Source organism: Burkholderia sp. AU38729, assembly GCF_020419725.1.
Classification (GTDB): Bacteria; Pseudomonadota; Gammaproteobacteria; order Burkholderiales; family Burkholderiaceae; genus Burkholderia.
Genome location: NZ_JAIZQO010000006.1, coordinates 399,412 through 456,458 on the forward strand (window position 1 = coordinate 399,412; position 57,047 = coordinate 456,458).

The 57,047-nt window shown below is 67.4% G+C and carries 51 protein-coding genes and 1 pseudogene (2 of these 52 only partly in view); 33 read left to right on the plus strand and 19 right to left on the minus strand.

The window, feature by feature from the left end; genetic code table 11:
• Positions 1–1,762: the 3' portion of a collagenase gene (locus LGM56_RS18610; RefSeq protein WP_413226788.1), read on the plus strand. It extends 176 nt beyond the left edge of the window; 1,762 of the gene's 1,938 nt are visible here — the last part of the coding sequence; the start codon falls outside the window, past its left edge; its stop codon occupies positions 1,760–1,762.
• 137 nt (positions 1,763–1,899) lie between these two features.
• Here LGM56_RS18610 and LGM56_RS18615 read toward each other — a convergent pair whose 3' ends face one another.
• Positions 1,900–2,811, minus strand: a complete 912-nt coding sequence (locus tag LGM56_RS18615; protein ID WP_089498511.1) for a LysR family transcriptional regulator — start codon at positions 2,809–2,811, stop codon at positions 1,900–1,902.
• 183 nt (positions 2,812–2,994) lie between these two features.
• Here LGM56_RS18615 and LGM56_RS18620 point away from each other — a divergent pair, with 183 nt between their 5' ends.
• Genes LGM56_RS18620 through LGM56_RS18630 form a run of 3 tightly spaced genes read left to right on the plus strand, consistent with a single transcriptional unit; the run spans position 2,995 to position 8,877 of the window.
• On the plus strand, positions 2,995–6,441 hold the full coding sequence (locus tag LGM56_RS18620) for a molybdopterin-dependent oxidoreductase (RefSeq protein WP_226206282.1): 3,447 nt from the start codon (positions 2,995–2,997) through the stop codon (positions 6,439–6,441).
• 23 nt (positions 6,442–6,464) lie between these two features.
• Positions 6,465–7,400 (plus strand): ornithine cyclodeaminase family protein, encoded by a 936-nt coding sequence (locus LGM56_RS18625; RefSeq protein ID WP_226206284.1) that lies wholly within the window; start codon positions 6,465–6,467, stop codon positions 7,398–7,400.
• Positions 7,401–7,425: 25 nt separating this feature from the next.
• The gene (locus LGM56_RS18630; RefSeq protein WP_226206408.1) at positions 7,426–8,877 is read left to right on the plus strand and encodes a short-chain fatty acid transporter; all 1,452 of its coding nucleotides are present in this window, start codon (positions 7,426–7,428) and stop codon (positions 8,875–8,877) included.
• A gap of 90 nt (positions 8,878–8,967) precedes the next feature.
• On the opposite strand, the gene LGM56_RS18635 is transcribed toward LGM56_RS18630, so the two are convergent.
• On the minus strand, positions 8,968–9,639 hold the full coding sequence (locus tag LGM56_RS18635) for a TetR family transcriptional regulator (RefSeq protein WP_226206286.1): 672 nt from the start codon (positions 9,637–9,639) through the stop codon (positions 8,968–8,970).
• Between the two features lie 94 nt (positions 9,640–9,733).
• On the opposite strand from LGM56_RS18635, the gene LGM56_RS18640 reads away from it, so the two are divergent.
• Both LGM56_RS18640 and LGM56_RS18645 read left to right on the plus strand, forming a co-directional pair.
• Entirely contained in the window at positions 9,734–10,564 is an 831-nt protein-coding gene (locus LGM56_RS18640; protein WP_226206288.1) for an NmrA family transcriptional regulator, read from the plus strand.
• Positions 10,561–11,046 carry a DUF1772 domain-containing protein gene (locus LGM56_RS18645; protein WP_226206290.1) on the plus strand — a complete coding sequence of 162 codons (486 nt, stop codon included), beginning with the start codon at positions 10,561–10,563 and terminating at the stop codon, positions 11,044–11,046. Before LGM56_RS18640 ends, LGM56_RS18645 begins: the two co-directional genes overlap by 4 nt.
• 63 nt (positions 11,047–11,109) lie before the next feature.
• On the opposite strand, the gene LGM56_RS18650 is transcribed toward LGM56_RS18645, so the two are convergent.
• Positions 11,110–11,910, minus strand: a complete 801-nt coding sequence (locus LGM56_RS18650) for an AraC family transcriptional regulator (protein WP_039362607.1) — start codon at positions 11,908–11,910, stop codon at positions 11,110–11,112.
• A gap of 90 nt (positions 11,911–12,000) precedes the next feature.
• Here LGM56_RS18650 and LGM56_RS18655 point away from each other — a divergent pair, with 90 nt between their 5' ends.
• Both LGM56_RS18655 and LGM56_RS37030 read left to right on the plus strand, forming a co-directional pair.
• Complete coding sequence (locus tag LGM56_RS18655) at positions 12,001–12,909, plus strand: DMT family transporter (RefSeq protein ID WP_226206292.1); 909 nt, start codon at positions 12,001–12,003, stop codon at positions 12,907–12,909.
• Positions 12,906–13,241, plus strand: a pseudogene (locus LGM56_RS37030) (DUF815 domain-containing protein); the annotation flags it as partial. The gene LGM56_RS18655 and the pseudogene LGM56_RS37030, both read left to right, overlap by 4 nt.
• Before the next feature lie 281 nt (positions 13,242–13,522).
• Here the strand turns inward: LGM56_RS37030 and LGM56_RS18665 are convergent.
• From LGM56_RS18665 to deoC, 4 genes are all read right to left on the minus strand, one after another.
• Positions 13,523–13,741 carry a hypothetical protein gene (locus LGM56_RS18665; RefSeq protein ID WP_089498518.1) on the minus strand — a complete coding sequence of 73 codons (219 nt, stop codon included), beginning with the start codon at positions 13,739–13,741 and terminating at the stop codon, positions 13,523–13,525.
• 88 nt (positions 13,742–13,829) lie between these two features.
• Positions 13,830–14,399 (minus strand): hypothetical protein, encoded by a 570-nt coding sequence (locus tag LGM56_RS18670; RefSeq protein WP_144023163.1) that lies wholly within the window; start codon positions 14,397–14,399, stop codon positions 13,830–13,832.
• 312 nt (positions 14,400–14,711) lie between these two features.
• Positions 14,712–15,371, minus strand: coding sequence for a hypothetical protein (locus LGM56_RS18675; RefSeq protein ID WP_089498520.1), 660 nt, complete (start codon positions 15,369–15,371; stop codon positions 14,712–14,714).
• A 156-nt stretch (positions 15,372–15,527) separates the two neighbouring features.
• On the minus strand, positions 15,528–16,208 hold the full coding sequence (gene deoC / locus LGM56_RS18680) for a deoxyribose-phosphate aldolase (protein ID WP_226206295.1): 681 nt from the start codon (positions 16,206–16,208) through the stop codon (positions 15,528–15,530).
• A 146-nt stretch (positions 16,209–16,354) separates the two neighbouring features.
• Between deoC and deoR the strand changes: the two genes are divergently transcribed.
• Positions 16,355–17,125: a DNA-binding transcriptional repressor DeoR gene (gene deoR / locus LGM56_RS18685; protein ID WP_226206297.1), complete on the plus strand. Its 771-nt coding sequence runs from the start codon at positions 16,355–16,357 to the stop codon at positions 17,123–17,125.
• A gap of 22 nt (positions 17,126–17,147) precedes the next feature.
• Here deoR and LGM56_RS18690 read toward each other — a convergent pair whose 3' ends face one another.
• Genes LGM56_RS18690 through rbsK form a run of 3 tightly spaced genes read right to left on the minus strand, consistent with a single transcriptional unit; the run spans position 17,148 to position 20,544 of the window.
• Positions 17,148–18,200: an aldose 1-epimerase family protein gene (locus LGM56_RS18690; RefSeq protein ID WP_226206299.1), complete on the minus strand. Its 1,053-nt coding sequence runs from the start codon at positions 18,198–18,200 to the stop codon at positions 17,148–17,150.
• Positions 18,201–18,202: 2 nt separating this feature from the next.
• Positions 18,203–19,576, minus strand: coding sequence for an L-fucose:H+ symporter permease (fucP, locus tag LGM56_RS18695; RefSeq protein WP_226206301.1), 1,374 nt, complete (start codon positions 19,574–19,576; stop codon positions 18,203–18,205).
• Positions 19,577–19,617: 41 nt separating this feature from the next.
• Positions 19,618–20,544 carry a ribokinase gene (gene rbsK / locus LGM56_RS18700; protein ID WP_226206303.1) on the minus strand — a complete coding sequence of 309 codons (927 nt, stop codon included), beginning with the start codon at positions 20,542–20,544 and terminating at the stop codon, positions 19,618–19,620.
• Positions 20,545–20,633: 89 nt separating this feature from the next.
• Here rbsK and LGM56_RS18705 point away from each other — a divergent pair, with 89 nt between their 5' ends.
• From LGM56_RS18705 to LGM56_RS18735, 7 genes are all read left to right on the plus strand, one after another.
• Positions 20,634–21,038 (plus strand): hypothetical protein, encoded by a 405-nt coding sequence (locus tag LGM56_RS18705; RefSeq protein ID WP_226206305.1) that lies wholly within the window; start codon positions 20,634–20,636, stop codon positions 21,036–21,038.
• Positions 21,039–21,352: 314 nt separating this feature from the next.
• Complete coding sequence (locus LGM56_RS18710; RefSeq protein WP_027786146.1) at positions 21,353–22,030, plus strand: heavy metal response regulator transcription factor; 678 nt, start codon at positions 21,353–21,355, stop codon at positions 22,028–22,030.
• Positions 22,027–23,484, plus strand: a complete 1,458-nt coding sequence (locus LGM56_RS18715; protein ID WP_226206307.1) for a heavy metal sensor histidine kinase — start codon at positions 22,027–22,029, stop codon at positions 23,482–23,484. Before LGM56_RS18710 ends, LGM56_RS18715 begins: the two co-directional genes overlap by 4 nt.
• Positions 23,485–23,990: 506 nt before the next feature.
• Positions 23,991–24,242, plus strand: a complete 252-nt coding sequence (locus LGM56_RS18720) for an AbrB/MazE/SpoVT family DNA-binding domain-containing protein (RefSeq protein ID WP_089464289.1) — start codon at positions 23,991–23,993, stop codon at positions 24,240–24,242.
• Positions 24,236–24,586, plus strand: coding sequence for a type II toxin-antitoxin system ChpB family toxin (locus LGM56_RS18725; RefSeq protein WP_089463857.1), 351 nt, complete (start codon positions 24,236–24,238; stop codon positions 24,584–24,586). The genes LGM56_RS18720 and LGM56_RS18725 overlap by 7 nt, the downstream gene beginning before the upstream one ends.
• A 992-nt stretch (positions 24,587–25,578) precedes the next feature.
• Positions 25,579–26,466 carry an FRG domain-containing protein gene (locus LGM56_RS18730; RefSeq protein ID WP_226206309.1) on the plus strand — a complete coding sequence of 296 codons (888 nt, stop codon included), beginning with the start codon at positions 25,579–25,581 and terminating at the stop codon, positions 26,464–26,466.
• An 82-nt stretch (positions 26,467–26,548) separates the two neighbouring features.
• A complete protein-coding gene (locus LGM56_RS18735) occupies positions 26,549–26,755 on the plus strand; it encodes a hypothetical protein (protein WP_226206310.1) in 207 nt (68 codons plus the stop codon).
• On the opposite strand, the gene LGM56_RS18740 is transcribed toward LGM56_RS18735, so the two are convergent.
• Genes LGM56_RS18740 through LGM56_RS18750 form a run of 3 tightly spaced genes read right to left on the minus strand, consistent with a single transcriptional unit; the run spans position 26,733 to position 33,015 of the window.
• The gene (locus LGM56_RS18740; protein ID WP_226206312.1) at positions 26,733–28,289 is read right to left on the minus strand and encodes an efflux transporter outer membrane subunit; all 1,557 of its coding nucleotides are present in this window, start codon (positions 28,287–28,289) and stop codon (positions 26,733–26,735) included. The genes LGM56_RS18735 and LGM56_RS18740 overlap by 23 nt on opposite strands.
• A gap of 31 nt (positions 28,290–28,320) precedes the next feature.
• Positions 28,321–29,727, minus strand: coding sequence for an efflux RND transporter periplasmic adaptor subunit (locus tag LGM56_RS18745; RefSeq protein ID WP_226206315.1), 1,407 nt, complete (start codon positions 29,725–29,727; stop codon positions 28,321–28,323).
• Between the two features lie 48 nt (positions 29,728–29,775).
• A complete protein-coding gene (locus tag LGM56_RS18750; RefSeq protein WP_226206317.1) occupies positions 29,776–33,015 on the minus strand; it encodes an efflux RND transporter permease subunit in 3,240 nt (1,079 codons plus the stop codon).
• 267 nt (positions 33,016–33,282) lie between these two features.
• Between LGM56_RS18750 and LGM56_RS18755 the strand changes: the two genes are divergently transcribed.
• Entirely contained in the window at positions 33,283–33,750 is a 468-nt protein-coding gene (locus LGM56_RS18755; RefSeq protein ID WP_226206319.1) for an MEKHLA domain-containing protein, read from the plus strand.
• 236 nt (positions 33,751–33,986) lie between these two features.
• Positions 33,987–34,292, plus strand: coding sequence for a DUF4148 domain-containing protein (locus LGM56_RS18760; protein WP_226206321.1), 306 nt, complete (start codon positions 33,987–33,989; stop codon positions 34,290–34,292).
• A gap of 71 nt (positions 34,293–34,363) precedes the next feature.
• Here the strand turns inward: LGM56_RS18760 and ansP are convergent, their stop codons facing one another.
• On the minus strand, positions 34,364–35,854 hold the full coding sequence (gene ansP / locus LGM56_RS18765; RefSeq protein WP_226206324.1) for an L-asparagine permease: 1,491 nt from the start codon (positions 35,852–35,854) through the stop codon (positions 34,364–34,366).
• A 458-nt stretch (positions 35,855–36,312) separates the two neighbouring features.
• On the opposite strand from ansP, the gene LGM56_RS18770 reads away from it, so the two are divergent.
• From LGM56_RS18770 to LGM56_RS18795, 6 genes are all read left to right on the plus strand, one after another.
• A complete protein-coding gene (locus LGM56_RS18770) occupies positions 36,313–37,119 on the plus strand; it encodes a transporter substrate-binding domain-containing protein (protein WP_046546696.1) in 807 nt (268 codons plus the stop codon).
• Positions 37,120–37,208: 89 nt separating this feature from the next.
• Entirely contained in the window at positions 37,209–37,895 is a 687-nt protein-coding gene (locus LGM56_RS18775; protein WP_226206325.1) for an amino acid ABC transporter permease, read from the plus strand.
• The gene (locus LGM56_RS18780) at positions 37,892–38,542 is read left to right on the plus strand and encodes an amino acid ABC transporter permease (RefSeq protein ID WP_089498539.1); all 651 of its coding nucleotides are present in this window, start codon (positions 37,892–37,894) and stop codon (positions 38,540–38,542) included. The genes LGM56_RS18775 and LGM56_RS18780 overlap by 4 nt, the downstream gene beginning before the upstream one ends.
• Positions 38,529–39,278, plus strand: coding sequence for an amino acid ABC transporter ATP-binding protein (locus tag LGM56_RS18785; RefSeq protein ID WP_089498540.1), 750 nt, complete (start codon positions 38,529–38,531; stop codon positions 39,276–39,278). The genes LGM56_RS18780 and LGM56_RS18785 overlap by 14 nt, the downstream gene beginning before the upstream one ends.
• Positions 39,279–39,451: 173 nt before the next feature.
• A complete protein-coding gene (locus LGM56_RS18790) occupies positions 39,452–39,742 on the plus strand; it encodes a DUF4148 domain-containing protein (RefSeq protein ID WP_226206327.1) in 291 nt (96 codons plus the stop codon).
• Positions 39,739–40,008 (plus strand): hypothetical protein, encoded by a 270-nt coding sequence (locus LGM56_RS18795; RefSeq protein ID WP_089498542.1) that lies wholly within the window; start codon positions 39,739–39,741, stop codon positions 40,006–40,008. The genes LGM56_RS18790 and LGM56_RS18795 overlap by 4 nt, the downstream gene beginning before the upstream one ends.
• Before the next feature lie 51 nt (positions 40,009–40,059).
• On the opposite strand, the gene LGM56_RS18800 is transcribed toward LGM56_RS18795, so the two are convergent.
• Complete coding sequence (locus LGM56_RS18800; RefSeq protein ID WP_226206413.1) at positions 40,060–40,302, minus strand: hypothetical protein; 243 nt, start codon at positions 40,300–40,302, stop codon at positions 40,060–40,062.
• Between the two features lie 484 nt (positions 40,303–40,786).
• On the opposite strand from LGM56_RS18800, the gene LGM56_RS18805 reads away from it, so the two are divergent.
• The 3 genes from LGM56_RS18805 to LGM56_RS18815 are packed head-to-tail and all read left to right on the plus strand — an operon-like array spanning position 40,787 to position 44,026.
• Complete coding sequence (locus tag LGM56_RS18805) at positions 40,787–41,524, plus strand: YoaK family protein (RefSeq protein WP_226206329.1); 738 nt, start codon at positions 40,787–40,789, stop codon at positions 41,522–41,524.
• A gap of 52 nt (positions 41,525–41,576) precedes the next feature.
• The gene (locus LGM56_RS18810; protein ID WP_226206330.1) at positions 41,577–42,530 is read left to right on the plus strand and encodes a glyoxalase; all 954 of its coding nucleotides are present in this window, start codon (positions 41,577–41,579) and stop codon (positions 42,528–42,530) included.
• Positions 42,531–42,544: 14 nt separating this feature from the next.
• Positions 42,545–44,026: an alginate export family protein gene (locus LGM56_RS18815; RefSeq protein ID WP_226206409.1), complete on the plus strand. Its 1,482-nt coding sequence runs from the start codon at positions 42,545–42,547 to the stop codon at positions 44,024–44,026.
• Positions 44,027–44,202: 176 nt separating this feature from the next.
• Here LGM56_RS18815 and LGM56_RS18820 read toward each other — a convergent pair whose 3' ends face one another.
• Positions 44,203–44,484, minus strand: coding sequence for a XapX domain-containing protein (locus LGM56_RS18820; protein ID WP_226206331.1), 282 nt, complete (start codon positions 44,482–44,484; stop codon positions 44,203–44,205).
• A gap of 307 nt (positions 44,485–44,791) precedes the next feature.
• On the opposite strand from LGM56_RS18820, the gene LGM56_RS18825 reads away from it, so the two are divergent.
• The 3 genes from LGM56_RS18825 (at position 44,792) to LGM56_RS18835 (ending at position 47,721) form a co-directional block, all read left to right on the plus strand.
• Positions 44,792–45,478, plus strand: coding sequence for a hydrolase (locus tag LGM56_RS18825; RefSeq protein ID WP_046546706.1), 687 nt, complete (start codon positions 44,792–44,794; stop codon positions 45,476–45,478).
• 166 nt (positions 45,479–45,644) lie between these two features.
• On the plus strand, positions 45,645–45,812 hold the full coding sequence (locus LGM56_RS18830) for a DUF1427 family protein (protein WP_039362659.1): 168 nt from the start codon (positions 45,645–45,647) through the stop codon (positions 45,810–45,812).
• Between the two features lie 19 nt (positions 45,813–45,831).
• Positions 45,832–47,721, plus strand: coding sequence for an amidohydrolase (locus LGM56_RS18835; RefSeq protein ID WP_226206332.1), 1,890 nt, complete (start codon positions 45,832–45,834; stop codon positions 47,719–47,721).
• Between the two features lie 324 nt (positions 47,722–48,045).
• On the opposite strand, the gene LGM56_RS18840 is transcribed toward LGM56_RS18835, so the two are convergent.
• Positions 48,046–48,966: a helix-turn-helix domain-containing protein gene (locus LGM56_RS18840; RefSeq protein ID WP_226206333.1), complete on the minus strand. Its 921-nt coding sequence runs from the start codon at positions 48,964–48,966 to the stop codon at positions 48,046–48,048.
• Positions 48,967–49,364: 398 nt separating this feature from the next.
• On the opposite strand from LGM56_RS18840, the gene LGM56_RS18845 reads away from it, so the two are divergent.
• From LGM56_RS18845 to LGM56_RS18855, 3 genes are all read left to right on the plus strand, one after another.
• On the plus strand, positions 49,365–52,379 hold the full coding sequence (locus tag LGM56_RS18845) for an ATP-binding protein (RefSeq protein WP_226206334.1): 3,015 nt from the start codon (positions 49,365–49,367) through the stop codon (positions 52,377–52,379).
• Between the two features lie 144 nt (positions 52,380–52,523).
• A complete protein-coding gene (locus LGM56_RS18850) occupies positions 52,524–54,401 on the plus strand; it encodes an amidohydrolase (RefSeq protein WP_226206335.1) in 1,878 nt (625 codons plus the stop codon).
• A 93-nt stretch (positions 54,402–54,494) separates the two neighbouring features.
• A complete protein-coding gene (locus tag LGM56_RS18855; RefSeq protein ID WP_226206337.1) occupies positions 54,495–55,169 on the plus strand; it encodes a phosphohydrolase in 675 nt (224 codons plus the stop codon).
• Between the two features lie 90 nt (positions 55,170–55,259).
• Here the strand turns inward: LGM56_RS18855 and LGM56_RS18860 are convergent, their stop codons facing one another.
• Together LGM56_RS18860 and LGM56_RS18865 are read right to left on the minus strand one after the other, a co-directional pair.
• On the minus strand, positions 55,260–56,177 hold the full coding sequence (locus LGM56_RS18860; RefSeq protein ID WP_089444081.1) for a LysR family transcriptional regulator: 918 nt from the start codon (positions 56,175–56,177) through the stop codon (positions 55,260–55,262).
• A 103-nt stretch (positions 56,178–56,280) separates the two neighbouring features.
• A protein-coding gene (locus tag LGM56_RS18865) for a xanthine dehydrogenase family protein molybdopterin-binding subunit (RefSeq protein ID WP_226206339.1) crosses the window boundary here: on the minus strand, positions 56,281–57,047 show its 3' end. It continues 1,495 nt past the right edge of the window; only the last 767 of its 2,262 coding nucleotides appear in the window; the start codon falls outside the window, past its right edge; it ends in the stop codon at positions 56,281–56,283.

Consider the following 57,047-nt stretch of genomic DNA (forward strand, 5'->3'; position numbering starts at 1 on the left):
GTACAACCTGCCGCTCAGCGAACAGGATCGCGCGGCGCTGACCCGGCCCTCGCCGCTCAAGCAACCGGCCACGCGCAGCAAGCGGAGCACGTCGGGCGCCGATTGCCGCGACATGTCGGCGATGACCCAGTATCGCGGCGCGGCACTCGCCGATTACATCGCGAATCTTCCCGATTACGAATGCCATTACGGCCTGTTCTCGGTCGATAAAGCGCAGGCCACGCAGATATTCAATGCCGAGAACGTGCACGCTGTCGCGGGTCGTTTCGTGCAGGAAATCTATCAATACGACGCGAGCAATTTGATCCTGGTCAATTTGCTGATTTATCTGCGTGCCGCTTATTACCAATATGATGTATCGGGCATCGCGAACCCGATTCCGAATCTCGCGGTGTCGCTGCGCCCGTATATCAAGCAAGGCCTGGAGGGCGATGCGCTCTATCGCGACAATTCGCGTGCGCCGAGCACCGCGAACGAGCTGATGAAGCTCATCACGAACATGCGGGACGAAGCGTACTACCTGCCGACGCTGAAGAACCGCATCGCGTCCTACACCGTGAGCGCGGCGAATCCGCAGGCGGCGGCGCCGCTGCTGCAGCGCAGTGCGGCGGGCGGCTTCACCGGCTTGCTCACGGTGTTCTTCTACGCGCACCAGCGCAGCGGCGCGCAACCGATGCTCGACAGAGATGCGACGTTCCCGGAGACGCTCAACCGCTTCGTCACCGCGAACCGCGCGAGCCTGTCGAACACGAGCGCCGCCTATCAGCTGGCCGACGCGGCGCGCGAAACGTTTCGCTTCCTCCGTTATCCGGCGCAGAAGCCGCGCGTGAAGAAAATGATCCAGGACCTGCTGGCGTCGACGAGCATGACGGGCGCGGACAGCGACCTCTGGCTCGCGGCGGCGGAAGCGGTCGACTACGGCGATCCGGGCAACTGCGCGGACTACGGCACCTGCGACTACAAGAAGCGGCTGACCGACGCGGTGCTCTCGCATCGCTACGCATGCAATGCGGGCGTGCGCATTCTCGCGCAGGACATGACGATGCCGCAGCTGCAGTCGGTCTGCACGGCAGTCGCGCGGCAGGACGACTACTTCCACCGGATGATGAAGACCGGGCGCAAGCCGGTCGCGGGCGATCGCAACGACACGATCGAACTCGTCATTTTCGATGACTACGCGAACTATCGAAAATACGCGTCGGTGATCTACGGCATTAGCACCGACAACGGCGGCATGTATCTCGAGGGCGATCCGGCCGCGCCGGGCAATCAGGCGCGCTTCATCGCGCACGAGGCATCGTGGCTGCGGCCGGAGTTCAAGGTGTGGAATCTCGAGCACGAGTTCACGCACTATCTCGACGGCCGCTACGACATGGCGGGCGACTTCTCGGTGAGCACCGCGAAGCCGACCGTGTGGTGGATCGAAGGTGTCGCCGAGTATCTGTCGAGAAAGAACGACAACCCGGAGTCGATCGACGCGGTGCGCACGGGCGCGTACCGGTTCTCGGACGTGCTCGGCACGCGTTACACGTCGAGCGACTACGTCACGCGCGCGTACCGGTGGGGCTACATGGCGACGCGCTTCATGTTCGAGCGCCATCGCGCGGACGTCGACACGATCGTGTCCCGCTTCCGGGTGGGCGATTACGACGGCTACGCAAACCATGTCGCTTACATCGGCAATCGCTACGACACCGAGTTCGCCGACTGGGCGCGCAGCGCGACGACGGCGGGCGAGCCGCCGGTGCCGGCGAAGCGCTGACCGGCATGGGCCGGCGCCGCGTGATCGGACGCCGGCCTCCGATCGCCACACCCGCTCTGCCCGGGTGCTCGGCGCCGGCCTGCACGAACGGTTGCGCTGCTTCGATGTCGATCACGCGCCGTCGGCATCGCACGCGTCTACCGCGCGCCTTTCTTCCACGACCGAAACAAATCCAGCAGCGCGCGGCACGGCGTTGACGTTGCGCCCCCGCGTCGCCATACCGCACCGACATCCATCGTCGGGACGGTCACACTCAGGTTGCGCCGGCTGATCCGGTTTCCTTCCAGGGACCACGGACGATAGACGAGATCCGACAGGATCGTGACGCCTTGTCCGAGCGCCACGAGGCTTCTGACGGCTTCGATCGATTTGCTCTGCATCCGGACGTTCGGCGTGATGCCGTAGCTTCCCCAGTACTTGCCGACGGTGCGCAGGTGCTCGTCCATGTCCAGGAGCAGGTAGTTTTCGCGCGCGACGTCCTCCAGCGTGACCCGATGCGCGTCCTGCAGCGGATGATCCGGATGGGTCCACAGCCTGCGCGGCGAGCGAAGCATCGTCTCGTATTTCAGGTCCCGAATCTCCGCCGTGTTCGACACGAGGAGCAGTGCGATATCGAGCCGGTCGTCGACGAGCATGTCCTCGATCGCTTCGCGCTCGCTTTCGACGAGGCTGACGCTCAGGTTACCGAACCGTTGGGAAATGACCGACATCAGCGACGGCATCAGATAAGCCGAGATGGTTTCGGTCACGCCGATACGAACATGCCCCGAGATCTGCTCGGGCTCTTCCTGCGCCGCCACCACGGCGCGATCGATCGACAGGGTCGCGTGTTGCACGTGACGCAGGAATCGCTCGCCTGCCGGTGTCAGCCGCACGCCTCTCGAATGACGCTGAAGCAGCGTGACGCCCACCCTCTCCTCCAGATTCTTCAGTGCGATGGTCATCGACGACTGGGACACCGAGCACAGGTTGGCCGACTGCGAGATCTGGCCCGTGTCGGCCACGGAGACGAAATACTCGATCTGGCGAAGCGTGATGTGCGTGCTCACGGGCGAGGCTCCAGGCAATCCGGGCGGCGCCGGAACGGCGCCGCCTCGACGGTCCGAACGGTACACCGGATCGGGTCGCGTGATATTGATTCAATATATATCACGCCATCAAAAGGATGAATTTGTCATGGCCGTTGCCGCTTCATAGCATGGAGTCAAACATGAAGCGGACGACGCGAATCGATGGATACGCAGGAGAAAAAGGGCTATTGCACGTTGTGCCGGTCGCGGTGCGGCACGATCAACGTCGTGCGTGGCGACATGATGATCAAGGTGCGGCCCGACGCAACGCATCCGACCGGCCACGCGATGTGCATGAAGGGGAAAGCCGCACCTGAACTCGTGCACAGCCCGAACCGGGTGCTGTATCCGATGCGGCGGACCCGGCCCAAGGGTGCCGCCGATCCGGGCTGGCAGCGCATCGGCTGGGAGGAAGCGCTGTCCGAGATCGCGGAGCGCCTTGCGCATTTCAAGCGCGAGAACGGAGCCGAATCGGTGGCGTTCGGCGTCACGACGCCGAGCGGCACACCCATGAGCGACAGTATCGACTGGGTCGAACGGTTCGTCTGGTTGTTCGGAAGTCCGAACATCTGCTACGCGACCGAGATCTGCAACTGGCACAAGGACAGCGCGCATGTCTTCACGTTCGGCTGCGGCATGCCGACCGCCGATTATCAGCATGCCGACCTCATCGTTCTGTGGGGCAACAATCCCGCCAATACGTGGCTGGCCCAGGCCGATGCGATCGCAAAGGGGCGGCGCCGCGGAGCGAAACTGATCGTCGTCGATCCGCGGCCGACGCCGCTCGCACGCGAGGCGGACCTGTGGCTGCGCGTCAATCCCGGCACCGACGGTGCGCTCGCCATGGCCATCGCGAGGCAGATGATCGCGATCGGCAACGTCGACGAACCCTTCGTCCGGCGATGGACGAACGGCCCGTTGCTGGTGCGTGCCGATACCGGACGGTTCCTGCGTGAACGGGATATCGACCCACGCGCGTCGGGCAATCGATACGCACTCTGGAACCAGACGCTCGATCGGCTGGAGCTGGTTGACGAAGAGGCTGGTACGGCGCTCTCCGATCTGTCGATGACCGGCACGCGCCACGTCGGGATCACGGACTCGGCCGGCCGTTGCATGCAAGTGGCATGCACGCCTGCGTTCGACCTCTATTCGCGTGCGCTCGCGGCCTATACGCCGGACCATGCCAGCACGATCACCGGCGTCGATGCCGCCGACATCATGAAGGCCGCGCACATGCTGCATCCCGGGCAGGGCATTGCGTATCACGCGTGGTCCGGCGTGGGGATGCACACCAATGCCACGCAGACGGAACGCGCCATCGCGACGTTGTATGCGTTGACGGGCGCGTTCGATACGCGCGGCTCCAATCGGGAATGGGCGAAGCAGCCGGCCAATGCGATCAGCAGCTTCGCGATGCTGGATCCGCAGCAGCGCGCGAAGGCGCTCGGCCTGGCGGAGCGGCCGCTCGGGCCGCCGTCGCAGGGTTGGGTGACGGCACGCGACGTCTATCGCGCCATTCTCGACGCCGAGCCCTATCGGGTACGCGCGCTGTTCGCGTTCGGCACGAACATGGTGCTGTCCCAGGCGGACGGCGGCATCGCCCACGATGCGCTGTGCGCGCTCGATTTTCACGTTCACTGCGATCTCTTCGAGACGCCGTCGTCGCGCTACGCGGACATCCTGCTGCCCGTGAACACGCCGTGGGAGCGGGAAGGCTTGCGGCTCGGCTTCGAGATCAACGAACGTGCGATCGAACTCGTTCAGTTGAGGCAGCGCATGGTGCCGCCGCGAGGGGAAAGCCGCGCCGACTACGACATCGTCTTCGATCTGGCCGTTCGGCTCGGCATGAAGGATCGGTTCTTCGGCGGCAGCATCGAGGCGGGATGGAATCATGTGCTCGAGCCGCTCGGGATGGACGTCGCGATGCTGCGCGAACATTCGGAGGGGATATCGCGGCCGTTGACGCAATACGAGCGTCGATACGCTTCGGCGACACCTGACGGCGCGCGCGGTTTCAACACGGAGACGTCGCGGGTCGAACTGTATTCCGAGCAGTTGCATCGTCACGGCTACCCGGCGGTGCCCCGATATGTGCCGCCGCAGCATGGACAGCGTGGGGAGGCGAACGATCGCCGCCGCTTCCCCTGCACGCTGACCTCGATGAAGAACGGCTACTACTGCCACAGTCAGCACCGCGGGCTTCCGAGCCTGCGCCGCCGCGCGCCGTACCCCGTCGCGGAACTCAATGACGCGCTGGCGGCGGAGCATGGCATCGTCGACGACGACTGGTTCCTGATCGAAACGACGAACGGCCAGGCGCGCTTCAAGGCACGCGTCGTGCCGGAGCTTGCGCATGACGTGATCGTGGCCGAATACGGCTGGTGGCAGGCCTGCGACGAGATCGGCATGGATGCGCTCGCCGTGGCGGGGCGCAAGCACAGCAACTTCAACCGGCTGGTTTCGGCGGCCACGCTCGATCCGGTGAGCGGATCGTCGCCGCTGCGTTCCGTCCGCTGCCGGATCCGCCCGGACCCGTCGATCGATCCGTCGCGCCGTGCGTGGAAAGGGCTGCGGGATTGTGTCGTCTCCGCCATCCACGAGGAAGCGAGCGGCGTGCGAACGGTCACGTTCCGGGCGTCGGATAGTGGGGCGTTGCCGGACTACTTGCCCGGGCAGCACGTGACCGTGCACGTTCCGACGCTGGGCGACGGCGGGACGACTCGCGCCTATTCATTGACGGGCGCCGCCTGCGAAGACGATCGCCGGACTTACGCCATCTCGGTGCGCCACCAGAAGGGCCGAACCGGGGAGGGTGTTCCGTTCGAAGGTGCGATGTCCTCCCATATCCATCGATCGCTCGAGGTGGGGGACCCCGTGTGGCTCGGCGCGCCCGCCGGCACCTTCATCGTGCCGCCGGCGTCGAAGCAGCCCGTCGTGATGTTCGCGGGCGGCATCGGCATCACGCCGTTCATCTCCTATCTGGAGTCGATCCGGGATCGGGGCGCGCAGGCGCCGGAATCGAAACTCTTCTATGCGAACCTGAACAGCGCGACGCACGCGTTCCGTGCGCGCATCGAGATACTGAAGCAGCGGCTGCCGAAGCTGGAAGTCGTCAACTGCTACAACCAGCCGCACGACGAGGTGCTCGGGCGTGACTACCAGATGAAGGGCTATCTGACGGCGGACGTCGTCAGTGACGACCTGATTCGACGGCGCGCGCGGTTTTACTTGTGCGGCCCGGAACCGATGATGCAGGCGATTACCGCGGGATTGATCGAACGCGGTGTTCCACCCTTCGACATCTTCAAGGAGGCGTTCAGATCACCGTTCAGGCCGGCGCCCGACCCGTCGAAGCGATTCGTCGTCCAGTTCACCCGATCGCGTCGCATGGCCACCTGGACGCCTAGCGACGGCAGCCTGCTGTCGTTCGCGGAATCGCTCGGGGTCGCGATGCCGAGCGGCTGCCGTGTCGGGCAGTGCGAGAGCTGCGCGGTCAAGGTCGTATCGGGTGAAGTCGCGCATTTGAGCGGGCACGGGCCCGATGAACCCGATGTGTGTCTCGCCTGTCAGGCCATTCCGGCAACCGACGTTGCCATCGATGCATGAACCCGCCGAAGGAAATGTTCACCATGAAATATTTTGACGCCGTGGCAACACGTGACGCACTGGATTTTGAATCGCTGGTATCGCGTCTGAGGCAAGCGTTCGTCGACGGCTGTCACGTGCCGCTTCGCCATGCGCATGCGATCAATGCCGGCAGTGACGACGAGGGCACGGTGCTCATCATGCCTGCGTGGGAAGACAACGGCTATCTGGGCATCAAGACGGTCAACATCTTCCCGGGCAATGCACGGCACGGCTTACCCGGGCTGCATTCGACCTATGTGCTTTATGACGGGCGGACGGGAAAACCGCTTGCGCAGCTGGACGGGGACGAGATCACGTCGCGCCGCACCGCGGCTGCATCGGCCCTCGCCGCGACCTATCTGGCCCGTCCGGATGCGTCGCGTCTCGTGCTGCTGGGCGCCGGACGCGTCGGCAGCCTGGTTCCGCTCGCGTATCGCAGCCAGTTGCCCATTTCGGACATCGAAGTGTGGGACAGGAATCCCCGGGCAGTGGCCGAGCTGGTCGATCGGCTGGCCGGGCTCGGCTTCAACGCGGCGCCCGTTACCGATCTCGAGAAAAGCGTTCGGCGCGCGGACATCGTGAGTTGTGCGACGCTCGCGACGGAGCCGATCGTCCATGGCAAGTGGCTTGCGCCGGGATCGCATCTCGACCTGATCGGCAGTTTTACGCCGCGCATGCGCGAGGCCGACGACGATTGCTTCCGGGGTGCGGCGATTTACGTCGATACGGACGAGGCACCGCAAAAATCCGGTGATCTCCTTGGCCCGCTGTCACGCGGTGTCGTCGCGATCGGCGGCCTGAACCGGACATTGTCGGCGTTGTGCAAGGGCGAAGCGAACGGCCGGCAGAATGACAGCGAGAGAACGGTGTTCAAGGCCGTCGGTACCGCGATGGAAGACCTGGCCGCTGCGATCCAGGTCTATGAAAAATCAAACTAGCGTGTTGACGGACAAGGAGACAAGGATGAAGGAGTGGATGGAAGTGCCGCGCGTCGACGCGCCGGCGACGGACCGCGAAGGCGCGCTCGAGCGAATGGCCGCCGGCGTCGCGCGCTGGTCGGAGAAGTGGTTCCCGGACGCTTATATCTTCGCCGCGATCGCCGTGGTCATCGTGGCGTTGGGCGCGCTTGCGATCGGTGCGCCGGTCAGGCAGGTCGGCGTGGCGTTCGGCGACGGCTTCTGGAGCCTCATCCCGTTCACGATGCAGATGGCGATCGTGGCCATTTCGGGTTATGTCGTCGCGGTATCGCCACCCGCGTCGAAACTGATCGACGCGCTCGCGCGGCTGCCGTCGTCCGGACGGGCGGCCGTGGCGTTCGTCGCGCTCGTCAGCATCGTCGCCTCGTTGTTCAACTGGGCGATCAGCCTGATCTTCAGCGGCCTGCTGGTCCGGGCACTGGCGCGTCGCGCCGATCTGCGCATGGACTACCGGGCCGCGGGCGCGGCCGCTTATCTCGGCATGGGGGCGACGTGGGCGCTCGGATTGAGCTCGTCCGCATCGCAACTGCAAGCGAACCCGGACAGCTTGCCCAAGACGCTGCTCGCGATCACCGGCGTCATTCCGTTCGCGGAAACCATCTTCCTGCCGCAGTCGATGCTGATGGCTGCCGTGCTGACGGTCGTTTCGGTGCTGATTGCGTGGCTGTCCGCACCCGGCGGCACGCGTGCCAAGACGGCGGCGGCGCTCGGGATTCCGCTCGACGACGCCCACGCCGCGATCCCGCGCCCGACTCGCCCGGGAGACTGGCTCGAGTACAGCCCGCTCGTCACCCTCGCGATCGTTGCGATCGGGACGATCTGGATGGCACACACGTTCACGACGAAAAATCCGCTGATCGCGATTTCGAACCTGAACACGTACAACTTCCTGTTCCTGATGCTGGGCATGCTGCTGAACTGGCGGCCGAGGCGCTTCCTCAATGCCGTCGCGCGTTCCGTGCCGTCGGTGGCGGGCGTGCTGATCCAGTTTCCGCTGTACGGCGGCATCGCCTACATCCTGACGAAGGCGTCGGCGCCTGCCGGACTGCCGCTGTCCGATCATCTCGCGCATTTCTTCGTCGCGCTGTCCTCGCAAGCGTCGTTTCCCGCGGTGATGGGGGGGTACTCGGCCGTCCTCGGATTCTTCGTGCCGTCCGGCGGCGGCAAGTGGATCATCGAGGCGCCCTACGTAATCGAGGCGGCAAAACTGCTGCACGTCCACCTGGGGTGGGCGGTGACGGTCTACAACGCGGCCGAGGCGTTGCCGAACCTGGTCAATCCGTTCTGGATGCTGCCGCTCCTCGGTGTGCTCGGGCTGCGGGCCCGCGACATCGTCGGGTTCACGTTCACGCAACTGGTGGTGCATTTGCCGCTGGTGATCTTCATGCTCTGGGCGCTTGCGAGCACGCTCAACTACCATCCGCCCGTCATGCCCTGACGAACGTCGGGCTCGTTTGCCGCCGGCGGAATGCGTATCCGGCAGGCGCGGCGTGAAGTCGGTGCCGGCCGCGTACCGCGTTGGACACGACTACGCGCCCAGCACCGACAGATCGCGCGGCAGCGCACGCTTGAACATCGCGAGAATCTCCTGCGCCGCCTTCGGCGGCAGCGTGATCGCATGGCGCACGGCCGCCGCGATCTGGATCATCATCAGCTCGGCGAAGGTGCTCCGTTGCGCATGCGGAATATCGGGCGCCACTTCGCCCAGCGCATCCGCGAACAACCCCGCCAGAAACTCACCGTCCGCCCGGTCGAGTGCCTGCAATGCGCGGTCGGCCTGCGTGGCCCGCCAGATGTCGCGCATCAGCGGCTCGTCGACGAACATCCGGTAGTAGCTGTCCGTGATGCGGGCGAGCGTGGCGTGCAGGTCGTCGAGTGTCTTCATCGTCGCGAGGTCGCGTCGCACGCAGACGTGGCCCGCTTCGTTGTAGCGCTCCGCGAGCGTGCCGATCACGGCCGCCTTGTCCGGGAAGTACTGGTACAGCGAGCCGAACGAGATGCCCGTGCGTTCGACGATGTCGCTCATCCGGAACGCATCGCAGCCTTTCTCGATCATCACTTCCGACGCGCACGCGAGGATGCGCTCGAACCGCTCGCGGCTGCGCTGCTGCGTCGGCACCAGCCGTGCGCGCGCGGGCGTATCCGCCGTGTCCGCTGCCGCTTCGGGCCCATCGTTTTGCCCCGATTTTTGTCGGCCCATGCCGCCTCCAGAAAAACTTGACGTTGCTAATGCGAGAGTCTATCGTGTTTTTGAAACGCGAGACATTCTCGCATTTTAGCCAAAGGAGACGGTCATGTCGGCACTTCCCATCCTCATCGTCGGCGGTTCGGGCAAGACGGGCGCCCGCGTCGATGCGCGGCTGCGTGCGCGCGGCATCGCGACCCGGCCCGTGTCGCGCACGTCGGCCGTCCGCTTCGACTGGACGGTGCCCGACACGTGGCCGGCCGCGCTCGACGGCGTATCGGCCGCGTACGTGACCTACCAGCCCGACCTGGCCGTCGAAGGCGCGGTGGACGCGATCGCCGCATTCGCGCGGCTTGCGCGGGAGCGCGGCGTCGAGCGGGTCGTGCTGCTGTCCGGGCGCGGCGAGCCCCGCGCGCAGGCCGCGGAGGCCGCGCTGCAGGCGTCGGGCGTGGAGTGGGGCGTGGTGCGCGCGAGCTGGTTCAACCAGAACTTCTCCGAGGGCTACCTGATCGACGGCGTGCTGGCCGGTGAAGTCGCGCTGCCGGCCGGCGCGGTGCGCGAGCCGTTCGTCGATGCGGACGACATCGCGGACGTCGCCGTGGCCGCGCTCACCGATGCGCGCTTCGCGAACCGCGTGATCGAGGTCACGGGGCCGCGCGCGCTGACGTTTGCCGAAGCGGTCGGCGAAATCGCACGGGCCGCCGGCCGGCCGGTCGTCTATCGCGAGATTCCGGCCGATGCGTTCGTCGCCGGATTGCGCGAAGCCGGCGTGCCGGAGCCGATTGTCGCGCTGCTCGACGATCTGTTCAGCGTGGTGCTCGACGGGCGCAACAGCGCAGTGACGCACGGCATCGAAGCGACGCTTGGGCGGTCGGCACGCGATTTCGCCGACTATGCGCGCGCGACGGCCGCCACCGGCGTGTGGAGTGCACGATCATGATCGCATTCGCGACCACCGCCTTGCTGTGGGGCTCGGCCATCGGCTGCGGGCTGATGGCCGGCGTGTATTTCGCGTTCTCGACGTTCGTGATGACGTCGCTCGGACGGATCGCGCCGCAGGCCGGCGTGGCCGCGATGAACGCGATCAACGTCGACATCGTGCGTTCGCCGTTCATGCCGCTGTTCCTCGTCACGACGCTGATGGCGCTCGCGCTGGTCGTGCTCGCGCTGTTCGATCGCGAGCAGCCGGGCGCGATGCTGGCGGTCGCGGGCGGCGTGCTGTACGTGGTCGGGATGTTCGCGGTGACGATGGCCGTCAACGTGCCGCTCAACGATGCGCTCGCCGCGGCCGATCCGTCGACCGCGCAGGGCGCGGCGCTGTGGACGCGTTACGTGCACGACTGGACGATGTGGAATCACGTGCGCATGGTGGCGTCGGCCGCCGCGTGCGTGTGCTTCATCGCGGGGATTGCCGCGCGCTAGCGGCGGGCGTCATGCGGTGGGCCGGGCGTGCGCGGGCGCGAGCGCGCCGCGCACGCACCCGCCCTACGCATAAAAAGCCGACGGCGACACGCCGAAATGCCGCTTGAACATCGCGGAAAACGCGCTCTGGCTGCTGTAGCCGTGATCCATCGCGACGGTCAGCACCTTCTCGCCGTGCGCGAGGCGCTTGAGCGCGAGCAGCAGCCGCGCCTGTTCGCGCCATCGACGGAAGCTGAGCCCCGTCTCGCGCCGGAACGCACGATGGAGCGTGCGGACCGACAGCCCGAGCAGGTCGGCCCATTCGGCGATCGTGCGCAGATCGTCGGGCGCGGCGACGAGCGCGTCGCAGATCGTGCGCAGGCGCGGGTCGTGCGGCCACGGCAGGTACAGCGGCAGCAGCGGCGCGACCGTCACCTCGGCGAGCAGCAGGTGCATCAGGTGATCGTGGCGCGAGCCCGGCGCATAGTCGAGCGGCACGTCCACCGCGGCGAGGATCAGCTCGCGCAGCAGCGGATGCACTTCCACGACGCAGCTCCGCGCGGGCAGGTGCTCGACCGCGCCCGGTTCGACGAACACCGTGCGCATCTGCACGTCGCCGCTCATCTGCACCGTGTGGTCGAGACCGGCTTCGAGCCACACGCCGCGCGTCGGCGGCACGACCCACGATGCGCCTTCGGACTGCACGTGCATCACGCCCTCGATCGCATAGAGCAGCTGCGCGCGGCGATGCCGGTGCGGCGCGATCGACGTGCCGTGCGCGTACGTCGCCGCCATCGCCGAGACGGGCATCGGCGTCGATTCGAAGCGCAGGTGGGCACCGGGCGGCGTGGACTCGAGTGTCCGATTGGCGACAAGTCGTGACATTTTGGCGTGAGACAGGCAGGTGGACGGGCGGGCACGATGGCGTTCCCATCCACGCCAACCCCCTGTCGGGATATTAATCCGTCGAATGCGATGAACAAGTCTCCTTTTCTGTTTCCCTTCTGCGCGATCGCGCTGTGGGCCGGCAACGTGGTCGTGTCGAAGCTGTCGGCGTCGACGATCGACCCGTCGGCGATCACCTTCTACCGGCTGCTGCTCGCCGTCGCGCTGATGAGCGTGTTCACGCTGCGCCCCGCGTGGCGCAATCGCGTGGCGCTCGCAGCGCACCTGCCGAAGCTCGCGGTGCTCGGCTTTCTCGCGATGGCGCTGTTCCAGAGCCTGTCCTACGAGGCCGCGAAATCGACCAGCGCGACCAACATGGCGATCATCACGGCGCTCGTGCCGCTGATGACGATGGCGCTCAGCTCGCTGCTGCTCGGCGATCCGCCCAGCGTGGGCATGATCGGCGGCGGGGTGCTGTCGCTCGCAGGCGTCGTCTACCTGATTGCCGAAGGGCACCCGACGACGATCGCCGCGCGCGGCGTGCATACGGGCGACCTGCTGATGCTGGCCGCGTCGGCCGCCTATGCGCTGTACGGCGTATTGCTCAAGCGCTGGCGCATTGGTGCGCTGCCGGCGTGGCAGTCGACTTACGTACAGGCGCTCGCCGCGCTCGTGTTCATGGCGCCGATGCTGCTGCGGTTGCCGGCGCAGGCGGCATGGCCGACGCGTGCGAGCGTGCCGCTGATCCTGTATGCCGGCGTGCTGGCGTCGGTGGTGCTGCCGTATCTGTGGATGCAGGGCGTGCGGCTGCTCGGCCCGAGCCGTTGCGCGATGTTCATGAACCTGCTGCCGGTGATGACCGCCGGCGGCGCGATCGTGCTGCTCGGCGAATCGCTGCGGCTGTATCACCTGATCGGCGGCGGCGTGGCGCTCGTCGGCGTGGCGATCGCGCAGCGGTTTCCGTTCCAGGCGAGTGCGTCGCAAGGCGTGCGGCAATGAGCGGCGACCGCGACATGCAGCACCTGATGGGCGCGCTGCCGGACGCGCGTGCATCCGTAGAGGGCTGGGCGCTCGCGCATCAGCTCGAACGGATCGCGACCGCGCTCGAAGCGCTGGCGGGCACCGGCCAGCCGACGCCCGTCGATTTCGATGCGGCCGTTGCATTCCGCTGGCGCGGCTTCGACGGCGGCCCGCGCGCGGCGCCGCTCGAACCGGTCGCGGCGCCCGCGCTCATCGCGTTCGATGCGCTGCGCAACGTCGAGCGACAGGTGGCGATCGTCGAACGGAACACGCGGCAGTTCGTGCGCGGCTTCGCGGCGAATCACGTGCTCACGGCATCGTGGCCCGCTGCAACTCAAACAGTCCGCCGTGAAGGAGCACACCAAAAATTCCACTGGTTGTCCGAATTTCATCTCCCACACATCGACCAGACTGTTGGGCGCTGTCCGACAGATGAAGAAGTGTCCGCCGTCGATACACTCGATCTTTCCTTGCGCGTGAAGATCGCTCCAATGGAACTCGTGGTACTCGTCCGTCTCGGCGTCAGCCAGGAACCGGCGCAGAGATCGCTTTTGATGCGTTTCATCGGTGCGGGATGACATCGACCAGCGAGTCAGATCGGAGCCATACCTCGACGGCAGGCGCGCAGCGCGTCGGCGTCATTCACTTTCTCGATGGTCAGCGTGTCGACTGCCCGGTCGACGAAATGCTGGCTGTCCTTGTCCCAGGGGAACAGGGTGTAAACGCCTGACCACAGATCCGCATGCGTGTCCCTGGCGTGAACGGGGCCGGACGCAGCAATCCACAACAGGACAATGAGCAGGCGTTTCATTGGTATCCCAGGGTCTGCATGACGTTGAACATGGTGCGCGGATCTTGCTGTCGGCATTGCGTCCTTCCGCGGAACGGCAACTGCGGCGTCAGTCCGATTTGCCCTGGTGCGCATCGAATTGCGCTCGATTGAACAGCTCGAAGTACAGCACGTCGTTCCATTCCAGACCCAGCGGATGTTCGGTATCGCCGGTGCGCGTGCTGTCACAGTTGTCGTCGAAACGCAGGCCGAAAAAGGCATCGAGCGGCGCGGGGCGCCGCTCGGCCGCGGCGCGCTGCAGCACGCGAGCCGCCTCTGCGGTGTCGCCCGGCAACGCTTCGAAGGCTGCGCCCACGTGACGGCAGCGGCCGATCTCCGCGTCGACGAGTCCGCGCAACGCATGCGGATCGCTTTCGGACATCAGGTCGAGTTCGACGGTTTCGAGCAGCAGGTACTGGTCGCGATGCTGCTCGAGAAATGCGAGGGTCTCGTCTAGCCATTCGGGCAGATGGTCGACCGCGGCGGGTGTCCCCGGTATCGGCGCGGGTGCGGGTTTGGACGCCGCCGGGGCAGGTGTCAGACCCGCCCAGCGCCGCATCCGGTCCACGAGCGTCGATTTCCCCGGGGTTTCCGGCGGCGGAGCGGCGGGCGTCGGCGCCGCATGCGATTCGATCAGCACCCTCAGGATGGCGACGAAACGCCTGACACGCTCGAATCCGGGCGCGAACGGGCTGCTGATCGCATGAAGCGGCACTTTCGCGCCGTCGAGTCCATCCGAGATCAGCGAAGCGCAGGGCTGCGGGTCGCACGACATCAGTAACCGATACATGAATGGCACGTCGTACGCCCATTCCGACAGCCCCGATATCGTCTCGGGACGATCTTCATACGAGGTCGGCCGGTTGCCGAGGCTATAAAGATAGGATCGATTGGCCATGCTGGCTCCCTGTCGACGAGAAGATGGTCCGATGCGGCGTGCGTGTGGCCGGCGCTAGCGATCGTCCGCAGTGGCGCGCGGATAACCGATCTCCACGAGATCGTCGTGGAGGGAGGCAAAATCACAATCGGGATTGAGTCGCCGGACGAGCCCGGCGGCAAGCGGTTCGTGGCGATACACGGCCGCGACGTCGCGCGGATCGATGTCGCACCCGTAATACTCGGCGGCGAATTCGACGTACTGCCCGGGCCGTCCGGCCAGCATGCCGAGCAATCGGGCGGAGCCGTCGGGGTCTTCAGCCGTGGACGATTCGACCGGCCCGCAGGACCAGCGCGTTTCGTGCGCCAGCCGCCAGATGCAGAACGTGCTGTCCTGGGTGGTGAATGCCGGTTCGTGCAGCAGATTGACGTGAAAGGCTTCGGGCAGGCCGCTGAAGATGGCGGGCGAGGGCTTTCCCGGCCGGTACGTCGGCGCGTCGCGCAGCACGCCACGGAGGGCGGCGCCCGCGGCGGAGAAGATCGCGAACCACTGGTCCCCGGAGCCGTTGCGCATCGAGGCCATCTTCTCCCCGTCTGCCCATGCCTGGTTGAACGAGTAGTACCGGTATTCCCATTCCGGTGACAGGACCGCATCGAGGATCGCAAGCGACTGCGTCAGGCGCATCAGGCCGTCGATGCCGGGGAGCGTGTTCAGATCGCGTGTCGAGACGTTCATGTCGTGTGTACCGGTCGCGAGCAGGATGCCGGTTCTCGATCGAAAGAAGCGTGTTCTCGTTGGACCGGCGAGGGGCCGCACGCGAATCGGCGCGCGGGAGCGCCAAGCGTACCACCGCGACCGCGTCCGCCAATCCTTCGGCGGCCGGGGCGTCACTCAATACCCCGACCCACTCCCCCCCTGATCCATCACGATCGCCACCCCCGAGCTCGTGCCGAGCCGCGTCGCGCCGGCCTCGATCATCGCCAGCGCGGCCGCGCGGTCGCGCACGCCGCCCGACGCCTTCACGCCGAGCACGGGGCCGACCGTGCGGCGCATCAGCGCGACATCCGCGAGCGTCGCGCCGCCGTGGCCGAACCCGGTCGACGTCTTCACGAACGCGACGCCGAGATCGCGGCACATCTCGCACACGCGCACTTTCTCGTCGTCGGTCAGCAGCCCCGTTTCGAGGATCACCTTGAGCGGCACCGCGCCGCATGCCTGATGCACGGCGTCGATGTCGGCCTTCACGTCGTCGGCGCGGCCGCTCTTCAGCGCGCCGATGTTGATCACCATGTCGATCTCGCCGGCGCCTGCCGCGATCGCGGCGGTGGCTTCGAATGCCTTGGCGGCCGACAGCCCGGCACCGAGCGGAAAGCCGACCACCGCACAGACGAGCACGCCGGTATCGGCCAGCTCGCGCGCGGCGAGCGGCACGTTCGCCGAATTCACGCAGACCGAGTAAAAGCGATGCTCGGCCGCCTGGCGGCAGAGTTCGCGGATCTGCGCGTCGCTCGCGTCGGGCGCGAGCAGCGTGTGATCGATGGTTTGAGCGAGTTGGGCGTTGGAAAGCGGCATGTTTCAGGACTCCACGGAGCGTGCGCCGGAAGGGCACACGTAAAGTTGATGTTTTCACATCGGTTTGTTACAAATACGACATTCCGGCCGGGCCCGCGCGCCCGGCACGACGAGCGACGGATGCGGCGGGCACGCAGGATACTGGCATGGAAACGAAGAAAGGCGAACGGATCAAGACATTGATGAACGTGCTGCAAGGGCAGAACGCGATTCATCTGAAGGAAGTGGCCGAGCTGTTCGGTGTGTCCGAGATGACGATCCGCCGCGATCTCGCGGACAACCCGCACGGCCTGAGCCTGATCGGCGGCTACGTGACGCGCCACTTCGCCGCGCAGCGCAGCGACATCGGCGAGTACGTGGTCAGCACCGAGAACGACCGGCAGACCGAGGAGAAGCGCCGCATCGGCAAGCTGGCCGCGCAGTTCGTGACGACCGGCGACACGATCTTCGTCGACTGCGGCTCGACCACGCCGTTCGTCGTCGACTTCATTCCGGACGACCTCGAATTCACCGCGGTCTGCAATTCGCTGAACGTGTTCGCGAAGCTGCAGCAGAAGCCGCATTGCAGCGTGATCCTGTGCGGCGGCGTGTACCACCGCAAGAACATGGTGTTCGAGTCGGTGGCCGAGACTGGCATCCTCGACACGGTGCGCGTGTCGAAGGCGTTCATCTCCGCCGCCGGCGTGAGCGACCGCTGTGGCGTGACCTGCTTCAACTTCCACGAAGTCGACGCGAAGAAGAAGGTGATGGCGCGTGCGCAGAACCGCTTCCTGCTCGTCGACCACACGAAATTCGACGAAGTGCGCGCGGCGTCCTTCGCCGAGCTGACCGACTTCAACTACGTGATCTCGGACGGGCAACTGAGCCGCCGCTACGAAACGGCGATTCGCGAACACGGGATCGCGCTCGTGACCTGACGCCGCGCGGCCGCGCATCGCTTCACGCATCGCGGGCTTCCGCCGCGCTCAGGTAGCCGGTGACGACTTCGAAGCGGCGTGTCGCGCCCGGCGCGAGCGCCGCCACATGGCCCTTGCGGCGTTCGGCTTCATACCCCTCCGGCTCGCAGGTCGACGGCAGCGCGAACGCGGCGACCTGCTGGTCCGCGTTGTGCAGGATCCAGCGCGTCGCATGCGGGAATTGCTCGGGACGGTATGCGGTGTGGAACGCGCCGCCATCCGGATGTTCGAGCAGGAAATGCGCGACGCCGTCCGCATCCGTTTTCGCACCGTTCATGAAGAACACGATCTCCGGGTCGTACAGCGCGGGCGCATCGAGCGTGTGAAGCCGCTCCGGTGCGTGCGCGAGCGTGGCCGTGTAGTCGCGCGACGCGGCGGTCGGCTTGACGTGCGCGGGCACGCTGTCGCGCAACCGCAGCCCGCCTCGAGGCAGCGACTGCACGAAACGACCGCCCGGCACGTACGCATAGTTCAGGTGCGCCATGTACATCAGGTCCATCGGCGCGCCGCCGAGATTCGTCACCTCCATCGCGATCGTCATCTGCGCGTCGTGCTCGGCGAGCCGCACCGACGGGCGCGCGATGTAGTGGCTGCCGAATCCCTGCACGTATTCGTATTCGCCGGTCACCTCGACGAACGCGCCGCGCGCCTCCGCGCCGACGACGACGCTCGCGCGATCCATCGGCGCGCACGGCATCTCGCCGTGCAGCGCATGCGTATCGTCCGGCCCCGGGCAACCGTTGCGCAGCAGCCCGCTGTGGAACATGAAGCAGCCGTAGGTATCGATGATCGACGCCGCGCGCTTCGGCTGCCGGAACATGTGCTTCATCGTCAGGTCGCGGCCGTCGAACGCGGCGGCCCAGATCATCTGGCCGAGATACGGCAGCACGACGAGGTGGCCGCGACGGTTCTCGAGTTTCAGCGCCTCGACGCCGGACGGATACGCGAACGCGGTGACGGTGAGCCCGTCGGTGCGGTACAGCGTGCGCGGCGTGTCGCGAAAGTCGTCGCGGCGCAGTTCGATTTCGCCTCGCATGCTCAGGCTCCCGACGTGTTGCGCGTGGCGGCGTAGCGCGCGGGCGCTTGACCGTCGGCGGCTGCGTCGGGCGTCGCGGCGGGCAGGTGGCGCAGGCAGTAGAAGCCGTAGTAGACGATCACGACGAAGCACGCGAGCGGCACGACGAACGCGAGCTGCATGTTGCCGCCCGTGTGATCGGAGATCAGCCCCTGGATCAGCGGCACGACCGCGCCGCCGACGATGCTCATCACCAGGATCGAGCCGCCGTATTCGGTGTCCTTGCCGAGCCCGTCGATCGTGAGGCCGTAGATCGTCGGCCAGCACGGGCCGAGGAACACGCTCACGCCCACGGCCGCATAGACGGCCGTGATGTCGTGCACGCTGATCGTGTACGCGAGCAGCGCGATGCACAGGATGCCGTAGACGATCAGCACCTTGGCCGGGCCGACGCGCTTCATCACGAGCGTGGCGACCAGCTTGCCGACGAAGAAGGCGAAGAACGTCGCGAGCAGGTAGTGCGACGCGCCGCGCTCGGTCAGGCCGCCGATCTGCATCGCGAGCCGGATCGTGAAGCTCCACACGCCGACCTGCGCGCCGACATACAGGAACTGCGCGACGACGCCCGCGACGAAGCGCCGGTTGCCGAACAGGCGCGCGAGTGTGCCGCGCGCGTCGATCCGGTGCGTGGCCACGCTCGGGCCGTTGCCCTTGCAGGCCGGGTAGGGCGTGAGCGCGAACACGATGAACACGGCCACGAGCACGACGATCAGCCACTTGTACGGCTCCAGCGTGGCCTGGATCATCGCGAGCTGGTGCACGTGGGCTTCGGCGGCCGACATCGCGGCGCGCTGCGCATGCGACGCATCGCCTTCCTTGAAGATCAGGAAGCTGCCCATGTACACGCCGGCCATCGCGCCGAACGGATAGAACGTCTGCGAGATGTTCAGCCGCCGCGTGCTGGTTGCGCGCGGGCCCATCAGCGTCGAATACGAATTCGATGCGGTTTCGAGAAACGACAGGCCGGCCGCGATCACGAACAGCGCGACGAGGAACATCCCGTACTTCGCCATCGACGCGGCCGGGAAGAACAGCAGGCAGCCGGTCGTGTAGAGCAGCAGGCCGACGAGGATCGTCGTCTTGTAGCTGAACTTCTTCACGACGGTCGCGGCCGGAATCGCGAGGAAGAAGTAGCCGAGATAGAACGCGGACTGCACGAAGGCCGATTCGAAATCGGACAGGAAGAACGACTTCTTGAATTGCGCGATCAGTACGTCGTTCAGGTTCGCGGCGGTGCCCCACAGCGCGAACAGGCAGCACAGCAGCGTGAACGCGAAGAGCGGCGTGCGGTTCAGGTAATAGCCGTCGGGGGTGTGTTCGATTCTGGCTCGGCCCATGGGTGTCTCCTTCCCAATTGTCTCGTCGATGAAGGCGCCGCTTACATGCCGGCGTCGCGGAGGAAGCGTTCGAACGTCGCGGTGTCGGCGTACGACTTCTGCGTGCCGAGGCCCGTGACCGAATGCGCGGCATACGCGGACGCGTAACGCATCGCATCGAGTGCGTTGCGTGACGCGGCATAGCAGCGCGCGAAGCAGCCGATGTACGCATCGCCGGCGCCCGTCGTGTCGCGTGCGTCGACCGGCACGCCCGGCACGTGCCGCACGCCGTCGCGCGATACCAGCAGCGAGCCGTCGCCGCCGAGCGTGACGAGCACGTGCTTGAGCCCGCGCGCGACCAGCGCTTCGGCGGCGCGCGCCGCGCTGTCGCGCGAATCGACCGGCATGCCGGACACGATCGCGAGCTCGGTTTCGTTCGGCACGAAGAATTCGACGGTGCGGATCCGCTCGAAATCGAGATCGGCCACCGCGGGCGCGGGGTTCAGCAGCACCGGAATGCCGTGGCGCGCGCCGAATTCGATCGCGTGATAGACGGTGTCGAGCTCGATCTCGAGCTGCAGCACGATCAGCGCGCATGCGGCGAGCTGCGGCGCGGCCGCGTCGATGTCGGCCGGCGTCAGGTGGCGGTTCGCACCCTTGACGATCAGGATGCTGTTGCTCGAATCGGGTTCGACGAAGATCGGCGCGACGCCGCTCGGCACGCCGGCGACCTTGCGCACGTGCGTGGTGTCGATGCCTTCGCGCGCGAAGTTGCGGATCGTGTTGTCGGCGAAGACGTCGTCGCCGACCTTCGTGACCATCACGACGCGCGCGCCGAGGCGGGCGGCCGCGACGGCCTGGTTCGCGCCCTTGCCGCCGCAGCCGAGCTCGAAGTTCGGTGCTTCGAGCGTTTCGCCCCGGGCGGGCATGCGTGCGACATAGGTCACGAGGTCGACCATGTTGCTGCCGATCACGGCGATTGTCTCCATCTGCGTCTCTTCCTTGGTATGGGGTGCGCCGCGCGCGTGGTGGGCGGCGGCGTGCAATGAACGATAATAAAATCACATAAAATGTGAAAATGCAATCATACGATGTTCGGAGGGTTACTTTTGTCGGGGCGCAGCTGTGCCGGCATGTGCTATCGATGCCGCCTGATGCAAGCCTTGATCCGGCCGGCCCTCGCTTTCGGGGCAGTTCCGATGCGCTCGTCCGGGCCGTGACGAAACCGCTCGACGAAACGCCGCTCAGCAAGCTCGGCGTTGTTCAATGGGTGCGGCGTGCAGGCATGAAGGAATCCGAGCGCAGCGGAAGGGGGGCTCACCGTGCTGGGCGGCGGCCTGATGTGAAAGGCGGTGCACCGGCTTCGGCAGGGCCCGCGCGCGCGAACCCGGACGCGATGGCCACGCGAATGGCCAGCACGTCGGCGACGATCCTCGACGCGTTCGATCCGACGTGCGGGTTCGCGCAGGCCGGTTCCAAATAACGGCGGCAACGGCTCGGGAAGACGCCTTTAAGTTCGGTTGCGTACGCAGTGGCGACGCGTGAGATGTGCGGACATCGTCGTCCGGGGCGTCCTCGGTTCCCGGCATCCGCACCGCGCCCGCGTGCACGGGGCTACCCGTCTCCGGCATACCGATCGGCGCCGCCGATGGGGTTCGGGGGTTCGCCACCGCACGCCACGCTGACGGCCCGATTACCGTTTTGTCATCAACCGCGTTCCCGCTTGCGCCGTACAGTGCGCCGTCGCCGTTTCCCGGTAACATCGCCGCATGTCACCACGACCGCGACGGAACCGCCATGCGCATCCTGATAGTTGAAGACGAGCCGAAGACGGGCGCCTACCTGAAGAAGGGCCTCGAGGAGTCGGGGTTCAGCGTCGATCTCGCGAAGGACGGCGGCGAAGGGCTGACGCTCGCGCAGGAAGAGCGCTACGACGTGATCGTGCTCGACGTGATGCTGCCGGTGCTCGACGGCTGGGGCGTGCTGAAGCGGCTGCGCGACACGCATACGACGCCGGTGCTGTTCCTGACCGCGCGCGACGACGTGCAGGACCGCGTGCACGGCCTCGAGCTCGGCGCCGACGATTACCTGGTGAAGCCGTTCGCGTTCGTCGAGCTGCTCGCCCGCATCCGCACGCTCGCGCGGCGCGGGCCGCCGCGCGAAACCGAGCATCTCGCGGTGGGCGACCTCGAAATCGACGTCGTGCGCCGCCGCGTGAAGCGCGGCGCCACGCGGATCGACCTGACGCCGCGCGAATTCTCGCTGCTGCAGCTGCTCGCACGCCGGCAGGGCGAAGTGCTGAGCCGCACGCAGATCGCGTCCTACGTATGGGACATGAACTTCGACAGCGATACCAACGTCGTCGAAGTCGCGATCCGGCGCCTGCGCGCGAAGATCGACGACGCATTCCCGGTGAAGCTGATCCACACGGTGCGCGGCGTCGGCTACGTGCTCGAACCGAAGGACGACGCATGAGGTGGCCGCGTTCGCTGGCCGCGACGCTCGCACTCGCGATTGCCGCCACCACGCTGGCCGCGTTCGGGCTCGTCGGCGTGTACGTGTACGCGAGCCTCGAGCGGCAGGTCAATACGCAGGACGACCTCGACATCGTGCTCGCCGCGCGCCATACGCGCCGGCTCGCGGGCGAGCTCGAATCGCTCGACGCGGTGCGCGCGCATACGGAGCGGCTCACGAGCCAGGTGCTCGGCAACGAGGCGCTGTCGATGGTCGTCACCGATGGCCAGGGTGACATGCTGGTGCGCCACAACGTCACGCTCGCCGCGCTCGACGACGCGCGTGCGGCCGCGTCGGCGCCGCTGGCCGATGCGCAGCTGGTTGCGCCGAATGCGACGCCGATACCCGCGAACGACCGGATCACGGCCGATCAACTCGTCACATGGATCGCGGCGGGCGGCACGCCGATGCGCGGCGTCGTGATCGAAGCCTTGCTCGGCGACCGCACGCCGATTCACATCGCGATCGCGCGCAACATGCGCGACCGGGCCGCGCTGCTCGACGGTTACCGCGACCGGCTCAAGCTCGCCGGCGGCCTCGGCGCGTTTTTTGCGCTGCTGCTCGGCTACGGGCTGATCCGCACGGCACTCGAGCCGCTGCGCGAGATCGTCGACAACACCGGCCGGATCACGGTCGACAAGCTCGACACGCGGCTCGACGCGTCGCGCGCGCCGCGCGAGCTGCGGGCGCTCGTCGATGCGCAGAATGCGATGCTCGGCCGCCTGCAGCAGGCGTTCTCGCATCTGTCGCAATTCAGCGCCGATCTCGCGCACGACCTGCGGACGCCGCTGAACAACATGCGCGGCGCGACCGAAGTCGCGCTCGCGCGGCCGCGCCCGGCCGACGAATACCAGGCGTTGCTCGAATCGCATCTCGAGGAATACGACCGGCTCGCGCGGATGATCGACAACGTGCTGTTCCTCGCGCGCGCCGAGCATCCGAGCTTCGTCACGCGGCAGCGGGCGTTCGACGTGCGCGACGAACTCGAACGCATCGCCGGGTATTTCGAGGGGCTCGCCGACGAAGCGGGCTCGACGCTGCGCGTCGACGGGCAGGGGCGGCTGACCGCCGACGTCGAGCTGTTTCGCCGCGCGATCGGCAACCTGCTCGCGAACGCGCTGCGTTATACCCCGGCCGGCGGGGTCATCACGCTCGCCGTCGACGAAACGCCGGACGCGGTGCGCGTCGTCGTCGCGAATCCGGGCGAGCCGATCGATCCCGCGCTGCTGCCCCGGATCTTCGACCGGTTCGTGCGCGGCGACCCGGCGCGCAGCGGCGGTGCGCCGGGCGGCACGGCCGGGCTCGGCCTCGCGATCGTGCGGTCGGTGATGGAGCTGCACGGCGGTTCCGCCCGCGTCGAAAGCGATGCGGCCGGCACGCGTTTCATGCTCACGTTCAGCCGGCCGTCGGCCTGATGCCCAAAACCCGGCTCATCCTCAGGCAGAAGGGCGACCCATTCGAGCTTAGCGTGAAGCGTCGCGTGAATTTCGAAGGGGAGGCAGTGGAGTATTTGGCCGCTGACAGCCTCAAAGTTACGTCACCCGTTTGTATCGGGCTGCTGGCCTCGGAGCCGGCTTCAGCAGCCACTCAGGCCGCCGGACGTGTGCAACGCGGCTGATAGCTAACGGACATTCGCTTGAAACCAGTTCAGATCCTGTTGGGGCACGCACATATCGATCACGTTGCGCCCTACGTCGATGTCTCCCAGCGAGACATGCGCGAAGCGATTGCCGCGATCGACCTTGGGGAGTGAGGGGGGGCAGCTTGGCGATTTGGCCTCAACTTACGAGTGCTCGCGGCCGATAACTGTACGGTTGGCTGCACCGCGCCTTCGCTCTCGCTGGTATCTTCAATGTAGATACAAAGTGCTTGCCTTTTGATCTGCGGGTATCTACAATGGATCTACATTTGGAGTGATGATATGGAACTCAAAATTCAGAAGTGGGGCAACAGCGCGGCAGTCCGGCTTCCGGCCGTGTTGCTGGAGCAAATCGACGCGTCGGTAGGTAGCTCGCTGAATGCCGATGTGCGCCCCGATGGTGTGTTGCTTTCGCCAGCCCGGCGCAAGTATTCACTGGATGACCTGATCGCGCAGTGCGATCCGAAGGCCCCGGAACCGGCCGACCTGGCCGCGTGGGGCGAATCCAAGCCGGTGGGGCACGAAGCATGGTGAGGCGCGTCAAGTTTGAGAGGGGCGATATCGTGCGCGTTAGCCTGAACCCGACCGTAGGCAAGGAGCAACAAGGGGATTTTCGCCCCGCGCTCGTTCTGTCGCCTGCTGCGTTCAATGCGCTTGGCGTGGCGCTCGTCGCGCCGATTACGCAGGGCGGCGAATTTGCGCGATACGCGGGATTCGCTGTGCCCCTCTCGGGTTCGGGCACTGAAACGCAGGGCGTGGCCCTTGTGAACATGGTTCGCACGCTCGATCTTGAGGCGCGTGGCGCACGCAAGGTCGAGCGCGCCCCGTCCGAAGTGGTCGAAGATGCGCTCGCGCGTCTCCAGACCATTCTCGAATAAAGGAAAAAGCCGTCCGCTTCCGTGGGCTAACGCCAAGGCTCGCGAAGCAGTGGACAACTACCTGCAATATCGCCGCGAATCGGGCCACGGCATCAGCACAGCACGTGCGGCGTACGGGGGGCTTGGACACGCAAAGCTCGTTGTTCCTAACCAGCGACGGAGCGCCGTTCGCCTTTACGCGCAGCATCACGCGTACAGGTGCGGCCAGTGACTCTTGCGAAACGCTGAACGAAATCATCCGCCGACTGCACACGCAGGCGGGCTTCGAAAGCGGTAACGCCAACGTGGCTCGGCGAACCTTCGCAGTGAATCTCCATCGCCAAGGCTGGTCGCCCAAACTCATTCGACAATTGATTGGAGTTTCCAGTCTCGCTGCCGTTAAACGTCTTGTGGACGGCGATCCAGTAACTCTGGTCTCCATTGTGTGCGGAGTCATTTGAGGGAAATAGTGCGGCTCCATCAATACCATCGAAGCTAGGCTGGGATTCAATAGGAAACCGTGGAATAGGACATGAATTTCTGGATTGGACCTGCGTGCACGTTGATCAACGCGGTTCATTTGACTGAGAGACTCGTCAGCGGAGACGAGGTCAGATTATCGAGGGCAGGTCATCGACTGCAGCTGGCTTTATTTGGTCTATTTTCCATTTGATATTCAAAGTGTCTGAAAAGACCCTCGTCGACACCATGACCCGCTCAGCCTCCTGAGCCGACGGCTGCTGACCAAGCTCGTACACCAAGGAAAACATGAAGATCGACCCCCGAGAAATCGAGTGCCTTTGGGCGCTCCAAAGAGCCGCCGCGGAGGAGCTTCAGGCGCTCGCCGATCATATGGCGAGTCTTCCAAATACTGGAGTGATCGTTTCCCAAGAAAGATGGGATCAGTTGTTCGGTAGCTGGAGCCGCGCGAACGAGCGAATGCAAGCGATAGGGCGGGCTCTGTCGAGGGCTCACGGACTGCAAGACTAGTTGCCACCGAAAAACTGGAAGCGATGAAGAAGGAAGAGAATATGGCCGATCATGGCCTGACCGAGTCATCTTTGGACGAAACCGTCTCCGGGGAGCCGAAGAAGAGGTCTTATCGCCACATGCAGCATCTCCGCGACGTATGCACCCTCGCAGAGTTCCTGCACGAAGTCACAAATCGAGTTGATGACCCGCTCTGGCCTGAGGATCCGCAGGTACTGTTTCGCGGGCATCGCAACGCGGAGCATACGTTGATACCGGGCATCGCACGGCCACAGGTTTTTGACCTTACACCAGGCATCGAGCAATCGATGCTCAGTGACTTCAAACGACGTGCACTGCCGTATCTGAATTTTCCCCACGCAGAGCTTAGCGATCTGGAGTGGCTGGCGATTGCGCAACATCACGGCATGGCGACACGTCTGCTTGACTGGTCTGGCAGCGCCCTGGCTGCGCTATGGTTCGCGGTACAAGCGCCCGCCAAGCCGGGTAGCCACGGCGCGGTCTGGATGTTGACCTATGACCCACCGGTCACAGTACTGTCCCCTAATAGCGCGCAACCGTTCCGTGTTCGCCGCACGGGGGTGGTCTACCCGAGCCATGTTTCGCCGAGAATCACTGCGCAGGAAGGCTACTTCACCCTGCATAGAAGCTATCCAGGCGACAACGACACGCTGAGATTTCAGCCGCTCGAGTGTGAGGACGACTACTGGCAGCGTTTGCAGTACGTGACGATTCCGGCCGAAGCCTTCGCCCGCATGCGCTTGGATCTTGCTAAAGCGGGGGTGACGCCTGCTACGCTCTTCCCAGATCTCGATGGCCTGGCCAGGCACATGAACGGCAAATACCTGTTCCAGCAGGACGAACGCAATCATCATCTGCTTCCAGCCAGCTTCAACGCCGCCGCCATCTGATGGTCAGATACCGGGTTACGTTACGGAAGCAAGCCTTTGCGCTCGGCTCGGACCTCGGGTCCCGGACACAACGGAAAACAACATGGGTTCGCTCTCGGACTACCGCAAGGCAGTCGACCCGCGCGCAAGCGATGGAGAAGACATGGTTCGCGTGACTGACGGTGACATGTCGTGGGGTGACGTCGACGAGCCGTATTACCGACGTGCAGCCTTTCATCCGCCGATTGACGAGTTGGAATGGCGCTACAGCTGCGCGCCTCTCACGTTCAACCGGCCGCCGGCAGCGTGACGGCGGGTTCGGGTCGCGCGGCCGCTGCGGGTTCTTTCTTGCCGGTGTTCGATTCCGCGCCTGATTCTGCACTCGCACTCGCACTCGCCTGCCAGCCACCGCCCAACGCCTTCAACAACCCGACCTCGGCTTCCATTCGCCGTGCATCGATCTGGTCGGCCGTGCGCCGGTTCGTCAGCGCGATCGTCTGTGCGGTCACGACGTCCAGGTAGCTGACGGCGCCTGCATTGAACCGGTTCGTCGTCAGCCGCAGCGACAGGTCGGCCGCGTCGGTCGCGCGTTGCTGGCTGCGTGCCTCCGACGCGAGCGCATCGAGCGACGACAGCTGATCCTCGACCTGCTGGAATGCCACCAGCACGGTTTGCCGGTAATCGGCGACCGCGCCGTCGTATTGCGCATGCGCGCCGCGCAGCGATGCACTGCGGCGCCCGCCGTCGAACAGCGTGCCGGCGAGCTGCGGGCCGAGCGACCAGAACAGGCTCGGTGCGGTGAGCCACGGCGCAAAGAACGAACTTTCGAGCCCGGCGCTCGCCGACAGCACGAGGTCCGGAAAGAACGCCGCGCGCGCCTCGCCGATCTGCGCGTTCGCGGCCGCGACGCGGCGCTCGGCCGCCGCGATGTCCGGCCGCCGCTCGAGCAGTTGCGACGGCACGCCGGGCGGGATGGCCGGCACGTCGTACGACTGCACGCGCGGCGGCAGCGCGAACGTCGACGCGCTTTCGCCGACCAACGTTGCAATCGCATGCTGGCGCTGCGCGCGCGACGCGTCGATGTCGGTGTCCTGCGTGCGGGTCGCTTCGAGCTGCGTGTCGGCCTGCGCGACCGCCGACGCGTCGATCGCACCGGCCGCAAGCTGCTGCTTTAGCAGCGTCAGTGCGTCCGCGTACGCGTGCACCGTGTCGTCGAGCAACTGCTTCTGCGTGTCGAGCGAGCGCAGCGCGAAATAGTCGGTCGCGAGCTCGGCCGTCACCGACAGCTTCACGGCCTGCAGGCCGGCCGCGCTCGCGGCGGCGTTCGCCTGCGCGCCCGCCACCGCATCGCGCACGCGGCCGAATACGTCGGGCTCCCAGCTCGCGGCCACGCCGGCCTGATAGTCGGGCGTGGTCTTGCCGGCCAGCGACGAGCCGAGCCGGTTCTGCGACACGCGTGCGCGGCTTTGCGCGGCGCCCGCGGTGATCGTCGGCAGGAAGCCCGCATGCTGGTAGTCGACCATCGCGCGGGCCTGCTGCAAATCGGCGAGCGCTTTCTTCACCGTCTGGTTCGATACGTCGACGCGTGCTTCGAGCGCGTTCAGGTCGGCGTCGCCGAACACGGTCCACCATGCGCCGCGCGCGTCGGCGTCGGCCGGCATCGCGACGTGCCAGCCGGCTTGTGCAGGCGGTGCGGCCGGTGCGCCCGCGTAGTGCGCCGGTACGGCGACCGCGGGCGGTGAATACGGCGGCAGCGTCGTGCAGGCGGTCAACGCGGCCAATGCCGCGGCGGCGCCGAGCGCGACGGCGCGGCGGGCGAACGGGAGCGGATGAGCGAGGCGCATGGCGGATATCTCGTCAGGGGTTTTCGATAGGTCAGCCGCGTGCGGGCGCCGAGGCGGGTGTCGATGCGGCCGGCGCTGCGCCGCTCGCGCGCATCGGCGGCATGCCGCCCGCACCGCTCGCGGGCGCGGGTTGCGCGCGTTGCACCGACGAAGCGGCAACCGGTGCCCCCGCGTGCGTGATCGACACGATCGTCACGACTTCGCCGGCGGTGATCGCATCGCCCGGGTTGTCGATCACGCGATCGCCTGCCGCGAGCCCCGAGACGATCTCGACGCGTGTGCCGAAATCGCGCCCGATCTGCACGCGCTTGAGCGCGGTGCGTCCGTCGGCGGCGACGGTCGCCACCGTCACGCCGTCCGGCCGGAACAGCAGCGCGCTGACGGGCAGCTCGAACGCGGGCGCGGCGCTCGCGACGACGAGGTGCGCCTGCGCATACGCACCGGGCAGCAGCGCGCCGTCGGCGTTGTCGACGTCGATTTCGACGCGCAGCGTGCGCGTGACCGGATCGATCGCGCCGGCCGTGCGGGCGACGCGCGCGGCAAAGTGCCGCCCCGGATACTGCTGCGTGGTCAGGTAGACCGGCGTGCCGGTCGAGACGTCGGCCGCGCTGTCCTGCGGCACGTCGACGAACACGCGCAGCGTGCCGGTCTGCTCCAGATGGAACAGCTCGCCGGACAAGCCGGGACTGCCCGGCGTGCCGCCCGCGGTGACGAGCGTGCCGACGTCGACGTTGCGCGCGGTGATCACGCCGTCGAACGGCGCGCTGACCGCTTCGTACGACACCAGCTCGTTCAGGTGCGCGACGTTCGCCTGCGCGGACGCGAGCATCGCACGCTTCGCGTTCATGTCGGCCACCTTCGTGTCCGTATCCTGCTGCGACACCGATTGCGACGTCAGCATGTCCTGCCAGCGCTGCGCGGTCGATTTCGCATAGTCGTAGTTCGCCTGCGCGGTGGCCGCGTCGGCGCGCGCCTGGCGCAACTGCGCATCGAGATCGGGCGCGGCGATCCGCGCGAGCGGCTGGCCGGCCTTCACGTGCGTGCCGAGATCCGCGCTCCAGTGCGCGATATAGCCGCTGGTGCGCGCATAGATCGACGCTTCCGCGAACGGCATCACCGAACCGGGTAGCGTCAGCGTCTGGTCGGCGGGCGCCGTGCCGGGCGCGATCACCGATACCGGCAGCGCTTTCTGCGCGGCCACCTGCGCGCTCTGCGCGGCGCGCGCATCGATACGCGGCACGATACCGGTCGCGAGTAGTACGGCGGCGAGCGCGACGGCGGCGAGCGGCACGGTCAGTCGACGGGCGCTTCGGCGGTGCGGCGCGTCGGGCGCCGCCTCGCGGGAGCCGGGCGGGACGGCCGCGCGTTCGATCGTGCTTCCGGCAGGGTGGGCCGCGTCGGCGGCCGGCGGGGCGAGGGGTTCGATCGAGTCGTTCATGATGGGGGCTCGAGGTTGGACGAATCGGATGAAAGGGCGGCGGCGCGATCAGCCCAGCGCCGGCGTATCGGCGGTGCGCTGCGCGCGCCGTGCGGCCGCGGCCTCGCGACGCCGGTCGAGCCATGCGTGGACGAAGCCGAACACGACCGGCACGAACAGCAGCGTCGACACCGTGCCGAACGCGAGCCCGCCGATCACCGCGCGGCCGAGCGGCGCGTTCTGCTCACCGCCGTCGCCGAGGCCGAGCGCCATCGGCAGCATCCCGATCAGCATCGCGAGCGCGGTCATCAGCACCGGGCGGAAGCGGCTAAACCCGGCGTCCAGCGCGGCCTGCCACGGCGGCGCGCCGCCGGCGAGCAGTTCGCGCGCCGTGTTCACGACGAGGATGCTGTTCGCGGTCGCGATGCCGATGCACAGGATCGTGCCCGTCAGCGCAGGCACGGACAGCGTCGTGCGTGTGACGAACAGCATCCACGCGATGCCGGCGAGCGACGCGGGCAGGCCGCCGACGATCACGAGCGGGTCGAGCCACGACTGGAAATTGACGACCATCAGCAGGTAGACGAGCGCGACCGCGAGCACGAGGCCGCCGAGCAGTCCGGTGAACGACTCGTGCATCGCCTGCACCTGGCCGCGCAGCACGATCGACGAGCCGGGCGGCAGTTGCGCGCGGGCTTCGTCGACGAGTGTCGTCACGTCGGCGGTGACGCCGCCGAGGTCGCGCCCCTGCACCGACGCGAAGAGGTCGAGCACCGGCTGCACGTTGTAGTGCGACACGACCGCCTGCTGCGTCGTGCGCGAGAAGCTGCCGAGCGTGCCGAGCAGGTTCTGCGCGGGTGCGCCGGCCGCCGGGCCGCCGGCCGGCGTCTGCGGCGCGCGGGCGGTGCCGGCGGGCAGCGGCACGTTCGCGAGCGCCTGCAGCGAATTCACCGTGTATTGCGGCGTCTGCACGAGCACCGGGTAGCTGACGCCGTTGCGCGGATCGAGCCAGAAGTTCGGCGTGGTCTGCGAGCTGCCGGACAGCGCGATCAACAGGTTCTGCGCGACGTCGCGCTGCTGCAGCCCGGCCAGGATCGCCTTCGTGCGGTCGACGTTCACGTCGATCGCCGGTTCGTCGCCGGGTTGCTGGATGCGCGCGTCGACGAGGCCGCGCACGCCGCGCAGCTTCGCGAGCAGCGCGTTCGCGACCGCGCGGTTCGGGTCGAGCTGGTTGCCGACGATCTGGATGTCGATCGGCGCGGGCAGCCCGAAATTGAGGATCTGGCTGACGATGTCGGCCGGCAGGAACGCGAACGTCACGCCGGGGAACGACTGCGCGAGCACGTTGCGCAGCGTCGCGACGTACGCAGCCGTGGACGCATGGTTCGGCTTCAGCGTGATCAGCACGTCGGCGTCGCCGGCGCCGATCGGGTCGGACGCGTCGTACGTGAGGTTGATCCCGCTCACCGGCACGCCGATGTTGTCGAGCACGCCTGCGAGTTCGGTCGTCGGAATCACGTTGCGGATCTTTGCTTCGACTTCGTCGGTCAGCCGTGCGGTTTCCTCGATCCGCGTGCCGGTCGGCGCGCGCAGGTGCAGGCGGATCTCGCCGGTATCGACCGACGGAAAGAAGTCCTGGCCGGCGAACGCGAACAGGCCGGTCGATGCGATGCAGGCGAGCAGGAACGCGGCCGCGAAGCGGCGGCGCCGGGCGATCGCCGCGGCGAGCAGCGTGCGATAGCGCAGCCGGACGGCCTCGAAGCGATGTTCGAACGCGGCCTGGAAGCGCACGAAGCGGGCGAACACGCCGCGCGGCGGCCGGCCGTGGCCCTTTGCGCGCATCAGCGCCATCGCGAGCGTCGGCACCAGCGTGCGCGAGAAGAAGTACGACGCGATCATCGCGAAGATCACCGCTTCGGCCAGCGGCACGAACAGGTAGCGTGCGACGCCGGTGAGCAGGAACATCGGCACGAACACGATGCAGATCGACAGCGTCGACACGAAGGTCGGCACCGCGATTTCGCCCGCGCCGGTCAGAATGGCCTCCTCGAGCGGCGCACCCCGTTCGAGATGATGCGTGATGTTCTCGATCGCGACGGTCGCGTCGTCCACCAGGATCCCGACCGCGAGCGCGAGCCCGCCGAGCGTCATGATGTTGATGGTCTGGCCGAGCACGGCGAGTGCGAGCAGCGACGAGAGCACCGCGAGCGGGATCGTGATCGCGATGATCAGCGTCGCGCGCCAGCTGCCGAGGAACAGCAGGATCATCAGCGCGGTCAGGCAGGCAGCGATCAGCGCTTCGCGCACGACACCCTGGACCGCCGCCTTCACGAACACCGACTGGTCGTCGAGCGGCGAAATGTGCAGCGCCTTCGGCAGCCCGGCCGCGATCTTCGGCAGCATCGCCTTCACCTGGTCGATGATCGTCAGCGTCGATGCACTGCCCGTTTTCTCGACGGTCAGCAGCGCCGCGCGCTTGCCGTCCACGCGCACGATGTTGGTCTGCGGCGCGTAGCCGTCGCGTACATGAGCGACGTCGCGCACATAGACGACGTTGCCGCCGATCGTCTTCACCGGCAGGTCGTTCAGCGCGGCCACCGTCTGCGTGCTGCCGTTCATCTGCACGTCGTACTCGTGCGTGCCGATCTTCGCGGTGCCGCCGGGCAGGATCAGGTTCTGCGCGTTGATCGCGTTCACCACGTCGATCGGCGCGAGGCCCTTCGCCTGCAGCGCACGCGTGTCGAGATCGACGACGATCTGGCGGATCTTGCCGCCGAACGGCAACGGCACGGCCGCGCCCTGGACGGTCGCGAGCTGCGTGCGGATGAAGCTGTTGCCGAGGTCGTACAGCTGCTGCTCGGCGAGCGTGTTGCTCGACAGCCCGAGCTGCAGGATCGGCACCGTCGACGCGTTGTACGTGATGATGTTCGGCGGCAGCGTGCCGGGTGGCAGGATGCGCAGGATCGACGCGGCGTTGCTCGAGGCTTCCGCGATCGCGCGATTGATGTCGGCGCCCGGGTGGAAGAAGATCTTCACGACCGACACGCCGTTCAGCGATTGCGATTCGATGTGCTCGATGTCGTCGACGTCCGACGTGAGCGCGCGTTCGTAGTTCGACGTGATGCGCTTGGCCATGTCTTCGGCGGAGAAGCCGTTGTATGACCAGACGATGCTGACGACCGGAATGTCGATGTTCGGGAAGATGTCGGTGGGGGTGCGCAGCAGCGCGAGCGGCCCCGCGATGAAGATCAGCAGCGCGAGTACGACGAACGTGTAGGGCCTGCGTAACGCCAGCCGGACGATCCACATGATGGTGCTCCTCGAAGCGGGGAATGGACGCGCATTCGATGCGACGAGCACGCAGTCTGCCGGCGCGGCGTTGACCCGACCCTGACTCGAAGATTACGAAACCGTTATCTGCGCCGGCACGGCGGCAGCGGCCGTGCGGCGGGCCGCGCGGCGCGATGCGGGCTGGCCAAACACGCGCCGCCGACGGCGGGGCGCCGCTTCATCCATAATGTCCGGCGGCAAACCTTCGCTCATTCGCGTATCTCGCCGATTTCAGGAGCCAGACCGATGTCGTTGCGCACCGATGCAAACTTCTTCCTTCTTCTTGCCGACTCGTATCGCCGGCTCGTGAACCGCCCGCTCGTGCCCGACGGCATGAGCGCCTCCGACGGCGCCGCGTGGCTGTACGAAGCGGCGCCGTTCGGCATCCTGGCGCACGACGTGTCGGCCGATCCGGTGTTCGTGTACGGCAACCGGCGCGCGCAGGCGATTTTCGAATACGACTGGGATGAACTGACGGCGTTGCCGTCCCGTCTGTCGGCGGAGCCGATGGAGCGACACGAGCGCCAGGTGTTTCTCGACAAGGTGATGCGCGATGGCTTCGTGGCCGAATACCGCGGCGTGCGCGTGACGAAATCCGGCAAGCGGTTCTGGATCGAACGCGCGACGGTGTGGCAACTAATCGACGCGGAGGGCATCGTGCACGGCCAGGCCGCGATGATTCCGGAAGTAAGGCCGCTCGACGCGCCCGCATGAACGCGACGATCGACTGGCACGCGCGTCGCGTTGAGGGCCCGCGCCGCGTGCGGCGAACCGGGGCGGCCCGCCCACGACGGACGCGAGCGCTCAGATAACAAAACCGTAATCGAAGCCTCACCTTCAGGAAAGCGCGCGAATCGCAGAATGAATCCAACTCTTCATCACATCGATGGGGAGCGGATGTCCGGCCTGATCCGCGGACGCGAACACGCCATCATTGAGAGGTGAACATCATGAACAACCTGATTCGTGCAGTCCTGCTTTCCTGCGCACTGAGCGCACCGATCGTCGCATTGGCGCAAACCACCGACCATGCGCTCACACGGGCCGACGTGCGCGCCGATCTCGTCCGCGTCGAACAGGCCGGTTATCGGCCGATCAGTAACGATCCGAACTATCCCGAGGACATCCAGGCCGCCGAGGCGAAGGTCGCCGTGCAGCAAGCGCAATCGGCCGCCGCACCGAGCGTCGCCGCAAAGCGCACTGATGCGCAATCGCTCGCGTCGCTCGACGAGCGCCAACTGTACGACCATCACTGAGCATGGTTGGCGACCGCCGTCCGCGGCTCGACGGCGGTGCCTTCAACGGACGGCACGCATGCCGTAGCGAGTCAGTCGTCGCCTTTCTCGAGCACGTTCTGCGTGAGCGCGATCGACGGAATCGTCGGCTTGAGCAACGCGCGGCGCGCGCGACGGCTCAGCCATTTCCAGCCGGCCACGAGCAGCAGCGCGACCAGCGGGATCGAGGCGATCGTCCAGGTCCCGTTCGGATAGTCGAATGCCATCAACACCAGCACGCCGAGCAGGAACAGCAGCGTGAGCCACGACGTCACGGGCGCGCCGGGCATCCTGAACGATACGTCCTCCACGTCGCCGCGCCTGACCGCGGCGCGGAACTTCATCTGGCACACGACGATGAAGCCCCATGTGCTGATGATGCCGAGCGACGCGATGTTCAGCACGATCTCGAACACGCTCGACGGCACCAGATAGTTGAGCAGCACGCCGACCACATAGATCGCGACCGTCACCAGAATGCCCGCGTACGGAACGGATTGCCCGCTCATCCGCGCGAGGAACGCGGGGGCCGAGCCGCCCATCGACAGCGAACGCAGAACACGCCCCGTCGAATACAGGCCGGAGTTGAGGCTCGACAGTGCGGCGGTGAGCACCACCAGGTTCATCACCGAGCCGATGCCCGGCACGCCGAGCGCGCCGAAGAACGTGACGAACGGGCTCTGGCCCGCCTTGTACGCACTCCACGGCAGCAGGCAGACCAGCAGAACGACGGATGCGACGTAGAAAATCGCGATGCGCCAGATCACGTTGTTGATCGCGCGCGGCAGCACCTTGCGCGCATCCTTGCATTCGCCGGCGGCCGTGCCGACCAGTTCGACGCCCGCGAACGCGAACACCACGCCCTGCACCAGCACCAGCGCCGGCATCAGTCCGTGCGGAAAGAACCCGCCGTTGTCGGTGATCAGATGCAGGCCGGTGCCATGGCCGGCCACCGGCATGCCCGTGCCGAGGATCGCCGCGCCGATCACGAGAAACAGCACGATCGCGGCGACCTTGATCAGCGCGAACCAGAACTCCATTTCCGCGAACCATTTCACGCCGATCAGGTTCATCGTCGCGACGATGCACAGCGCGACGAGCGCGAAGATCCACTGCGGCACGGCCGCGAACGGCGCCCAGTAATGCATGTAGAGCGCGACGGCGGTGATGTCGACGATGCCGGTCATCGCCCAGTTCAGGAAGTACATCCAGCCTGCGACGAACGACGCCTTCTCGCCGAGGAATTCGCGTGCGTACGACACGAAGCTGCCGCTGCTCGGGCGATGCATCACGAGCTCGCCGAGCGCGCGCAGGATCAGGAACGAAAACGCGCCGCAGACGAGATAGACGATCGCGAGCGCGGGGCCGGCGGCCTGCAGCCGGGCGCCGGCGCCGAGAAACAGCCCGGTGCCGATCGCCCCGCCGATCGCGATCATCTGCACCTGTCGATTGCCGAGGGTCTTGTGATAGCCGGCTTCGTGCGATTCGAGCCAGCTGCGTTTGTCGGTTTCGCCGGTTGTCGACGGGTCGGGAATCGATGCCATGACGGGTTCCTCGCGCAGGGAGGGGATGGGATTCGTCCCGGTCGCGGACGATCGGGACCACCGGTACCGGAGGTCCGGCGCGCGCAATCGAGCGCGCCCGTCCAGATTGCGGTTCGTCGGACGTGACGAAAGGCACGGTACGTCGCGAACGTAGTCAGCCGTAATTCCGGTCACAAACGGAATGCAAATTTGGACTGGGCCTGTTCGAATCCATGCATAGGGTGTCGGCGCCGGGTGAACCGGATAGGTAATTTGGTGCGCCGGCGCGCGCTGCGGGGGCAACCGTTACCGATGGCGCTGGTTCGTGCACCGAAATGAGGAATCCGGCGCATCGAAATTTCCGTCTGGCGCCGGTGCGGCAAGCGTTTCACGGCGATGGCCCGGTTTTTGCTGGAATGGTGTCGGCCGCGCAATCGTTGCGCGCTGCCCGACGACATACCAGACAAGGAAGATTCACCGTGAGCCCGACGACCCGACCGTTCCCCCGACGCACCTGGCTGGCTGCGCTGCTCGCCGCCCCCGTGATCGCGCTGTTCGCCGCCGCGCCGGCCCACGCCGATGCGCTCGACACCATCGCGAAAAACGGCACGCTGCGCGTCGCGGTGCCCGAGGACTATCCGCCGTTCGGTTCGGTCGGCACGGACATGCAGCCGCAGGGCTACGACATCGACATGGCAGGCCTCCTCGCCAAGGCGCTCGGCGTCAAGTTGAAGCTGGTGCCCGTGAACAGCGCGAACCGGATTCCGTACCTGACGACCAACAAGGTCGACATGGTGATTTCGTCGCTCGGCAAGACCCCGGAGCGCGAGAAGGTCATCGATTTCTCGAGCGCGTACGCGCCGTATTTCCAGGGCGTGTTCGGGCCGTCCGACGTGAAGGTGAGCGCGCCCGCCGACCTCACCGGCAAGACGGTCGGCGCGACGCGCGGCGCGCTCGAGGAGATCGCGCTGTCGCAGCTCGCGCCGAACGCGACGATCAAGCGCTTCGAGGACAACAACGCGACGATCCAGGCGTTCCTGTCGGGGCAGGTGCAACTGATCGCGGCTGGCAACATCGTCGCGGCGGCGATTCTCGCGAAGAATCCGCCGCGCCGCCCCGAGGTCAAGTTCGTGATCAAGAATTCGCCGTGCTTCGTCGGCGTCAACAAGAACGAACCGCGCCTGCTCGCGAAGATCGACGATGCGATCGCGCATGCGAAGCAGGACGGCTCGCTCGGCGAGCTGTCGCGGAAGTGGCTCGGCCAGCCGCTGCCGGCCGGGCTGTGACGTATCGCAGTGCAGCCTGACACGTCGCCGCGGCCGGGATGCCCGGCACGGCGCGTGTCGTTGTCCGAACCCGAATTCATCCGTTTCCCATGAGCTACCAGCTTCAATTCGGCGAACTCGCCGATTACGCCGGCGTGTTCGCGAGCGGCGCGGCGATGACGCTCGCGCTGACCGCGGTCGCGACCGTGCTGGGCGTAGCCGTCGGCGTGCTCGGCGCGGCCGCGTACAGCGCCGACGCGCGCGCGGCCGTGCGGTTGCGCCCGCTGATCGGCGCGTACGTCGAGGCGATTCGCAATACGCCGTTCGTCGTCCAGCTGTTCTTCATCTTCTTCGGCTTGCCGGCGCTCGGCGTGCACATCGACGAGTACGCGGCCGCGATCCTCGCGATGACGCTCAACCTCGGCGCGTACTCGGTCGAGATCGTGCGCGCAGGCGTGGCCGCCGTGCCGAAAGGGCATCTGGAGGCGGCGTCCGCGCTGGCGATGTCGCGCGCGCAGATGCTGCGCCACGTCGTGCTGCCGCAGGCGCTCGCCAAGGTGTTTCCCGCGCTGTCGAGCCAGATCGTGATCACGATGCTGGGTTCGGCGGTCGTGTCGCAGATCTCGGTGGCCGATCTGACCTATGCGGCCGGCTACATCCAGTCGCGCAACTTCCGTGCATTCGAGACGTACTTCGTGATCACGCTCGCGTATCTGGCGATGGCGCTGCTGATGCGCGCCACGCTCGGCGCGATGGGCCGCCGCCTGTTCTCCCGCCGCGTGCGAGGTGCGCGATGACCGATTTCACGTTCGGGCAGATTCTCGCGAACCTGCTGCTGGCCGCGCGCTGGACGATCGTGCTGTCGATCGTGTCGTTCGTATCCGGCGGCCTCGTCGGCCTCGGGCTGCTCGTGATGCGCGTGTCGAATTCGACGGCGCTGCGCGGCATCGCGAAGCTCTATATCGAAGTGTTCCAGGGCACGCCGTTGCTGATGCAACTGTTCATCGTGTTCTTCGGCCTGCCGCTCGCCGGGCTCGACGTGCCGCCGTGGGTCGCGGCCACGGCGGGGCTCACGTTCTTCACCAGCGCCTATCTGGCGGAGATCTGGCGCGGCTGCGTCGAGGCGGTGCCGAAAGGGCAGTGGGAGGCGTCGGCCAGCCTGGCGATGAGTTATGTCGAGCAGTTGCGTCACGTGATCCTGCCGCAGGCCGCGCGCATCGCGATCGCGCCGACGGTCGGCTTCGGCGTGCAGGCGGTGAAGGATACGGCGCTCGTGTCGATCATCGGCTTCACCGAGCTGACGAAGGTCGGTATCGCGATCTCGAACGCGACGTTCCGGCCGTTCGTCGTGTATGGCCTCGTCGCGCTGATCTATTTCGCGCTCTGCTATCCGCTTACCCGTTATGCGCGCACGTTGCAAAGGAGATGGCATGCCGCTCGTTGAAACCCGGGGTCTCGAAAAGAACTTCGGCACCCATCATGTGCTCAAGGGCATCGACCTGTCCGTCGAGCGCGGGCAGGTCGTGTCGATCATCGGCCGCAGCGGCTCGGGCAAGAGCACGCTGCTGCGCACGCTCAACGGGCTCGAGAGCATCGACGCGGGCACGATCTCGGTCGACGGCGAACGCGTCGATGCACGGCATGCGGACTTGCGTGCGCTGCGGCTGAAGGTCGGCATGGTGTTCCAGCAATACAACCTGTTTCCGCACCTGAGCGCCGGACAGAACGTGATGCTCGCGCAGTCGGTGGTGAAGAAGGCGCACCGCCAGCAGGCGCGCGCGATCGCGGAGCTGATGCTCGAGCGCGTCGGCCTCGGCGACAAGTTCGACGCGTTTCCGGAACACCTGTCGGGCGGCCAGCAGCAGCGCGTCGCGATCGCGCGTGCGCTCGCGATGAAGCCGAGCGTGCTGCTGTGCGACGAAATCACGTCGGCGCTCGATCCCGAGCTCGTCGGCGAGGTGCTGGGCGTGATCGAGCAACTCGCGCGCGAGGACATGACGCTGATCATGGTCACCCACGAGATGAACTTCGCGCGTGCGGTGAGCGACAGGATCGTGTTCATGCACCAGGGCCGCGTGTGGGAGAGCGGGACGGCCGACGAGATCTTCGAGCGTCCGCAGACGGTTGAATTGACGCGGTTTCTCGGCAGCGTGCGGCACCCGGAAACGGTTGCGCGCTGACTGACACGGCCGTGCGGCCGGGCCGCGACCCGATGACAAGACCGTAATCGAAGCCTCACCTTCCGGAAAGCGCGCGAATCGCAGAATGGACACCACTCCTCATCGCATCGATGCGGAGCGGATGTCCGGCCTGATCTGCGGACGCGAACACGCCATCTCGAGAGGTGAACGTCATGAACGACCTGATTCGTGCAGTCCTGCTTTCCTGCGCACTGAGCGCACCCATCGCCGCATTCGCGCAAACCGCCGACCCTGCGCTCACCCGCGCCGACGTGGTCGCCGACCTGATTCAGGCGGAGCGCGACGGCACGCTGCCGACGTCGAACTGGGACTATCCGCCGAGCGCGCAGACGATCGCGCGCAATCGCGAGCTGTATGCGATCGCGCACGGCGAGCCGCGCACCGCGACGGCGAGCGTGGGAACGCCCGCGGCGGCGCCCGTCTCGACGGCGAGCGCGCAATGAAGCGGGCCACGGTATCGGCACGCGTGGCGGCCCTGGCGCTCGCCGCGTGGTGCGCGGCGCAGGGCGCGCCGGCCGCCGCGCGCGGCCAGCCGCAACTGCCCGACGACGATGGCGGGCGCGCCAGCGTGCTGCGCGCGCTCGATCCGTCGAGCGAGGCGCTGCGCCGGCCCGCCGACACGCGGCCGGCCCACGTTCAAGCTGCACCCATCCGGCGGGCGCCCAGCGCGATGCCGCGCGCGGCGATCACCGCACCCGCGGCGCGCTGACGGGCGTCCCAGCCCGCCAGCGCGGCGTCGAACCCGCGGCCTTGGCCGACGTCACGCAGCGCTTGTGCGAGGCCGAACGCATCGTCCGCCGCTTTCGCGACACCGGCCGCCGCGGCTGTCCAGGTCGTGCGGTGATTGCTCGAATACGCTGGCGTCCCAGCCGGTTGCGCGCAGGGCGGTCGCGGCGAACCGCGCGCCGACCGACCCGCCGACCGACCCGCCGACCGACCCGCCGACCGACCCGCCGACCGACCCGCCGACGATGACGGCCTTGCGGCCCGATCCGTGTTCCATCCGATGTCTCCCGATGATGGCCGAGCATAGGGCAAGCAACGGACGCAGCGGTTGAATCGTTCTGAAGCGGCCTGCGTGACAGCGCGACAGCGCGACAGCGTGACGCGTGCGCCGCCGCTCAGCCGCGGCGGGCGTTTGGCGGGGGTGGCGGAGGAGCGGGAGGCCACGCGTTGCAGTGCGGCCGGCGTGCCGTTCAGGAACGCGTCGACCTGCCGTTCGATTTCGGCGTCGGGATCGTCGGGCACCGCCACTCCGCATACCCGCTTGCGCACGCCGAGAGGGAAGAGGCTCGCGCGCAGGCTCCAGCCCCGTTCGATTCGCGCGTTGCGCTGCGCTTCCGCCGCCGGCGTTGCTTCAGAAAAATTCAGTTCGCCGCCATGACTTTCAGGCGCACGTCCCCTAGTCTTGCTACCGAACCGCCGCATGGGCCGGCCGCGCAGGTTCAGGGCGCGGACTGCGCCGGCAAAATCATGGAAACCACGACATGCAACCTGGACAAGTAACGGCCGCCGGCGCGGCCGCGCCCGATCGCCTGCCCGGCGAGGACGTCTTTCTCGCGTCGATCGCAGGCTATGTCGACACGCTCGGCTTCGTCGCGCTGTTCGGCCTCTTTACCGCCCACGTGACCGGCAACTTCATCCTGATCGGCTCGGGCCTGGCCGGGGTCGGGCAGGGGCTGCTGATCAAATGGCTCGCGTTTCCGGCCTTCATCGGCGGGATCGTGGCCGCCCGCCTGCTCGACCACCGGATGCGCGTGCGCGGTCACGGCGCGCGGGCCGGTTCGCTGTACGCGTTGCAGGCGATCCTGCTCGCCGGCTTCATGTTCGCGGGGATCGCGGCGTCGCCGATCGGCAGCGCCGACGCGCCCGCGACGATCGTCTGCGGGCTGCTCGGCGCGGCGGCGATGGGCGTGCAGAACGCGCATGGCCGGCTGACCGCGCGCGCGGTGGTCGCCAACACGGTGATGACCGGCAACGTCACGCAGGCCGTCATCGATGCCTTCGACTGGCTCGTGCCGATCGCCGCGCCGGCCGAACGGGACGCCGCCCGCGCGCGGCTGCAGCGCACGCTGCCGCCGGTGGCCGGTTTCGCGCTCGGCGCGGGCGCCGGCGCGACGGCGTACCTGTATGCCGCGTTCTGGGCGCTCGCGCTGCCGCTCGCGGTGCTGGGCTTTCTCACGTATCGATCCGCACGCTTGGCCGAGCTGCCCGCCTCGCGCTGAACCCGTTTTCGCGCGCGGCGTGCCGCTGCGCGCCACCTTCAAGGAGAACCCGATGATTTCACTGAACCTGCGCCATGTGCTGCGCATGACGACTGCGTCGACGGCGCTGCTCGCCGCGTTGCTGGCGGCCGCCCCGTCGCATGCCGACGAAACGCATCTGGACGACACGGCGCGCCAGCCGGCCGCCGCGCGCTTCCCGGCGGTCGCGGTCGGCCCGCAGTACGACACGACGCACGTGTGCGTCGCGCCGGAAGACTTCGACCGCTTCACCGACAGCTTCGTCGCGACGTTCGGCGGCAAGAAGTCGAAGCAGGGCGTGTTCCAGGTCACGCCGACGCCGAGCCAGACGATGTCGCAACTGGTGCTCACGCCGGTCGGCACCATCTCGGTGTTCGGCTTCAAGACGCCGATCCCGTATCCGTTCTGCGAGGAGCGCACCGGCTATCTGGTGACCGACATGGACGTGGCCGTGAAATCGGCGCGCGCGCATGGCGCGGACGTGGTCGTCGCGACGTTCCCCGATCCGATCGGGCGCGACGCGATCATCCGCTGGCCGGGCGGCGTGAACATGCAGCTGTACTGGCACACGCAGGCGCCGAGTTACGACCCGCTGCAGACGGTGCCGGAAAACCGCGTGTACGTGTCGCCGGAACGCGCGGGCAAGCTCGCGCACGACTTCGCCGCGTTCTCGCACGGCAAGATCGTGTCGGACGTGCGCAAGGCGCCGGGCATCGAGATCGGCCGGCCGAACGACACCTACCGCCGCATTCGTATCGAATCGGGCTTCGGCAAGATGACCGTGCTCGCGACGGACGGCCATCTGCCTTTCCCGTTCGGGCGCGAAATGACCGGCTATGAAGTCGCCGACCTGGCCACGACGCTGAAGCAGGCGGAAGCCGCGGGCGTGACCGTGCTCGTGCCGCCGTTCACGTCGGACGGCCGCGACGCGGCGCTCGTGCAGTTCCCGGGCGGCTACGTCGCCGAAATCCACGCACGGTCGAAATAACGGTGCGCCGGCCGATCAAACCATCGTGGCGCGGCGCGCTGCCGGGCGTCGTGCTGGCCGGCGGCGTCGCGCTGCATGCCGGGACGGCGGCCGGTGCCGATGCGGCGGCCGCAGCAGCCGCAGCAGCACCCGCCGCTCAGCCGCAGGCGCCGGCGGCAGCGAGCGCCGCCGTGGCGTGCACCGCGAAGCGTCCGACCGTGCTGTTCAACCGCTGGCAGGAGGACTGGTCGGTGCTCGCGAACCCTTGCGTGCCGCGCAAGTCGTTCGACGCGCTGAAATACGTGCCGCTCGGCGACGACCCGTCGACCTACCTGTCGCTCGGCGCGAACCTGCGCGAGCGCTTCGAGCTGAACAACGCGCCGCTGTTCGGCCTCGGCTCCGCGCACGACGACAACTACCTGATCCAGCGCACGAACGTGCACGCGGACCTGCGCTATCGCAGCCATCTGCAGGCGTTCGTGCAGTTCGTCGATGCGCGGCCGTTCGGCAAGAATACGGTCGGCCCGGTCGACAAGGACCAGCTCGACATCGAGCAGGCGTTCGTCGCGTATGTCGACCAGATCGGCCCCGGCACGTTGAAGACGCGGGTCGGCCGGCAGGAGATGGCGTTCGACTTGCAACGCTTCGTGTCGGTGCGCGACGGCCCGAACGTGCGGCAGGCGTTCGACGCGCTGTGGGCCGATTACGAAATCGGCAAGTGGCGGCTGATCGGCTACGTGACGCGCCCGGTGCAGTATCGCGACGCCGCCGCGTTCGACGACGTGTCGAACCGGCACCTGCGATTCGACGGCGTGCGCGTCGAGCGCAACGGCACGGGGCCCGGCGACCTGTCCGCGTACTGGTCGCGCTACACGCGCGACAACGCGCGCTTTCCGGATGCGTCGGGCACCGAGCGGCGCGACGTGTTCGACATGCGCTATGCGGGCAAGGCCGACGGGCTCGACTGGGACGTCGAGGCGATGCTGCAGACGGGCCGCGTCGGGCAGGACACGGTGGGCGCGTGGGCGTTCGGCGCGTTGGGCGGCTATACGTTCGCGAAGACGGCCGGCACGCCGCGCATCGGGATCCAGATTGACGGCGCGTCGGGCGATGCTCACCCGGGCGACCGGCGCGTGGGCACGTTCAACCCGATGTTTCCGAACGGTTATTACTTCACGCTCGCAGGCTATACGGGATACAGCAACCTGATCCACGTGAAGCCTTCGCTGACGTTCAAACCGGCGAGCACGGTCACGGTGCTCACCGCCGTCGGCTTCCAGTGGCGGCAGACGACCGCCGATGCGATCTATGGGCAGGGCATGTCGGCCGTGCCGGGCACGGCGGGCAAGGGCGGTGCGTGGACAGGGATGTACGCGCAGGCTCGCGTGGACTGGCTCGTCAATGCGAACACGGCCCTGGCGGTCGAGGCGGTGCACTTCCAGCTCGCCGATTCGATTCGCGCGCTGGGCGCGCGTAATGCCGACTATGTCGGCGTGGAAGCGAAGTTCGGTTGGTGACGCGGCGCGCGCCGCCGCTTCTGTCAGGGCGGCGCGCGCGTGACCGAACGACGCCACGCACGGGCAGGTCGCCAACGGCCTGCGCGCAGACGCCGTTCACGCAGGCGATTGACGAACATCTGGAAACACACGCGAGCGCCTCGACCGTCCTGGTCGCATTCGCTCGAACCTTCCGATCACAGCGGTGTCGATTCGCGGCGCTTCGCGGCAGCGTCAGTTGCATGGGCGCCGGGCAGCGCACCGAACATGTGCTGGCTGCACTTCGCGTCGCGCCATGCGGTTCCCAGCCGGATTCCGCTGAACACGCGTCGCGCCAGCGGAAGAATCTGTTCGCCGGCCAGAATGCCGAGCAGGCCCACCAGGGCGACGGCGGGCGGCGCCGGCGATTGCACGCCGATCAGCGCATAAACGATGCCGGCGAGGATGCCGGCGAACAGCGAAGCAGAGTACGATTTCATAGGTTTGAAATGACGTGACGGCAGTGAAAAATATGGATAACTACCAATATGGCGTCGATCCTAAAGTCGTGGATCAGCCTATCAGTTCTGCATGCTCGTTGTGAGTGTATTCAATGAAATTCAGATCTTTTCAGTCTGGATTTATAAAGGCCGCGAGAATCAGAACTATTAATTGGTGCGGTCGCAAATAAGCCTGTTGAATGACGCAGGCCGGCTGCCGAGTCTTCCGATCCAGCGCATACGACGCGTCGCGGATTCGTCGGCCCGGCGAGCCTTATTTCTCCCTGCGTCAAAGGACATCACCGCCATGAGCAACCCGAAGCTTGAAGTACTTACCCCGCACAACAGCCAACTGATCTTCATCGACCAGCAGCCGCAGATGGCATTCGGCGTGCAGTCGATCGATCGCCAGACGCTGAAGAACAACGTCGTCGGGCTCGCGAAGGCCGCGAAGGTCTTCAACATCCCGACCACGATCACGACGGTCGAAAGCGACAGCTTCTCCGGTCACACGTATCCGGAGCTGCTCGACGTGTTCCCGAACCAGAAGACGCTCGAACGCACGTCGATGAATTCGTGGGACGACCAGAAGGTGCGCGACGCACTGGCCGCGAACGGTCGCAAGAAGGTGATCGTGTCCGGTCTGTGGACCGAAGTCTGCAACACGACGTTCGCGCTGTGCGCGATGCTCGAAGGCGACTACGAAATCTACATGGTCGCCGACGCGTCGGGCGGCACCACGCAGGCCGCGCACGACTTCGCGATGCAGCGCATGGTGCAGGCGGGCGTCGTGCCGGTCACGTGGCAGCAGGTGCTGCTCGAGTGGCAGCGCGACTGGGCGCACCGCGAGACGTACGACGCCGTGATGGCGATCGCGAAGGAGCATTCGGGCGCGTACGGGATGGGCGTCGACTACGCGTACACGATGGTCCACAAGGCCGCGCCGCGCACCGCGACGCCGCACGAGTCGATCGCGCCCGTTCCGGCGAAGTAAGCGCGGACGGCCCGCGATCGCTGATGCCGGTGCGGCGGGTTCGAGGCGAACGCGCCGCATTGGCTCCCTTGCGCGGGCGGCGGACGGGACCGAAACACGCATGCCGCCCGCGGCAGGCTGATCGGACCACGGCCGCCGCATTCGAAATTTCCGGGAGATTTATCGCATGGAACCTTATCTGGTTTCCCTTGGTGCGGGCCTCTTGATCGGCGTGATTTACAGCGCGATCAAGGTTCGCTCTCCCGCACCGCCGCTGATTGCGCTGGTCGGGTTGCTCGGCATGCTGATTGGCGTGCAAGCGTTGCCCACCGTGAAACAGCTGCTTGGCTTCTGATCAACAAGAGGTGATGCATATGACCGCAACCGTGACCCAACCGGATCTGATCCTGCATAACGGCAGATTCACGACGCTCGACCGCGCGAACCCCGTCGCGACGGCGGTCGCGATTGCCGCCGGCCGCTTCGTCGCCGTCGGCAGCGACGCGGACGTGATGCCGCTCGCGGGCCGCGCGACGAAGGTGGTCGATCTCGGCGGCCGTGGCGTACTGCCGGGTCTGATCGACAACCACTGCCACGTGATTCGCGGTGGGCTGAACTACAACATGGAACTGCGTTGGGACGGCGTGCCGTCGCTCACGGTCGCGATGGACATGCTCAAGCGCCAGGTGGCCGTGACGCCCGCGCCGCAGTGGGTCCGCGTGGTCGGCGGTTTCACCGAGCATCAGTTCGTGGAGAAACGGCTCCCGACGATCGACGAACTCAATGCCGCCGCGCCGGACACGCCGGTTTTCATCCTGCACCTGTACGATCGCGCGTTGCTGAACGCGGCCGCGCTGCGGGTGGTCGGTTACACGAAGGACACGCCGGAGCCGCCGGGCGGGACCATCGTCCGCGATGCCGCCGGCAACCCGACCGGCCTGCTGCTTGCGAACCCGAACGCGACGATTCTCTACGCGACGCTCGCGAGGGGCCCGAAGCTGCCGTTCGAGTATCAGTACAATTCGACGCGCCATTTCATGCGCGAGCTGAACCGGCTCGGCGTGACGGGCGTGATCGACGCGGGCGGCGGCTCGCAGAATTATCCCGACGACTACGAGGTGATCCGCAAGCTGCACGACTCGGGCGAGATGACGATCCGGATCGCCTACAACCTGTTCACGCAGAAGCCGAACGCGGAGAAGGAAGACTTCGTGAACTGGACGAAGAGCGTCAAGTACCACGACGGCACCGACTATTTCCGCAATAACGGCGCCGGCGAGATGCTGGCGTTTTCCGCGGCCGACTTCGAAGACTTCCGGGTGGCACGCCCGGACCTGCCCGACCAGATGGAGGATGATCTCGAGGGCGTCGTTCGCGTGCTCGCGGAAAACCGTTGGCCGTGGCGCATGCACGCGACCTATGACGAGACCATCAGCCGCGCGCTCGACGTGTTCGAAAAGGTGAACCAGGACATCCCGCTCGACGGGCTGAACTGGTTCTTCGATCACGCGGAAACGATCTCGGAACGCTCGATGGACCGCATCGCCGCGCTCGGCGGCGGCATCGCGGTGCAGCACCGGATGGCGTACCAGGGCGAATACTTCGTCGAGCGCTACGGCGCGCAAGCCGCGGAGGCGACGCCACCGGTGGCGAAGATGCTCGGCAAGGGGCTCAAGGTCTCGGCCGGCACCGACGCGACCCGCGTCGCGTCGTACAACCCGTGGGTGTCGCTTGCATGGCTCGTCACCGGCAAGACGGTCGGCGGCCTGCGGATGTACCCGCAGCGCAACCTGCTCGATCGGGAGACGGCACTGCGCATGTGGACCGAGTACGTGACGTGGTTCTCGAACGAAGAGGGCAAGAAAGGGCGCATCGCGGTGGGGCAGCTGGCCGACCTGGTGGTCCCGGATCGCGATTTCTTCGGGTGTGCCGAGGACGACATCGCCGGCACGACGGCTTTGCTCACGGTCGTGGGCGGAAAGATCGTGTGGGGCGCGGGGCCGTTCCAGTCGTACGACGCGCCGATCCCGCCGGCGATGCCCGACTGGTCGCCCGTGCGCGAATTCGGCGGCTATGGCGGCTGGGGCGCGACGCAGCGCGCCGGCGCGCCGCTGCAACGGGCGGCCGCCGCTGCGATGTGCGGTTGTGCGAACGCATGCAACGTTCACCAGCACGCGCACGCGAGTGCATGGGCGAGTGCGCTACCGACGTCCGATGCAAAGGGCTTCTGGGGCGCGTTCGGGTGCTCCTGCTGGGCGGTCTGACATGGCGACGCGGACCCATTGCGACTGCCCGACGTGGGCCCGTGCGCTTCATCGCCCTTGACGCTGTTTGCGAGCCCCTGGGACTCATCGGCGGGCTGGTCCTCGCCACTTGTGCTCAACCAGGGACGAGACCCGGCCGGCAGTCGTCCCGCCATTCGGTGACGATACGACGACCGGGATAAAGCGATGAGCCCGCTCCCTCCTCCAAAAAGGTGGATGGAGCGGGCTGACGCCGCAATATGTCGGATCGGACAGAGGGCGGCATGAACCTCGATTGAACAATCGGCCGGGCTATCGGCGCACGACCGCGACCGCGCAGAGGCTTCAGCGCGAGCGTGCGCGCCGCCACGCGCCGGGCGGATGGCCGACGATCCGCGCGAAGATGCGGTTCAGATGGCTCTGGTCCGCGAAGCCGCACGCGATCGCGATGTCGGCGAGCGTCATGTCGGAGGTCTCGATCAGTTCGCGCGCACGCGTCACGCGCTGTTCGAGCAGCCACTGGTGCGGCGTGCGGCCGGTGGTGCGCGAGAATGCGCGAATGAAGTAACCGCGCGACAGGTCGCATTCGGTCGCCACTTCCTCGATCGATACGCCGAGATCCGCCTTTTCCAGCAACAGCTCCTGCGCGCGCGCCAGTTTCGCCGGCGACAGGCTGCCCTTGTGGTCGAGTTCGCGCGTGCGCGCGTTGCCGTAACGGCGCACGAGGTGCGTGCCGATCGCGAGCCCCACCTGCTCGATGAACAGCGCGTTCAGCGGGCCGGGCGCGTCGAGGCTGTCGGCCACCGCGTGCGCGAGATGGCCGAGCACCGGATCGCGCACGTCGGGGCGGCACGTGAGGCCGCCGATTGCCTGCCCGCCGAGCTCCGGGCCGACGCGCTCGAGATACGCATGCGGCAGCTCGACCAGCACGAAGTCGAAGTTGCCGTACAGGTCCGCATGGAAGTGGCGCGAGAAATCGCGAATGTAGATCGAGTGATGCTGGAACCGGCGTTCGCTCGCGCCGGCGCGCCCGTAAAGCGTGCGGCGATGGCCGGCGGCCAGCGACACGCCGACCAGGAAGCCGCGGTCGCACGCGGGCATGTCGATGTGTTCCACGTGCGCGTCGCGCATGCATTTGCGGTGAAGCCGCAGGCCGCCGGTGGCGGTCTCGACATCCTTCGACAGCAGGCTGGCCACGCAGCCGAGCGTGTCCTTCGGCGGTGGCGGCGGGGATACCGCCGGCGCTGCGGTAACGGAGTCTGACATGGAATTCCCGGGCAAGTGACTCGGCGCGCGAAATGGCGAGTCCAGTTTAGCGACGCATGTGAACATTCAAAATGAATTTGCACAAACGTCCGCTCGCGAATCTGACGAATTGCTTTCAATGACGGCGCACGGCCGCCGCATCGCCCGTCACGACAGGCGTACGAGCGGCCCGGAAGCGTATCGCGCCCTACTTTTTCATGCAAGCGAATGCGCCGATCGCGTGATCCGGCCGCTGTCCACAGCGCATTTTCCTTCAAGATTTTCGTCGCGCGCCCGTCTACACTCGGCCCGTAATTCAACAGTGTCCGGCCGGCGCCACGGTGCGCCGGGGCCGGACATCCTGCCGGGTGGACTGCCGCGTTCACCGGGCGGTCATCCTGAGGGACCCGGAGGCGGCCATGATCCAGATCGGAACGTTGTCGGTGGATTTCGAGCAGCGCGACATTCGCCGTCAGGGCGCGTCGCTGCGCATCGGTGCACGCGCGCTCGACATTCTCGAAGTCCTGCACCGCGCGAGCGGGGCGGTCGTGTCGAAAGACGACATCATGGACGCGGTCTGGCCAGGCCTGATCGTCGAGGAAAACCGCCTTCAGGTGCATGTGGCGACGCTGCGCAAGGCGCTCGGCACGAGCCGCGATCTGATCAAGACGGTGCCCGGGCGCGGCTACCTGCTGGTCGCGTGCGCGTCGCCCGGCCCGGAACCGATGCCCGCGGCCGACACGCCGGCCGCCGTCCCGGCTGCCGTACCGACCGATGCCCGCGCGTCGTTGCTGCCTGCGCCGCTCGTCGGACGCGACACCGAAATCGCGCAGATCGTCGAGATGCTCGAACGCACGCCGGTCGTCACGCTCGTCGGCGCGGGCGGGATCGGCAAGACGAGCCTCGCCGTACGCGTGGCCCACGCGGTGCGCAGCCGCTCGCGCGAGCGCGTGCTGTTCGTGGAGCTGGCGCGCGCGGGGACGCGCGCCGACATGCTGATCGCCGTCGCGGCCGAACTCGGCCTGGACACGCAGCGCGTGCCCGCCATCGTGGACATCGGCGCCGCATTCGCGGCGTCGCGCTACCTGCTCGTGTTCGACAATGCCGAGCACATCGTCGATCTCGTCGCGAGCCTCGTCGAAACGCTGACGTCGTGCGCCGGCTCGCTGCGCGTCCTCGTGACGAGCCGCGAGCCGCTGCATATCTCGGCCGAAGCGGTGCTGCGCATGAGCCCGCTCGCGGTGCCCGGCGACGACGCGCGCACCGACGAGATCGTGCGTTGCTCCGCCGTCGAGCTGTTCCTGGAACGGGTTCGCACGGCCGCGCCGGATTGTCCGGTCGACGAAGCCGGCATGCGGCTGATCGCCGATATCTGCCGGCGGCTCGACGGGCTGCCGCTCGCGATCGAACTGGCCGCGGCGCGCGTCGCGACGCTCGGGCTCGCGGTCGTCGCGTCGCGGCTGGACGACCGGCTGAACCTGCTGACCGGCGGGCTGCGCTCGGCGCTGCCGCGTCATCAGACGCTGCGGGCGACCTTCGACTGGAGCTACGTGCTGCTCGACCCGGCCGCGCGTGCGCTGTTCCGCCGGATGGGATGCTTCATCGGGCCGTTTACGTTCGATGCCGCGCACGCGGTCGCCACCGAGCCCGGCACATCGGCCGCGGACATGATCGCGGTGCTCGGCGAACTGGTCGCCAAGTCGCTGGTGACCGTCGAGTTCCACGGCGCATCGGCGCGGTACCGGCTGACCGAGTCGACGCGCGCGTATGCGCTGGAAAAACTGCACAACGAGGGTGAGTTCGAGCGCATCGCGGCGCGTCACGCACGATACGAGCGCGAGCAAGGGCAGGGATACGAGCACGGGCACGCGGCGGCGAGCGTGGACGCGGCGCGGCGCAACGATGGGGGCGCCGAAGCACCGAACGACGCATCAGCGGAGGTGGGCACCGGGGCACTGAACGACGTGACAGCCGATGCGGTCACGGCAGTGCCGAACGACGCACCAGCCGATGCATCGACCGACGCGCTCGTCCTGGCCGCCGACGCAACGCCCGTGCCCGAAGCGGAACGCCTGGCGCGCGCGCTGCTGGAGCCGTCACGGATGCACGAATGCGCGGCGCGGGCGCGCCAGGTGCTCGCCGCTTTCGACACGGCCGCGGCCGACCCGGTCGATGCCGCGCGCGAGATGCGGTTGCGCGCGGCCTGCGCGTCGGCACTGCTGCATACGGACGGCGACGTCGTGGCCGCGGCCGCGATGTGGGACCGCACGCTCGGTCTGGCCGCCCAGGTCGGCGACGATACGTTCGATGCGCGCGCGCTGGTCGGACAGTGGCATACGATGCTGACGCTGTCGGACATTCACGAATCGCTGCGTTACGCGACCCGCTTCGAGCGCGCGGCCGAGCGGCGCGGCGACCGCGCGCAGCGGCTTCTGGCCAACGCGATGGTCGCCACGTCGCTGCACTACTTCGGCGAGCACGCGCAGGCGCGCGAGCGGCTCGAAGCGGCGACGGCCGAACTCGGCGCGGTGGGCGAGCCGCCGTGCGCGCAGGCCGCGCTCGGCGTCGACATGACCACGCTCGCGCGCACGATGCTCACGCGGCTCGTGTGGATTCAGGGCGACCCCGACCATGCGATGCGCATCGCCGCGCAAGCGGTCGAGTGCGCGCGCCGCGGCCCGTCCGCGCTCGCGCTGTGCGTGGTGCTGGGGGCGGCCGCCGTGCCGATCGCACTGCGCTACGGCGACCACGACATCACGTCCGACTATCTCGCGACGCTGCGCGCGACCGCGAGTGCGCACGGCTTCGACATCTGGCGCAATCACGCGGAATGCCTGACCGGCCAGTTCGACATCCAGGCCGGTCATCCCGGCGCGGGCCTCGCGCGGCTCGAACCCGCGCTGCGGCGTGTCGAGGCGAGCGGATTCCGGCGGCTGCTCGCCCCGTTGAACGTCGCGTATGCGGAGGGCCTCGTGCGCGTCGGCCGCGCAAGCGAGGCGCGCACGCGGCTCGATGCGACGCTCGCGCGCTGCCGTGCGCACGGCGAGCATCTGTTCGTGCCGGAACTGCTGCGCGTGACGGGTATCGCGATGCTCGAACAGGCACGGATTGCGGCCCCGGATGTCGCGCTCGCGTACGAGGCCGACGGCCATCGTCATCTGCAGATGGCGATCCAGACCGCGAATGGGCAGGGCGCCGCGATGTGGGCGCTGCGCGGCGCGCTGGATCTCGCCGATCACCTGATCGAGCGCGGGCGCACCGCGCACGCGTCGACGCTGGTCGCCGGCGTTGCGCGGCACTTCGATCCGCATTCGCGCGCCCATGATGTGCGGCGCTTGTTGCGTGTGCAGAATTTCGTCCGCCAGGACATGCCGCCGCCGTCCCGCCCGCCTGCGCGCCACGACGCCGCCGACGCGGCGCAGCAGGCCGCATAGCGATGCGCGAGTTCCAGGCAACAGCGCGACTGCGCGATCGCGGGATGCGTGCCGATGCGCGCGACGCAGCCATGTTCCGTCGTTCGACGACGCGCCGCACGCGCGGCGCGGCGCGGCGTGCGCGTGCGCACGGGAGGCCCGACGGTGCTTAGAGCGACGGAACCCGCGCGTGCGGCGGACCTCGTCGTCTTCAACGGCAAGATTGCGACCCAGGACGAGCAGCGCTCGTTCGTCAGCGCACTGGCGGTGAAGGACGGGCGCATCGTCGCGACCGGCGACGATCGCGATGTGCTGCGTCATGCGCACGGCGACACGACCTGCATCGACCTGAACGGCCGCACGGTGATCCCCGGCCTCGTCGACGCGCACCTGCAGGCCATCCGCGGCGGCACGCACTTCAACCTCGAGCTGCGCTGGGACGGCGTGCCGTCGCTCGCCGCCGCGCTCGACCTGCTGCATCGGCAGGCCGTGCGCACGCCCGCACCGCACTGGGTGCGCGTGGGCGGTGGCTGGACCGCGCTGCAGTTCGCGGAAAAGCGCGGCCCGACGGTGGCCGAGCTGAATGAGATCGCACCCGATACGCCGGTGTTCGTCCGGCATCTCGGCGACAGCGCGTGGCTGAATGCGGCCGCGCTGCGCGCGATCGGCTACGGGCGCGACACGCCCGATCCGCCGGGCGGCGAATTGCGGCGCGACCGTCATGGGCGGCCGACCGGGCTGCTGCTCGCACGCCCCGATCCGGCCGTGCTGGCCGCGGCGCTCGCGCGCGCGCCGGTGCTCGGCGCGGCCGACCGGATCAACTCCACGCGGCAGTTCATGCGCGCGCTGAACCGCGTCGGCGTGACGAGCGTGATCGACGCCGGCGGCGACGGCCTGGCGTATCCGGACGATTACGCGGCGGTCATCGCGCTGGCACGCCGCGGCGAACTGACGACGCGCATCGCGTACGCGCTGGGCGCGCGGCACGCCGGCCGGGAAATCGACGACTTCGCGCAGTGGATCGCGCTGACCTCGCCCGGCGACGGCGATGCGTTCCTGCGCGCGAACGGTGCGGGCGAGCGACTGCTGTTTTCGGCGGTCGATCTGGGGAATTTTCTCGAACCGCGCACCGAACTGCCCGCGTCGGTCGATGCGGAACTGGCCGCCGTCGTCCGGCTGCTGGTCCGCCACCGCTGGCCGTTCCGGCTGCAGGCGACCTACGACGCGTCGATCGGCCGCTTCCTCGACGTGTTCGAGGCGGTGAACCGCGATACGCCGTTCGCCGGGCTGCGCTGGTGTTTCGACCGGTGCGAGACGATGTCGGATGCGAACATCGCACGCGTGGCGGCGCTGGGCGGCGGCGTGACCGTGCAGCCGCGCATGGCGTTCCAGGGCGAGGCGTTCATCGCGCGCGACGGTGCGGCCGCGGCGACGCGCGCGCCGCCGATCCGCGCGATGCTCGCGGCCGGGCTGCCGGTCGGGGCAGGCTCCGGCGCGCTGGATGCGGGGAGCTACAACCCGTTCGTCGCGCTGTACTGGATGGTGTCGGGGCGCAGCATCGGCGGCACCGTGCTGTATCCGGCGCGCAACCGGCTCGGCCGGATGGAGGCGCTGCGCCGCTACACCATCGGCAGCGCTTGGTTCTCCGCCGACGAGCATCGCAAGGGGGCGCTGGTGCCCGGCCGTTACGCGGACTTCGCGGTGCTCAGCGACGACTATTTCACGATCGACATGGCGCGCATCCCGCAACTGTCGTCGGTGCTGACGGTCGTCGACGGCAAGGTCGTGCACGCGGAACGGGAATTTGCGTCGCTCGCGCCGCCGCCGCCGCCCGTCAGCCCCGGATGGTCGCCGGTCGCCGAGGGCGGCGGCACGCCTGCGCCCGGAGCGAACGGACACGGCGGTCCGCGCGCATCGACGGGTGGCGACGCGTGCACGGAACCCGGTACCGATGCGTGCCGGGCACGCGGCCCCGGGCGCCGCTTCGCACGGCCGCGCTATCCGACGGCCAGCGCGGCCGGCGGCCGCTGCGACGCGTGCTAGCCGGCATGCACCGGTGCGCGCGCCGCCGTGACCGGCGCACGGCATGGCCTTGAACGATTTTTCGTCCCGTGCACGGGACAGGAAGGAGACACGATGAACGTTGCGCACACACGCGCACCGTCGACCGCCGACGAAGTGGCCGGCGTCAGCATTCCGCGCACGACGCTTGCGGTCGAGGCGGCCGACGCGGCGCGCGCATCGTTGCCCGCCGCGCTCGCCGATCATGCCGCGCGCGTGTTCGTGTTCGCGTCGCTCGCCGCGCGGCGTGCGGGCGAAGGGTGCGATGCCGATGCGCTGTACGTCGCCGCGATGTACGCGAACATGGGGCTGAGCCCCGCTTACTGCCGCTCGGCTGAACGCTACGAGCTCGACGGCGCCGATGCCGCGCACGCGCTGCTGGTGCGGCATCGGCGCGCGCGCAGCATGCGCGACGACGTATGGCACGCGATCGCGCTGCATACGACGCCCGGTGTGGCCGCGCGTGCGTCGCCGCTCGCCCGCGTGCTGGCACGCGCCGTGTCGACGGATCTGATGGCAACCGATTTCGACTGCTACACCGCCGACGAGCGCACCGCGCTGCTCGCGGCGTACCCGCGCGGCAGCGGATTTCGCGAAACCTTCCTGGCCGCGGTCGCGCGCGGCGTCGAGCATCGGCCGCAGTCGACGTTCGGCACGTGGAGCGCCGACGTGCTCGAACGCGCGGATCCGGATTTCCAGCGGCCGAATTTCTGCGGGCGCGTGCTGGGGGCGCGCTGGAACGACGCGTGACGGCGCCGTTGCGCCGCGCGGGAATCGGCCGCGCGAGCCAGGTATCGCAAGGGGAGCGCGACGACGCGTGCCGCGACGCGCCGCGTCCGGTCAGCCGCGCTTGCCCTGCAGCGTCGGAATCTGCTCGAACAGGCCCGCGAGCCAGTCGACGAACACCTTGAGCTTGACGGGCACGTGGCGATTGGGCGGATACAGCACCGAGATCGGCCGGGCCGGCGCGTTGAAATCGGTCAGCACCTCGCGCAGCCGTCCCGATTTCAGATAGGGCTCGACGAGGTACAGCGACGTCTTGATCAGGCCGATGCCCGCGATGCCGCACTCGATGTAGTTGTCCGCATCGTTGACGGCGACCGTGCCGCACATCTGCACGACGCGCGGCTCGCCGTCGACGACGTAGTCCCACACACGGGGGCGCCCGGTATCGGCCGAGATGTGGCTGACCGCCACGTGCTGCGCGAGATCGTCGACCGTCTCCGGCTCGCCGCACCGTGCCAGGTACGCGGGCGATGCGCACGTGCAGGTGGTCAGGCTGCCGATGCGCCGCGCGATCATCCCCGAGTCGTCGAGCGCGCCGATGCGCACCACGCAGTCGACGCCTTCGCCGACGAGATCGATCTGCCGGTCGGTCACGCCTAGCTCGATCATGATGCCGGGATGGGCGTCGAGGAACGCGGGCAGCGCGGGCACCACGACCTGCTTGGCCATCGCCGGCGGCAGGTTCACCTTCAACCGGCCGCGCGGCACGTTGCGCGCCTGCGAGACCGACGCCTCCATGTCGTCGATTTCGCGCAGCACCGCGACGGAACGTTCGTAGTACGCCTGGCCGTCCTCGGTCAGCGAGATGCGGCGCGTCGTGCGGTTCAGCAGCCGGCAGCCGAGGTGCTGTTCGAGCGCGCTGAGCAGCGCGGACACGCGCGGCGTCGTGAGGCCGGTCGTGTCGGATGCGCGCGTGAAGCTGCCGGTTTCGACGATGCGCGTGAACACGCGCATCGAAAGCAAGGTATCCATCGTCGGGAGGGCTCCAGTTCTGTCGGGGCGCGGCGCCGTTGCATGCCGGCGCCGTCCGTCTTGTCGGGTGTGTCGGCCGCGCGTAGCGGGCGCGACCGAATTGCTATGCGTCGATGCGTCGTCTCAGCGCGTCGCCGGCGAACGGCATTTCGCGCATGCGCCGGCCGGTCGCGTCGAAGATCGCGTTGGCCAGCGCGCCGGCGGTCGGCCCCATCGACGCCTCGGCCGCACCGAGGAACGGCGCGCCCGGGCGATTGATCAGGTGGACCTTCACGCTTTGCGGTGCGGCCGAGAAGCGCAGGATCGGGTAGCTGCTCCAGTCGAAGCTGCGAATCCGTTCGGTGTCGTACTTCAGCGCCTCGTACAGCGTCCAGCTCGCGGCCTGCACGATGCCGCCCTCGATCTGGTTGCGGATCCCGTCCGGCGACACGACCTGCCCCGCGTCGACGGCGGCTTCCGCGTGCTCGAGCGTCACCTGGCCGGTTTCCGGCACGATCGACACCTCGACCGCGATCGCGACGTACGCCATCAGGTTCTTGTACTTGCCGAACGCGAAGCCGACGCCGCGGTTGCGCGCACGCGGCGGCCGCGGCCAGCCGAAGTGCTTCGCGGCGAGCTTGATCACCTGAAGCGCGCGATGATCTTCCATGTGGCGCAGCCGGAATTCGACCGGATCGACACCGGCCGCGTGCGCGAGTTCGTCCATGAAGCTTTCGATCGCCCACACGTTGGTGTGTGCGCCGAGCGAGCGCATCGCGGACGTCTGCAGCGGCATCGTCGGCGAGAAGTGGTTCACGATGTGCTGGTTCGGCAGCGCATACAGCGGAATCGCGTTGCGGTCGGCGCCGCCCTCCGGTTGCAGCATCGGCG

Bases quoted from the DNA above. Each gene is read 5' to 3' on its own strand.
- LGM56_RS18690 (WP_226206299.1), bottom strand. From the start codon at position 18,200: ATGCGAGGCGAAATCGAACTGCGCCGCGACGACTTTCGCGACACGCCG.
- LGM56_RS18775 (WP_226206325.1), top strand. From the start codon at position 37,209: ATGAGCTACCAGCTTCAATTCGGCGAACTCGCCGATTACGCCGGCGTG.
- LGM56_RS18735 (WP_226206310.1), top strand. From the start codon at position 26,549: ATGGGTTCGCTCTCGGACTACCGCAAGGCAGTCGACCCGCGCGCAAGC.
- LGM56_RS18675 (WP_089498520.1), bottom strand. From the start codon at position 15,371: ATGAACGTCTCGACACGCGATCTGAACACGCTCCCCGGCATCGACGGC.
- LGM56_RS18820 (WP_226206331.1), bottom strand. From the start codon at position 44,484: ATGAAATCGTACTCTGCTTCGCTGTTCGCCGGCATCCTCGCCGGCATC.
- LGM56_RS18855 (WP_226206337.1), top strand. From the start codon at position 54,495: ATGAACGTTGCGCACACACGCGCACCGTCGACCGCCGACGAAGTGGCC.
- LGM56_RS18745 (WP_226206315.1), bottom strand. From the start codon at position 29,727: ATGAACGACTCGATCGAACCCCTCGCCCCGCCGGCCGCCGACGCGGCC.
- LGM56_RS18845 (WP_226206334.1), top strand. From the start codon at position 49,365: ATGATCCAGATCGGAACGTTGTCGGTGGATTTCGAGCAGCGCGACATT.
- LGM56_RS18800 (WP_226206413.1), bottom strand. From the start codon at position 40,302: ATGGAACACGGATCGGGCCGCAAGGCCGTCATCGTCGGCGGGTCGGTC.
- LGM56_RS18780 (WP_089498539.1), top strand. From the start codon at position 37,892: ATGACCGATTTCACGTTCGGGCAGATTCTCGCGAACCTGCTGCTGGCC.
- LGM56_RS18840 (WP_226206333.1), bottom strand. From the start codon at position 48,966: ATGTCAGACTCCGTTACCGCAGCGCCGGCGGTATCCCCGCCGCCACCG.
- LGM56_RS18860 (WP_089444081.1), bottom strand. From the start codon at position 56,177: ATGGATACCTTGCTTTCGATGCGCGTGTTCACGCGCATCGTCGAAACC.
- LGM56_RS18630 (WP_226206408.1), top strand. From the start codon at position 7,426: ATGAAGGAGTGGATGGAAGTGCCGCGCGTCGACGCGCCGGCGACGGAC.
- LGM56_RS18805 (WP_226206329.1), top strand. From the start codon at position 40,787: ATGCAACCTGGACAAGTAACGGCCGCCGGCGCGGCCGCGCCCGATCGC.
- LGM56_RS18790 (WP_226206327.1), top strand. From the start codon at position 39,452: ATGAACGACCTGATTCGTGCAGTCCTGCTTTCCTGCGCACTGAGCGCA.
- LGM56_RS18720 (WP_089464289.1), top strand. From the start codon at position 23,991: ATGGAACTCAAAATTCAGAAGTGGGGCAACAGCGCGGCAGTCCGGCTT.
- fucP (WP_226206301.1), bottom strand. From the start codon at position 19,576: ATGGGCCGAGCCAGAATCGAACACACCCCCGACGGCTATTACCTGAAC.
- LGM56_RS18825 (WP_046546706.1), top strand. From the start codon at position 44,792: ATGAGCAACCCGAAGCTTGAAGTACTTACCCCGCACAACAGCCAACTG.
- rbsK (WP_226206303.1), bottom strand. From the start codon at position 20,544: ATGGAGACAATCGCCGTGATCGGCAGCAACATGGTCGACCTCGTGACC.
- LGM56_RS18725 (WP_089463857.1), top strand. From the start codon at position 24,236: ATGGTGAGGCGCGTCAAGTTTGAGAGGGGCGATATCGTGCGCGTTAGC.
- LGM56_RS18750 (WP_226206317.1), bottom strand. From the start codon at position 33,015: ATGTGGATCGTCCGGCTGGCGTTACGCAGGCCCTACACGTTCGTCGTA.
- deoC (WP_226206295.1), bottom strand. From the start codon at position 16,208: ATGCCGCTTTCCAACGCCCAACTCGCTCAAACCATCGATCACACGCTG.
- LGM56_RS18835 (WP_226206332.1), top strand. From the start codon at position 45,832: ATGACCGCAACCGTGACCCAACCGGATCTGATCCTGCATAACGGCAGA.
- deoR (WP_226206297.1), top strand. From the start codon at position 16,355: ATGGAAACGAAGAAAGGCGAACGGATCAAGACATTGATGAACGTGCTG.
- LGM56_RS18635 (WP_226206286.1), bottom strand. From the start codon at position 9,639: ATGGGCCGACAAAAATCGGGGCAAAACGATGGGCCCGAAGCGGCAGCG.
- LGM56_RS18705 (WP_226206305.1), top strand. From the start codon at position 20,634: ATGCAATCATACGATGTTCGGAGGGTTACTTTTGTCGGGGCGCAGCTG.
- LGM56_RS18795 (WP_089498542.1), top strand. From the start codon at position 39,739: ATGAAGCGGGCCACGGTATCGGCACGCGTGGCGGCCCTGGCGCTCGCC.
- LGM56_RS18650 (WP_039362607.1), bottom strand. From the start codon at position 11,910: ATGTCACGACTTGTCGCCAATCGGACACTCGAGTCCACGCCGCCCGGT.
- LGM56_RS18810 (WP_226206330.1), top strand. From the start codon at position 41,577: ATGATTTCACTGAACCTGCGCCATGTGCTGCGCATGACGACTGCGTCG.
- LGM56_RS18620 (WP_226206282.1), top strand. From the start codon at position 2,995: ATGGATACGCAGGAGAAAAAGGGCTATTGCACGTTGTGCCGGTCGCGG.
- ansP (WP_226206324.1), bottom strand. From the start codon at position 35,854: ATGGCATCGATTCCCGACCCGTCGACAACCGGCGAAACCGACAAACGC.
- LGM56_RS18785 (WP_089498540.1), top strand. From the start codon at position 38,529: ATGCCGCTCGTTGAAACCCGGGGTCTCGAAAAGAACTTCGGCACCCAT.
- LGM56_RS18830 (WP_039362659.1), top strand. From the start codon at position 45,645: ATGGAACCTTATCTGGTTTCCCTTGGTGCGGGCCTCTTGATCGGCGTG.
- LGM56_RS18710 (WP_027786146.1), top strand. From the start codon at position 21,353: ATGCGCATCCTGATAGTTGAAGACGAGCCGAAGACGGGCGCCTACCTG.
- LGM56_RS18755 (WP_226206319.1), top strand. From the start codon at position 33,283: ATGTCGTTGCGCACCGATGCAAACTTCTTCCTTCTTCTTGCCGACTCG.
- LGM56_RS18760 (WP_226206321.1), top strand. From the start codon at position 33,987: ATGAACAACCTGATTCGTGCAGTCCTGCTTTCCTGCGCACTGAGCGCA.
- LGM56_RS18645 (WP_226206290.1), top strand. From the start codon at position 10,561: ATGATCGCATTCGCGACCACCGCCTTGCTGTGGGGCTCGGCCATCGGC.
- LGM56_RS18715 (WP_226206307.1), top strand. From the start codon at position 22,027: ATGAGGTGGCCGCGTTCGCTGGCCGCGACGCTCGCACTCGCGATTGCC.
- LGM56_RS18665 (WP_089498518.1), bottom strand. From the start codon at position 13,741: ATGAAACGCCTGCTCATTGTCCTGTTGTGGATTGCTGCGTCCGGCCCC.
- LGM56_RS18740 (WP_226206312.1), bottom strand. From the start codon at position 28,289: ATGCGCCTCGCTCATCCGCTCCCGTTCGCCCGCCGCGCCGTCGCGCTC.
- LGM56_RS18730 (WP_226206309.1), top strand. From the start codon at position 25,579: ATGAAGAAGGAAGAGAATATGGCCGATCATGGCCTGACCGAGTCATCT.
- LGM56_RS18655 (WP_226206292.1), top strand. From the start codon at position 12,001: ATGAACAAGTCTCCTTTTCTGTTTCCCTTCTGCGCGATCGCGCTGTGG.
- LGM56_RS18625 (WP_226206284.1), top strand. From the start codon at position 6,465: ATGAAATATTTTGACGCCGTGGCAACACGTGACGCACTGGATTTTGAA.
- LGM56_RS18640 (WP_226206288.1), top strand. From the start codon at position 9,734: ATGTCGGCACTTCCCATCCTCATCGTCGGCGGTTCGGGCAAGACGGGC.